Annotated in this window: 45 protein-coding genes and 1 tRNA gene (2 of these 46 running past the window's edge); 15 read left to right on the forward strand and 31 right to left on the reverse strand. The window is 70.6% G+C overall.

What is annotated here, in order from left to right; genetic code table 11:
- On the reverse strand, positions 1–672 hold the 5' end (the start) of the coding sequence (gene uvrB, locus IWH25_RS13760) for an excinuclease ABC subunit UvrB (protein ID WP_203386354.1). It extends 1,431 nt beyond the left edge of the window; only the first 672 of its 2,103 coding nucleotides appear in the window; it begins with the start codon at positions 670–672; its stop codon lies beyond the left edge, outside the window.
- Between the two features lie 74 nt (positions 673–746).
- On the opposite strand from uvrB, the gene IWH25_RS13765 reads away from it, so the two are divergent.
- A complete protein-coding gene (locus IWH25_RS13765) occupies positions 747–1,949 on the forward strand; it encodes an amino acid aminotransferase (RefSeq protein WP_203386355.1) in 1,203 nt (400 codons plus the stop codon).
- A gap of 64 nt (positions 1,950–2,013) precedes the next feature.
- Here IWH25_RS13765 and IWH25_RS13770 read toward each other — a convergent pair whose 3' ends face one another.
- Complete coding sequence (locus IWH25_RS13770) at positions 2,014–3,738, reverse strand: AsmA family protein (protein ID WP_203386356.1); 1,725 nt, start codon at positions 3,736–3,738, stop codon at positions 2,014–2,016.
- 143 nt (positions 3,739–3,881) lie between these two features.
- Between IWH25_RS13770 and IWH25_RS13775 the strand changes: the two genes are divergently transcribed.
- Positions 3,882–3,957: transfer RNA gene (locus IWH25_RS13775), tRNA-Asn, on the forward strand.
- 144 nt (positions 3,958–4,101) lie between these two features.
- Here the strand turns inward: IWH25_RS13775 and IWH25_RS13780 are convergent.
- The 3 genes from IWH25_RS13780 to IWH25_RS13790 form a co-directional block, all read right to left on the reverse strand.
- Positions 4,102–5,223, reverse strand: coding sequence for an AI-2E family transporter (locus IWH25_RS13780; protein ID WP_203386357.1), 1,122 nt, complete (start codon positions 5,221–5,223; stop codon positions 4,102–4,104).
- On the reverse strand, positions 5,220–5,690 hold the full coding sequence (locus IWH25_RS13785; RefSeq protein WP_203386358.1) for a cyclic nucleotide-binding domain-containing protein: 471 nt from the start codon (positions 5,688–5,690) through the stop codon (positions 5,220–5,222). Before IWH25_RS13785 ends, IWH25_RS13780 begins: the two co-directional genes overlap by 4 nt.
- Before the next feature lie 105 nt (positions 5,691–5,795).
- The gene (locus tag IWH25_RS13790; protein ID WP_203386359.1) at positions 5,796–6,320 is read right to left on the reverse strand and encodes a superoxide dismutase family protein; all 525 of its coding nucleotides are present in this window, start codon (positions 6,318–6,320) and stop codon (positions 5,796–5,798) included.
- A gap of 104 nt (positions 6,321–6,424) precedes the next feature.
- Here IWH25_RS13790 and moaA point away from each other — a divergent pair, with 104 nt between their 5' ends.
- Positions 6,425–7,501: a GTP 3',8-cyclase MoaA gene (gene moaA, locus IWH25_RS13795; RefSeq protein WP_203386360.1), complete on the forward strand. Its 1,077-nt coding sequence runs from the start codon at positions 6,425–6,427 to the stop codon at positions 7,499–7,501.
- Positions 7,502–7,512: 11 nt separating this feature from the next.
- Here the strand turns inward: moaA and IWH25_RS13800 are convergent, their stop codons facing one another.
- From IWH25_RS13800 to IWH25_RS13830, 7 genes are all read right to left on the reverse strand, one after another.
- Positions 7,513–8,586, reverse strand: coding sequence for a lipocalin-like domain-containing protein (locus IWH25_RS13800; RefSeq protein ID WP_203386361.1), 1,074 nt, complete (start codon positions 8,584–8,586; stop codon positions 7,513–7,515).
- 2 nt (positions 8,587–8,588) lie between these two features.
- Entirely contained in the window at positions 8,589–11,099 is a 2,511-nt protein-coding gene (locus IWH25_RS13805; RefSeq protein WP_203386362.1) for an ABC transporter permease, read from the reverse strand.
- Positions 11,096–11,749: an ABC transporter ATP-binding protein gene (locus IWH25_RS13810; protein WP_203386363.1), complete on the reverse strand. Its 654-nt coding sequence runs from the start codon at positions 11,747–11,749 to the stop codon at positions 11,096–11,098. Before IWH25_RS13810 ends, IWH25_RS13805 begins: the two co-directional genes overlap by 4 nt.
- Before the next feature lie 101 nt (positions 11,750–11,850).
- Positions 11,851–12,921, reverse strand: coding sequence for a GGDEF domain-containing protein (locus IWH25_RS13815; RefSeq protein WP_203386364.1), 1,071 nt, complete (start codon positions 12,919–12,921; stop codon positions 11,851–11,853).
- Between the two features lie 142 nt (positions 12,922–13,063).
- Positions 13,064–14,908, reverse strand: coding sequence for a translational GTPase TypA (typA, locus tag IWH25_RS13820; RefSeq protein WP_203386365.1), 1,845 nt, complete (start codon positions 14,906–14,908; stop codon positions 13,064–13,066).
- Positions 14,909–14,988: 80 nt separating this feature from the next.
- On the reverse strand, positions 14,989–15,375 hold the full coding sequence (locus IWH25_RS13825; RefSeq protein ID WP_203386366.1) for a group II truncated hemoglobin: 387 nt from the start codon (positions 15,373–15,375) through the stop codon (positions 14,989–14,991).
- Positions 15,376–15,396: 21 nt separating this feature from the next.
- Positions 15,397–16,941 carry a diguanylate cyclase domain-containing protein gene (locus IWH25_RS13830; RefSeq protein ID WP_238998904.1) on the reverse strand — a complete coding sequence of 515 codons (1,545 nt, stop codon included), beginning with the start codon at positions 16,939–16,941 and terminating at the stop codon, positions 15,397–15,399.
- 244 nt (positions 16,942–17,185) lie between these two features.
- On the opposite strand from IWH25_RS13830, the gene IWH25_RS13835 reads away from it, so the two are divergent.
- Positions 17,186–17,569, forward strand: a complete 384-nt coding sequence (locus IWH25_RS13835) for a hypothetical protein (RefSeq protein ID WP_203386368.1) — start codon at positions 17,186–17,188, stop codon at positions 17,567–17,569.
- On the opposite strand, the gene IWH25_RS13840 is transcribed toward IWH25_RS13835, so the two are convergent.
- The 5 genes from IWH25_RS13840 to radA form a co-directional block, all read right to left on the reverse strand.
- Positions 17,524–19,749 carry a YgiQ family radical SAM protein gene (locus IWH25_RS13840; protein ID WP_238999082.1) on the reverse strand — a complete coding sequence of 742 codons (2,226 nt, stop codon included), beginning with the start codon at positions 19,747–19,749 and terminating at the stop codon, positions 17,524–17,526. The two genes, IWH25_RS13835 and IWH25_RS13840, sit on opposite strands and share 46 nt — an antisense overlap.
- Positions 19,750–19,958: 209 nt before the next feature.
- On the reverse strand, positions 19,959–20,654 hold the full coding sequence (locus IWH25_RS13845) for a response regulator transcription factor (RefSeq protein ID WP_203386370.1): 696 nt from the start codon (positions 20,652–20,654) through the stop codon (positions 19,959–19,961).
- An 84-nt stretch (positions 20,655–20,738) separates the two neighbouring features.
- Positions 20,739–22,349, reverse strand: coding sequence for a diguanylate cyclase (locus IWH25_RS13850; protein WP_203386371.1), 1,611 nt, complete (start codon positions 22,347–22,349; stop codon positions 20,739–20,741).
- Positions 22,350–22,441: 92 nt separating this feature from the next.
- Positions 22,442–24,937 (reverse strand): ABC transporter permease, encoded by a 2,496-nt coding sequence (locus tag IWH25_RS13855; RefSeq protein ID WP_203386372.1) that lies wholly within the window; start codon positions 24,935–24,937, stop codon positions 22,442–22,444.
- Positions 24,938–24,950: 13 nt separating this feature from the next.
- Positions 24,951–26,312, reverse strand: coding sequence for a DNA repair protein RadA (gene radA / locus IWH25_RS13860; RefSeq protein ID WP_203386373.1), 1,362 nt, complete (start codon positions 26,310–26,312; stop codon positions 24,951–24,953).
- Between the two features lie 50 nt (positions 26,313–26,362).
- Here radA and IWH25_RS13865 point away from each other — a divergent pair, with 50 nt between their 5' ends.
- Positions 26,363–26,851 (forward strand): cyclic nucleotide-binding domain-containing protein, encoded by a 489-nt coding sequence (locus IWH25_RS13865; protein ID WP_203386374.1) that lies wholly within the window; start codon positions 26,363–26,365, stop codon positions 26,849–26,851.
- Between the two features lie 3 nt (positions 26,852–26,854).
- On the opposite strand, the gene alr is transcribed toward IWH25_RS13865, so the two are convergent.
- Together alr and IWH25_RS13875 are read right to left on the reverse strand one after the other, a co-directional pair.
- Positions 26,855–27,925, reverse strand: a complete 1,071-nt coding sequence (gene alr, locus IWH25_RS13870; protein ID WP_203386375.1) for an alanine racemase — start codon at positions 27,923–27,925, stop codon at positions 26,855–26,857.
- The gene (locus tag IWH25_RS13875; protein ID WP_203386376.1) at positions 27,925–28,827 is read right to left on the reverse strand and encodes a LysR family transcriptional regulator; all 903 of its coding nucleotides are present in this window, start codon (positions 28,825–28,827) and stop codon (positions 27,925–27,927) included. The genes alr and IWH25_RS13875 overlap by 1 nt, the downstream gene beginning before the upstream one ends.
- A 156-nt stretch (positions 28,828–28,983) precedes the next feature.
- On the opposite strand from IWH25_RS13875, the gene lplT reads away from it, so the two are divergent.
- The 6 genes from lplT to IWH25_RS13905 all read left to right on the forward strand — a co-directional run bounded on the left by lplT (position 28,984) and on the right by IWH25_RS13905 (position 36,238).
- Entirely contained in the window at positions 28,984–30,249 is a 1,266-nt protein-coding gene (gene lplT, locus IWH25_RS13880; RefSeq protein WP_203386377.1) for a lysophospholipid transporter LplT, read from the forward strand.
- 95 nt (positions 30,250–30,344) lie between these two features.
- A complete protein-coding gene (locus IWH25_RS13885) occupies positions 30,345–31,076 on the forward strand; it encodes a zf-TFIIB domain-containing protein (RefSeq protein ID WP_203386378.1) in 732 nt (243 codons plus the stop codon).
- Between the two features lie 97 nt (positions 31,077–31,173).
- Positions 31,174–31,797, forward strand: coding sequence for a TetR/AcrR family transcriptional regulator (locus IWH25_RS13890; protein WP_203386379.1), 624 nt, complete (start codon positions 31,174–31,176; stop codon positions 31,795–31,797).
- On the forward strand, positions 31,794–34,409 hold the full coding sequence (locus IWH25_RS13895) for a PEP/pyruvate-binding domain-containing protein (RefSeq protein WP_203386380.1): 2,616 nt from the start codon (positions 31,794–31,796) through the stop codon (positions 34,407–34,409). Before IWH25_RS13890 ends, IWH25_RS13895 begins: the two co-directional genes overlap by 4 nt.
- A gap of 74 nt (positions 34,410–34,483) precedes the next feature.
- Positions 34,484–35,929 carry a putative nucleotidyltransferase substrate binding domain-containing protein gene (locus IWH25_RS13900; protein ID WP_203386381.1) on the forward strand — a complete coding sequence of 482 codons (1,446 nt, stop codon included), beginning with the start codon at positions 34,484–34,486 and terminating at the stop codon, positions 35,927–35,929.
- Positions 35,930–36,013: 84 nt separating this feature from the next.
- Complete coding sequence (locus IWH25_RS13905) at positions 36,014–36,238, forward strand: hypothetical protein (RefSeq protein WP_203386382.1); 225 nt, start codon at positions 36,014–36,016, stop codon at positions 36,236–36,238.
- Positions 36,239–36,244: 6 nt separating this feature from the next.
- Here IWH25_RS13905 and IWH25_RS13910 read toward each other — a convergent pair whose 3' ends face one another.
- The 4 genes from IWH25_RS13910 to ipdC form a co-directional block, all read right to left on the reverse strand.
- The gene (locus IWH25_RS13910) at positions 36,245–37,729 is read right to left on the reverse strand and encodes a CYTH and CHAD domain-containing protein (RefSeq protein ID WP_203386383.1); all 1,485 of its coding nucleotides are present in this window, start codon (positions 37,727–37,729) and stop codon (positions 36,245–36,247) included.
- A gap of 19 nt (positions 37,730–37,748) precedes the next feature.
- The gene (locus tag IWH25_RS13915; protein ID WP_203386384.1) at positions 37,749–38,171 is read right to left on the reverse strand and encodes a thioesterase family protein; all 423 of its coding nucleotides are present in this window, start codon (positions 38,169–38,171) and stop codon (positions 37,749–37,751) included.
- A 109-nt stretch (positions 38,172–38,280) separates the two neighbouring features.
- Positions 38,281–39,705, reverse strand: coding sequence for an aldehyde dehydrogenase family protein (locus IWH25_RS13920; protein WP_203386385.1), 1,425 nt, complete (start codon positions 39,703–39,705; stop codon positions 38,281–38,283).
- Positions 39,706–39,733: 28 nt separating this feature from the next.
- Positions 39,734–41,362, reverse strand: coding sequence for an indolepyruvate/phenylpyruvate decarboxylase (gene ipdC / locus IWH25_RS13925; protein WP_203386386.1), 1,629 nt, complete (start codon positions 41,360–41,362; stop codon positions 39,734–39,736).
- A gap of 122 nt (positions 41,363–41,484) precedes the next feature.
- On the opposite strand from ipdC, the gene IWH25_RS13930 reads away from it, so the two are divergent.
- Entirely contained in the window at positions 41,485–42,003 is a 519-nt protein-coding gene (locus IWH25_RS13930) for an Lrp/AsnC family transcriptional regulator (RefSeq protein ID WP_203386387.1), read from the forward strand.
- A gap of 115 nt (positions 42,004–42,118) precedes the next feature.
- Positions 42,119–42,733: a 3'-5' exonuclease gene (locus IWH25_RS13935; RefSeq protein WP_203386388.1), complete on the forward strand. Its 615-nt coding sequence runs from the start codon at positions 42,119–42,121 to the stop codon at positions 42,731–42,733.
- 124 nt (positions 42,734–42,857) lie between these two features.
- On the opposite strand, the gene IWH25_RS13940 is transcribed toward IWH25_RS13935, so the two are convergent.
- On the reverse strand, positions 42,858–44,024 hold the full coding sequence (locus IWH25_RS13940; protein WP_203386389.1) for a mandelate racemase/muconate lactonizing enzyme family protein: 1,167 nt from the start codon (positions 44,022–44,024) through the stop codon (positions 42,858–42,860).
- Positions 44,025–44,135: 111 nt separating this feature from the next.
- On the opposite strand from IWH25_RS13940, the gene IWH25_RS13945 reads away from it, so the two are divergent.
- Positions 44,136–45,056: a LysR family transcriptional regulator gene (locus IWH25_RS13945; RefSeq protein ID WP_203386390.1), complete on the forward strand. Its 921-nt coding sequence runs from the start codon at positions 44,136–44,138 to the stop codon at positions 45,054–45,056.
- 124 nt (positions 45,057–45,180) lie between these two features.
- Positions 45,181–45,402, forward strand: coding sequence for a VF530 family DNA-binding protein (locus tag IWH25_RS13950; RefSeq protein ID WP_338022669.1), 222 nt, complete (start codon positions 45,181–45,183; stop codon positions 45,400–45,402).
- Here IWH25_RS13950 and IWH25_RS13955 read toward each other — a convergent pair.
- The 7 genes from IWH25_RS13955 to IWH25_RS13985 form a co-directional block, all read right to left on the reverse strand.
- Entirely contained in the window at positions 45,399–49,505 is a 4,107-nt protein-coding gene (locus tag IWH25_RS13955) for a PAS domain S-box protein (RefSeq protein WP_203386391.1), read from the reverse strand. The genes IWH25_RS13950 and IWH25_RS13955 overlap by 4 nt on opposite strands.
- Positions 49,502–51,733, reverse strand: coding sequence for a PAS domain-containing protein (locus tag IWH25_RS13960; protein ID WP_203386392.1), 2,232 nt, complete (start codon positions 51,731–51,733; stop codon positions 49,502–49,504). Before IWH25_RS13960 ends, IWH25_RS13955 begins: the two co-directional genes overlap by 4 nt.
- Positions 51,730–54,270 (reverse strand): EAL domain-containing protein, encoded by a 2,541-nt coding sequence (locus IWH25_RS13965; protein WP_203386393.1) that lies wholly within the window; start codon positions 54,268–54,270, stop codon positions 51,730–51,732. The genes IWH25_RS13960 and IWH25_RS13965 overlap by 4 nt, the downstream gene beginning before the upstream one ends.
- A 77-nt stretch (positions 54,271–54,347) precedes the next feature.
- Positions 54,348–54,845 carry a TPM domain-containing protein gene (locus IWH25_RS13970; protein ID WP_203386394.1) on the reverse strand — a complete coding sequence of 166 codons (498 nt, stop codon included), beginning with the start codon at positions 54,843–54,845 and terminating at the stop codon, positions 54,348–54,350.
- On the reverse strand, positions 54,845–55,702 hold the full coding sequence (locus tag IWH25_RS19230; protein ID WP_203386395.1) for a TPM domain-containing protein: 858 nt from the start codon (positions 55,700–55,702) through the stop codon (positions 54,845–54,847). Before IWH25_RS19230 ends, IWH25_RS13970 begins: the two co-directional genes overlap by 1 nt.
- Before the next feature lie 9 nt (positions 55,703–55,711).
- Entirely contained in the window at positions 55,712–56,302 is a 591-nt protein-coding gene (locus IWH25_RS13980; protein ID WP_203386396.1) for a LemA family protein, read from the reverse strand.
- A 96-nt stretch (positions 56,303–56,398) separates the two neighbouring features.
- Positions 56,399–57,128 carry the 3' portion of a CapA family protein gene (locus IWH25_RS13985; protein WP_238998906.1) on the reverse strand. Its footprint extends 263 nt past the window's final position, so 730 of the gene's 993 nt are visible here — the last part of the coding sequence; its start codon lies beyond the right edge, outside the window; it ends in the stop codon at positions 56,399–56,401.

The raw sequence follows: 57,128 nt of genomic DNA on the forward strand, positions 1-57,128 counted from the left end.
CACGTCGCCGCGGACGCGGAAGGTGCCGCGGTGGAAATCCGTCTCGTTGCGCTCGTACTGCATCTCGGCCAGCCGCTTGACGATGGCGCGCTGGTCGATGCGGTCGCCGACGCGCATCGTCAGCACCATGCGCGCGTAGTCCTCCTTGTCGCCGATGCCGTAGATGCACGACACGGTGGCGACGATCACGCAGTCTTCGCGCTCGAGCAGGCTCTTCGTCGCCGACAGGCGCATCTGCTCGATGTGGTCGTTGACCGCGCTGTCCTTCTCGATGAACAGGTCGCGCGACGGCACGTAGGCTTCCGGCTGGTAGTAGTCGTAGTACGAGACGAAGTACTCGACCGCGTTCTCCGGGAAGAATTCCTTGAACTCGGAATAGAGTTGCGCGGCGAGCGTCTTGTTCGGCGCCAGCACCAGCGCCGGGCGGCCGGTGCGGGCGATGACGTTGGCCATCGTGTAGGTCTTGCCCGACCCGGTGACGCCGAGCAGGGTCTGGAACGACAGGCCGTCGCCGAGCCCCTCGACCAGCTGCGCGATCGCCGTCGGCTGGTCGCCGGCCGGCGGAAACGGCTGGTGCAGGCGGAACGGACTGCCCGGGAAGGTGACGACGCCGGCCTTCGCCGCGGGGGCGATGTCGGCGGCGATTTTGCGGCGGCTGTCGGGTGCGGTCATGATAGAATTTTGCGCTGCGTCAAGCCCGCAATCACCGGATGCGGGCGTTTTTCCGATTATCCCATGGAGTGCATATGAGTTCCTCGATCTTTGCGGCGGTGGAGATGGCTCCCCGTGACCCGATCCTTGGCCTGAACGAAGCGTTCAACGCGGACACCCGCGCGACCAAGGTGAACCTCGGCGTTGGCGTCTACTTCGACGACAACGGCAAGATCCCGCTGCTCGCCGCCGTCAAGGCCGCCGAGGAAGCCCGCCTGAAGGCCGCCCCGCCGCGCGGCTACCAGCCGATCGAAGGCCCCGCCGCCTACAACAACGCGGTGCAGAACCTGCTCTTCGGCAAGGACTCCGCGCTGCTCGCCAATGGCCAGGTGGTCACCGTCGAGGCCCTCGGCGGCACCGGCGCGCTGAAGATCGGCGCCGACTACCTGAAGCGCCTGAACCCGGCCGCCAAGGTCTACATCAGCGACCCGTCGTGGGAAAACCACCGCGCGCTGTTCGAGTCGGCCGGCTTCGTCGTCGACAACTACGCCTACTACGACGGCGCCACCCGCGGCGTGAACTTCGACGGGATGAAGGCCAGCCTGAAGGCGATGGCGCCGGGCTCGATCGTCGTGCTGCACGCCTGCTGCCACAACCCGACCGGTGCCGACCTGTCGGATGCGCAGTGGGCCGAAGTCGTCGAGCTGTGCCAGGCCGGCGGCCTCGTCCCGTTCCTCGACATGGCCTACCAGGGCTTCGCCGAAGGCATCGACGCCGACGCCGTCGCCGTCCGCGCGTTCTCGGCCTCCGGCCTGCAGTTCTTCGCCTCGTCGTCGTTCTCGAAGAACTTCTCGCTCTACGGTGAGCGCGTCGGCGCGCTGTCCATCGTCACCGCCAACAAGGACGAAGCCGCCCGCGTGCTGTCGCAGGTCAAGCGCGTGATCCGCACCAACTACTCCAACCCGCCGATCCACGGCGGCGCGCTGGTCGCCGCGGTGCTTTCGTCGCCGGAACTGCGCGCAATGTGGGAAGAGGAGCTGGCCGGCATGCGCGACCGCATCCGCGCGATGCGCACCGGCCTCGTCGACGCGATCAAGGCCGCCGGCGTGACGCAGGACTTCTCGTTCGTCGTCAAGCAGCGCGGCATGTTCTCCTACACCGGCCTGTCGGCCGCGCAGGTCGAGCAGCTGAAGAGCGACTTCGGCATCTACGCCGTGTCCACCGGCCGCATCTGCCTGGCCGCGCTGAACACGAAGAACATCGGCTACGTCGCCGACGCCATCGCCAAGGTGCTCTGAGCGCAGCGCCGCTCCCGCAAGAACGCCGGCAGCCGCCGGCGTTTTTCTTTGCGGCGCGGGAAAGTCAGCGGCCGGCCTGCAGCGCCGGATTGCGCAGCGTGCCGCTCGCTGTCACCGGCATGCGGATGACGCTGGCCGAACCGCGCATCTCCACGTCGAAGCGACCCGACAGCTTGCCGTCGCGTGCGATGTCGAGCGTACCGCCGGAACGCAGCGCCCCGGAGGCAAGCGCGATGTCGGTGAAGCGCACCGACTCCGGCGTGATGCGCAGCTTGCTGCCCAACTGCTCGAAGCGCGTCGAGCCGCCGGCGACACTTCCCTTCCCGGCACGCCGCACCGCCTCGACCAGATCGAACTTGCCGAGCGTCCCGCGCTGCATCGCGAAATCGCCGTCGCCGGCCGCCGCCCTGAGCGCTTCGCCCCATTCCGCGGCCGTCGCGGAGAACTTCAGCGCGCCGGCGAATTCGCCCTCGAACTGTTCCGGATAGCCGAGCGCGGCGCCCAGCCGGGCCAGGCTCATGTGCTTGACGCCGATCTCGCCGGACAGCTTCGGCTGCCCGGTGCGTTCGAAGCGCAGAGTTCCCTGCAGCGCGCCATCGAAGATCCTCGCGTCGAGCGAGCGCAGCGCCAGCGCGCGCCCGTCCCAAACCGCCTTGCCCTGGATCGAATCGAAACGGTACGGCGAATTCGGCACCGGCAGCCAGGCGTAGCCCTCGAAGTCGGCGACGATATTGGCGCCATCGGTCGTCGCCCGCAGATGCAGCGAACGCTCGGCGTTGCGCAGGCTGATCGGCTTGCCGCTCGCCAGATCGGCGGACGCGATCTCGCCGTGCAGGTCGGCCAGCGCCAGGCCGAGCAGCGACAGGCGCAGGCGACTGAAGCTGATCGCCCCCACCTGCGCCGGTGCGTTCGCCTGCGCAACTGCGGCGAGCGCCTTCGGCAACAGCGCGACGGCATCGTCGTCGAGCGACGCGGCGACGACTTCGACGCTGGAGAAAACCGGGCGCGAACCGAGCAGCGAAAACAGCTCGGGCACCAGCCGGATGCTCGCCGCCTGCGCCTTGGCGCCATCGCCGACGCTGACACTTTGCAGCGAGATCGCCGGGCGCGGCAGGAAACTGGCCTGGACCTCGCCGATGCGCACCGGCTGGCCGACGAGGCGGCCGAGCCCGGCTTCGAGTTCGGGGCGATGGCGGTCATAGGGATAGAGCGCGAAGAAGAGAAGCAGCAGCACGACGACGCCGGCGACGCCGAGCGCGATCGCGAGCGGCAGCGAAACATAGGTACGCGGGCCGCGGCGGATCGGCTTGATCACGTCGTCGTCGCCGGCGAGCATTCCCGACAGGCGGCCGGCGATCCTCGCCGCCGGCTCCTCGTGCGCCGGCGGCGGAGGCGACTCCGGCTCGCGGTCGAAGACCGACAGCGGCGCGACGCTCTGCGGCGGCGGATAGACCGACTGCGGCGAGATCGACAGTGGCGCCACCGAGAACGGTTCGACCGACGGCGGCGGTGCCGGCGGCAGTTCCACCGCCGGCAGCGGTGCCGGCGCTGCGGGGGGCGCCTCGTCCGCTACCGCCTCCTTGTCCTTGCTCAGGCGCTTCATCGCCGCGGCCTTGATGTCCTCGGCCACCTTGCGGCTTTGTTCCCACACCGAATCCGCTTCCAGTTGCGGCACGACGAGGCCATCGCGTTCGAGTTCCTGCAGCGCGTTCTCGACCAGTTGCTGATTGCCGGTTTTTTCGCACAGATCGGCGACGGTCGACTTGCCATCGACGAGAATCAGCACCATGCGCGTATTCCGCTGTACCACGCGGGTTCGCTGCCGTACCGCCTCCTCTCCCGCCGGCGTCTTCCTGTAGATCAGATTTGCGTCCATTTTTATCAAAAAAGTTGACGAACCATCTTCATGTGTCTATTATGCGCGCTTCCTGATCCCCGATAGCTCAGTCGGTAGAGCGCCGGACTGTTAATCCGTAGGTCCCTGGTTCGAGCCCAGGTCGGGGAGCCAGCAGAAACTTGATGAAAGGCCTTCGTTTGAAGGCCTTTTTTCATTTCTGCCCCGCTTCGATGCATTTTCTCTCCCGTCGCCGTCGATGGTAGCACAACGTCCTAGCGCGCAAGGCGCGGGATCGATCGACGACAGCCTCCCCCATCAGCAGCGCAGGTCGCGGCTCGCCTGCTCGCGCAGCAAGGCCCTGGCGAAGCGGTGGCGCGCGCGCAGGCGCGGGTCGGAGAGCACGGCGCCCAGCGTCTCGCCGACCGCCGCGACGATCCCGAGCAGCGGCAACACCAGCACCAGCCCCGGGACGCCGGCGATCGCGCCGCCGGCGAAGATCATCAGCACGGTCGGCAGCGGATGCATGTTCAGGCTCTTGCCGACGGTCGCCGGCATGAACACGAAGTCGTCGAGCAGGCGTACCGTCACGAACAGCGCGATCGCCGCATAGGCCACCGAAGGATTGCCCGGATGATCGGTGGCCGCGACGAGGACGACGAGCAGGCAGCCAGCGATCGAGCCGAGGTAGGGAATCCAGGCCATGACCGCGGTGACGACGCCGAGCAGCAGCGGCGAGGAGACGCCAATCAGCCACAGGCCGAGCGCCAGGCAGACGGCGTCGAGCACGGTCAGCTTGAGCAGCCCCTGGAAGTAACTGCGCGCGGTGCGGTCGACCTGGTCGAGCAGGTACAGCGTGCGTTCGAAGTAGGCGTTGGGCACGGCACGGGTGAGGAAGCGCTTGAAGCGCCAGCCGTCGCGCAGCATGAAGAAGGCGAGGAAGGGAATCAGCAGCAGCGACGGGAACCAGGCGGCGGCGGCCAGCGCCGCGCCGGCCAGGTGGCGGGCGGCGAAATTCTCGACGAAATCGCCGATGCCGCCGAGCACCGCCTGCCCGAGCTGCGCCCGCGCAGCGAAGGCGAAGCGCCCTTCGAGCCAGGCCAGCGTCTCGCCGAGGAAACGCATGCCGCCCTCCAGATAGCGCCCGCCGCCGGACTGCAGCGCCGGCAGTTGCGCCGACAGCCAGGGCGCGCTGAGCAGCATCGCCACGCCGAGCAGCGAAAAAATGCCGACGCTGACGGCCACCGCCGCGCTGTCGTGCGACAGCCCGCGCAGGACGAGCCGCTGCTTCAGCGGCAGCACGAGGTAGTAGGCGACCAGCGCGAAGAGGAAGGGCAGCACCAGCCACAGCACCTTCTGCAGCAGCGCCAGCAGCAGGCAGGTTGCCGCCAGCACGCCGGCCCAGACCAGCGGCCCGGCACGGTACGGCGGCCGGCTCACGGCTGCGCCCCGCCCGCCGCCGCCAGCTGGCGGACGATGCCGGCGTAGTGGCGCGCCAGCGCGAAGGAGATCCGGGTTGCGATCAGCGCGTGCGACTCCATCAGATTGAAGAAATCGCCGCGGAACATCACGCCCAGCTCGCAGTCGCTGGCCGCGCGCGCCTGCGCCGAGCGCGGCCCGCCGTCGATCAGCGCCAGCTCGCCGAAGACCTGGCCGGCGCCGAGCAGCGCGATCGGGCGCCCGCTGTCGCCCTGGCGGCAGATCGTCACCTGTCCGGCGAGGACGAAATAGATCGCCTGCCCCTCCTCGCCTTCGTCGAAGATCACTTCGCCGGCCAGCGCCTGGCGCTGATGGACGAGGCCGGCGACGATCTTCAGCTCGCGCGGCGTCAGTTCCGCCAGCAGCGCCAGCCCGGCCAGGCGTTGCGCCAGGCCGGTCGGCCGGGAGGGGGAGAACAATCGGAACACGGCGGATTCCCATGAAGGCGGCGAGCCGCCAATTCTATGGGAAACGCCATGACGGCACCATCGGGGACGGGCGGCGGCGCCCGCCGCCGCCCCGGATTGCGCCGTTTACTTGGCGGCGATGATGCCGCAGGCCACCCGCGCGCCGGAATTCCCCGCCGGCTGCGAGCTGAAGTCGTCCGGCCCGGCATGTACGATCACCGCCTTGCCGACGATGTCGTTGGCGCCGCCGCCGCCGACCGCCAGCCCGTCCACCGTCACTTCGACCCAGGCGTTCCCCTTTTCGTTGGCCGCCAGCTGCGGCAGGTCGCCGGCATGGTGGTTGGCGTGCATCGGGTAGCCGTGCGCCTTCGCCGTCGGGTTGAAATGGCCGCCGGCGCTGCTGCCGTCGGCAGCGCTGCAGTCGCCCTTCTCGTGGATGTGGAAACCGTGCGCGCCGGGGGGCAGGCCGGAAACGTCGGCGCGCACCATGAGCTTGGCGCCGTCCTGCCGGAAGCTGACGTAGCCGCTGGCGTTGTTGCCCTGCGTCGGATTGATCGTCGCCTCGGCGCGCGGACCGGGCGCCGGTCCGGTGGCGCACGCCGCCAGCGCGGCGGCCAGGGGCAGGAGCGCAATCTTCAGGAACTTTTCCATCTTTTGATCCTCCTCACAGGTTACGAACGGCGGTTGGCTATAATCGTCCGCAGCGCACTGCGACGACCCGTCCAACCGAGACACCCTGCCCGAAGATTGGTTCCATGCGAAACGAATCCCTGAACCCGGAAGCGCTGCCGCCCGCCCTTGCTGCGCAAGGGCCGACCACCACCCGGGAAAGCTCGCGCCATGCCGAGGGGACGCTGATCGACAAATACGGGCGGCATATCACCTATATCCGTCTGTCGATCACCGACCGCTGCGACTTCCGCTGCACCTACTGCATGGCCGAGGAGATGGAGTTCCTGCCGCGCGAACAGGTGCTGTCGCTCGAGGAATGCCTGCGCGTCGTGCGCACCTTCGTCGGCCTCGGCGTGACCAAGGTGCGCATCACCGGCGGCGAGCCGCTCGTCCGCCGCAACGTGCTCTGGCTGCTGGAGCAGATCGCCGCGCTCGACGGCCTGAAGGAACTGGTGCTGACCACCAACGGCTCGCAGCTAGAACGCTACGCCGCCGACCTGAAGCGGGCCGGCGTCAAGCGCCTCAACGTCAGCCTCGACACGCTGAAGCCGGAGCGCTTCAAGGCGATCACCCGCATCGGCGACCTCGACAAGGTGCTGCGCGGCATCGACGCCGCCGCGGCGGCCGGCTTCACCCGGACCAAGCTGAACACGGTGATGATGCGCGGCGTGAACGACGACGAGTTCGTCGACCTCGTGCGCTACGCGCTGGCGCGCGATCTGAACATCTCGTTCATCGAGGAGATGCCGCTCGGCGACATCGGCCACGGGCGCAGCAACACCTATTTCGGCAGCGACGAGGGTCTGGCGCTGCTGACCCCGCACTTCGGCTTGGTGCCCACCGTAGAAACCACCGGCGGCCCGGCGCGCTACTGGCGCATCCCCGGCAGCGAGACGCGCGTCGGCTTCATCTCGCCGCACAGCCACAACTTCTGCGACAGCTGCAACCGCGTGCGCATCACCGCGCAGGGCGACCTCTACCCCTGCCTCGGCCAGAACGACGCGATGGGCCTGCTGCCGCTGTTGCGCGCCGGCGACGACGATGCGCCGCTGCGCGAGGCGATCGTGCGCGCGATGGGCATCAAGCCGAAGGAACACAACTTCAGCGAACAGCTCGACGCGCCGAAGGTCGTCCGCTTCATGTCGATGACCGGCGGCTGAGCCCGCCCGCATCAGCCAAGCCGGATGCGTTCGCCGTAGCCGGTCATCTCCAGATAGCCGCGGCCGACCTCGCGGCCGTCTTCGATGGCGCGCACCGCGCCCTCCCAGTAGATCGCGCCGGTGCTGCGCCGGCTGTCCAGCTCCTGGTCGTCGAACAGCGGCAGCAGCCGCAGTTCCCGCGCGCCGGCGCGCAGCCGCCATTCGACCGGCCAGGCGATGCCGCTGCGCGGCGAGCGCCACTGGCGCAGGGGGGCGAAGGCGACCGCGTCCGCCGGCAGCGTCGTTGCGCCGCCGCCGGGCGAACGCAGGGTCGCCGCCGACCACAGCGGCGCGCCGTCGGCGCGGCGCAGGCGAAAGGCCATCAGCGCGCCGCCGTCGTCGAGGTTCAGCCCGACCCAGTCCCAGCCCTGCGCGCCGGCCGGCAGCAGCTCGCTCGACCATTCGTGGTCGAGCCAGGCGCGACCGCTCACCGGCTGTCGCCGGCCGTCCACCGTCACCGTGCCGCGCACTGCGAGCTGCGGCCGGCTGTAGTAGTAGCTGGCGTGGCGCGGGTCCGCGGCCTTGGCGCTGAAGCCGCCGGCGCCGTTCGGCAGCGGCGGGCCGTCCGCCGTGAGCGTCAGCGCGTAGGCGAAGTCGTCGGCGCGTACTGTCGCGCGATAGGCGTTGCCGTCCTGTTCGAGGCGCCAGTCGCCGATCCAGGCGCCCGTTTGCGCCTCGGCGAAGCCGGCGCGACCGAAGCCGACGCGGGCGCTGCGTTCGTCCTGGCGCAGCCGCCCGTGGCGCGGATCGGCGATCGCCGCATGCGCGATCAGCAGCTGGCGCGGCGCGAAGGCACTCGGGTTTTCCTCGCCGATGCCGGTGCGCACGCGGAAGAAGGTGCACTGGAAGCCGAGCGGGCTGCCGTCGGGCAGCGCCAGCCAGCCGGTGACGTACCACCACTCGTTGCGGAAGTCCGGATGCGCGCCGTGGTCGCGCGGAAAGGCGAGCGCCCTCCCCGGCCGCACCGCGGCGAAATCGACCGCTTCCGCGGCCACCGCCCAGGCCGGCAGGCCGGCGAGTGCGGCGAGGAAGGCGCGCCGTCGCATGCTCACCAGTCCTCGCGCACCGCCAGCACCGCTTCCTGGCGCATCGCCAGCCGGCCGGCGAGCACCGCCGCCAGTGCGGCCAATGCCACCAGCGCCAGCGCGAAGACCGCGAGCGAGCGCCACGGCACGTGCAGGTCCATGCTCCAGTGGAAGCTCTGCCGGTTGACCACCTCGATCAGCACCAGCCCGATCGCGCCGCCGGCGGCGAGCCCGCCGAGAACGCCAACGCCGGCCGCGAGCGCCCCCTCCTCCGCCAGCATCCAGCCGATCTGCCGGCGGCTGACGCCGAGGTGGCGCAGCATGCCGAACTCGCGCCGGCGCGCCGCCGCCAGCGCCGCGAAGCTGGCGGCGACGCCGGCCAGCCCGATCGCCACCGCCACCGCCTCGAGCAGGTAGGTGACGGCAAAGGTGCGGTCGAACAGGCGCAGGCTGAGCGCGCGGATCTCCGCCGACGACGACACGTCGAGCGCGCCCGCCGGCGCCAGCGCGCGCAGCGCACCGGCCACCGCCAGCGGCGCCGCGCCGGGCGCGAGGAAGATCGCGGCGTCGTTGGCAAGGCGGTCGCCGGCCAGGCGCCGGTAGTCGGCGAGGTCGATCATCAGCGCGCCGTCCTGCCGCGCGTAGTCGCGCCAGACGCCAGCGACGCGCAGGCGCACCGTCCGTCCGCCGAGCGGCAGCTCGACGCGCTCGCCCGGGCGCCAGCCGTAGAGGTCGCGCACCGCCTCCGAGATCCACAGCGCCGGCGCCTCCCCCGGCGCCGCCACGCCGCCGACCAGCGGCAGCTCGCGGCCGTCGGCCGAGACGGGACGTGCGATCAGCGGCAGCGGCGGCCGCCCGGGTGCCAGTCGTAGCGTCTCGTGGCGCGTGAAGCCGACGCGGGCGACGCCGGGCACCGCGGCGATGCGCGCCTGCAGCGCCTCGTCGAGGTGGCCGCTGCCGGCGGCGCGGCCGGCGCGCAGATAGAGGTCGGCGGGCAGCAGCTGGTGCAGCCAGGCATCGACCGAATCGCGGAAGGAGGCAACCATGATCGCCATCGCCGCCGCCAGCGCGACGCTCGCCAGCACCCCGGCCGCCGCCACCAGCGCATGCCCCGGCGCGGCGCGCAGGCGGGCCGCGGCCAGCCGCACCGGCGCCGGCCCGCGCGGCGGCAGCAGGCGGGCCACCCCGCCGGCGAGCGCCGGCAGCAGCAGCACGGCGCCGGCGAGCAGGCAGGCCACCGCCAGGTAGCCGCCGAGCGGCAGGTCCGCCGCCGGCGGCAAGGCCGCGGCAGCGAGGCTCGCCGCGAGCAGCGCGGCGCCCAGCCGGGGATGGCCGCCGCCGTCGGCCAGCGCCTCGTCGCCGGCCTTCAGCGCCTGCGCCGGGGCCACCGCCGCCGCCTCGCGCGCCGGCAGCCAGGCGCCGGCGACGCCGGCGGCGACGCCCAAGGCGACGAAGACGGCGGTGGCCAGCGGGTCGAACGCGAGCTGCGGGCGCAGCCCAGAGAAATAGCCGGCGCCGAGGTCGCCGCCGAGGACGACCAGAACCGCCCAGGCCAGCCCGTGGCCGAGCGCGGCGCCGACGAGGCCGCCGGCCAGCCCGACCGCCGCGCCCTCGCCGAGCAGCCAGGCGAACAGCGTGCGCCGGGAGAGGCCGATCGCGCGCAGGAAGGCGAACTCGCCGCGCCGCCGCACCACCGACAGCGCCTGCGCCGAGAAGACGAGGAAGCCGCCGGTCAAGAGCGCCATCGCCGCCAGCAGGTTCAGGTTCACGCGGTAGGCGCGCGACAGGTTCGCTGCCTGCTCGGCCGCCGCCTGCGGCATCTCGATCTGCACGCCGGGCGGCAGCAGCGGCTGCAGCGCGGCGCGCGCCGCCGCCGGCGACACGCCCTCGGCCAGCCGCAGGTCGATCCGCGTCAGCCGGCCGAGGCGGGCGAAGTGCGCCTGCACCGCGGCGATGTCCATCACCGCCAGCCGGCGCTCGTCGGCGGCACCGGGCAGGTCGCCGGCGACGCGGACACGCCGCGTCGCCGTTCCCGACAGCAGGTCGAGCGTGTCGCCGGCACGCAGGCCGAGCGCCTGCTGCGCGGCGGCGCTGACGAACAGCGCGTCGTCGGCGAGCGTCGCGAAGCGGTCGCCGGCGGCCGCCGGCCGCGGCAGCAGCGCCGGCGCCACGCGCGCCAGCGCAAAGACGTCGGCGCCGAGGAGCTGCAGCGTCTCCTCGCGTCCGGCCAGGCGCGCCTCGATGTCGAGCAGCGGGCTGGCGTCGGCCACCTCCGGCCGCGCCGCGACCTGCGCGTAGAGCGCTTCGTCGAAGCCACCGCGGGGGCCGAGCACCTGCAGGTCGGCGCTGCCGGAGAGGGTGCGCAGGCTGCGCCCGAACTCGGCCAGCGCCGCCTCGTGCACCGCCTGCACGGCCATGCCGAGCGCGACGCCGAGGATGATCGCGGCGAACGAGAACAGCGTCGCCAGCCGCCGCCGCGCCAGCGCGCCGAAGAAGACGCGCGCGAGCTGACGGACGCTGCCGCGCGCCCTCACGGCCGCAGCCCGTCCGGCGTCAGGCGCAGCACGCGGTCGGCGGTCGCCGCGGCGGCCGGCGAATGGGTGACCAGGATGCCGATCGCGCCGGCGGCGCGGACGCGCTCGCCGAGCAACGCCAAGACCTTCGCGGCGTTGCCGGGGTCGAGGTTGCCGGTCGGCTCGTCGGCAAGCACCAGGCGCGGGCCGTGCACCAGCGCGCGGGCGATCGCCACGCGCTGCAGCTCGCCGCCGGACAGCTCGCGCGGACGGCTCGCGGCGCGCCCGCCGAGGCCGACCGCGTCGAGCAGGCGTTGCGCGGCGGTCGCGGCCGCCACGTCGTCGACGCCCTGCAGCCACAGCGGCAGCGCGACGTTCTGCACCACCGAGAGATGCGGCAGCACGTGGAAAGCCTGGAAGACGAAGCCCAGCCGGTCGCGGCGCAGCCGCGTCAGCGCCTCCTCGTCGAGCGTCGCGTAGTCGACCCCGTCGAGCACCAGCCGTCCGCCGTCAGGCCGGTCGAGGCCGGCGACGAGGTTGAGCAGCGTCGACTTGCCGACCCCGGATTCGCCGACGATCGCCACGTACTCGCCGGGCTGCAGGCACAGCGAAACGTCGCGCAGCACCTGACGTCCATTGAAGCTGCGGCAGAGCCTGTTGATTTCGAGCATGGTTCTCGGGGGCGCCTCGGATTGCGGGCAACTGCCGCCGAGTATGCAGCAGAAAGGCGGCGACCGGAACGCCGCGAACAGCCGGTTGCCGGCGCCCCCGGCTAGAACAGCTCGGAATCGCCGTAGGCGATTTCCTTGAAGACGCCCGTGCGCACCAGTTCCTCGTACTCGCAGACGCGGTTGCGTCCCTGCCGCTTGGCCTCGTAGAGGCTGCGGTCGGCGCGGGCGAGCACCTCCTGCGGCAGGAAATCGGGGTTGGCGCGGCAGTAGCCGATGCTGATCGTCAGCCGCTCGACGCGCGGGAAGGCGTGCGCCTCGATGGTCTGCCGCACGCGCTCGAAGATGCTGCGGGCGACTTCGTCGCTGTCGGCGGAGACGATCGCGACGAACTCCTCGCCGCCGTAGCGGTAGAGCAGGTCCGAACTGCGGAAGGTGTGGCACATCAGGCGTGCGGCGAGGAGCAGGATCTCGTCGCCGACGATGTGGCCGTGCACGTCGTTGATCTGCTTGAAATGATCGATGTCGATCACCGCCAGCCAGTAGCGGTTGGTGGGCGCCGCGTGGCGGGCGCCGCCCGGCTCGCTGTAGCTGATCGGACGGCCGAGCGCGGTCCACAGGCGGTCGAAGCTGTTCTCCAGCGCCTGCCGGTTGAACAGCCCGGTCAGCCGGTCGCGCATGCTGACGTCGAGCAGCGCGTAGTAGTTGGAGAAGACCTCGAGCACGCCGCGGATGATCGTGTCCTCGGTCGGCGACACCTCGTGGTCGCGCTGGAAGACGAAATAGCCGCAGATCTCGCCGTCGCCGAACAGCGGATAGGCGATCGCCATCTCGCTGCCGAGGCGGCGCGTGCAGGGGCGCGAGAGCAGGCGGACGTTCTCGGTCAGCGCCCCGATCTCCGGCGGCAGGTCCTGCACGTTGAGGACTTCCTCGATGCGCTCGACGATGCGGGAAACGCCGGCGGCGTCGACTTCCTTCGAGCGGTGGTAGTGGATCACGCGGGCCAGCGCGAAGTCCTCGTCGGTACGGTAGAGCGAGGTGTTGAGGACGCCGAGCTGCGGACCGAGCGTCTTCAGCAGGCTCTGCTCGAGCAGTTCGGTGTCGCGGATCGCGGTCAGCTTGCCAAGCTTGCTGAGCAGGCTGGGCAGCCGCGTCTGGCCGGTGTCGTTGTCCATCATCGTCCCCCTGGAAGTCGTTTCGGCTGCCGACACCCCATGCTCTCAGGGACGGGGTGCGGGCAGCATGACCTGGATCAAAACCGCGCGCCACGAAAAAACGGGCATCCCGCGGATGCCCGTTGCCCGATGCCGGCGCCGCTTACGCGCCTTCGCGCGCCGCGCGCTTGCGCTCGTGCTCCTTCAGGAAGCGCTTGCGGATGCGGATGTTCTTCGGCGTGATCTCGACCAGCTCGTCGTCGGCGATGAACTCGATCGCCGACTCCAGCGTCAGCGCGATCGGCGGCGTCAGGCGCACCGCCTCGTCGGTGCCGGAGGCGCGCACGTTGGTCAGCTGCTTGCCCTTGATCGGGTTCACGACGAGGTCGTTCTCGCGGCTGTGGATGCCGATGATCATGCCCTCGTACAGCTTCTCGCCGGGGTTCACGAACATGCGGCCGCGGTCCTGCAGCTTCCACAGCGCGTAGGCCACCGCCTCGCCGTCGTCCTGCGAGATGAGCACGCCGTTGCGCCGCTCGGCGACGCCGCCTTCCTTGACCGGCGCGTACTCGTCGAAGACGTGGCTCATCAGGCCGGTGCCGCGCGTCAGGTTCATGAATTCGCCCTGGAAGCCGATCAGGCCGCGGGCCGGGATGCGGTACTCGATGCGCACGCGGCCGCGGCCGTCCGGCACCATGTCCAGCATCTCGCCCTTCCTCAGGCCGAGCGACTCCATGACGCCGCCCTGGTGGCCTTCCTCGATGTCGACGGTGAGCATCTCGTACGGCTCGCACTCGACGCCGTCGATCGTCTTGTTCACCACGCGCGGACGGCCGACCGCCAGCTCGTAGCCCTCGCGGCGCATGTTCTCGAGCAGGATCGACAGGTGCAGCTCGCCGCGGCCGGAAACGTCGAAGATGTCGCCGTTCGGCGTGTCGTGCACGCGCAGCGCCATGTTGGTCAGCAGCTCCTTGTGCAGGCGGTCGCGGATCTGGCGGCTGGTGACGAACTTGCCTTCGGTACCGGCCAGCGGGCTGCTGTTGACGATGAACTGCATCGACAGCGTCGGCTCGTCGATCTTCAGCAGCGGCAGCGTTTCCGGCTGCTCCGGGTCGGTCACCGTGCAGCCCAGCACGAGGTCTTCGATGCCGGTGATCTGGACGATGTCGCCGGCGTGGCCTTCGTCGAGCTCGACCTTGTTCAGGCCCTTGTAGCCGAACACCTGGCCGATCTTGGCCTTGAGCGGGGTGCGCTCGTGCTCGGCCATTTCCTCCTCGGTACCGAACATCACCAGCACCTGCTGGCCGGTCTTGACGCGGCCGCGCTTGATGCGGCCGACGCCGATGCGCCCGACGTAGGACGAGTAGTCGAGCGCGGAAATCTGCAGCTGCAGCGGCGCGTCGATGTCGGCATCCGGCGCCGGCACGTGCGACAGCACGGTCTCGAACAGCGGCTTCATGTCCTCGCGCGGGCCGTCGAGTTCGAGCGAGGCCCAGCCGTTGAGGCCGGAGGCGTAGACGATCGGGAAGTCGAGCTGCTCGTCGCTGGCGCCGAGCTTGTCGAACAGGTCGAAGGTCAGGTTCACCGCGTTGTCGGCGTCCGCCCCGTCGCGGTCGACCTTGTTCACCACGACGATCGGGCACAGGCCCAGCGCCAGCGCCTTCTTGGTGACGAAGCGGGTCTGCGGCATCGGGCCTTCGACCGCATCGACCAGCAGCAGCACGCCGTCGACCATGCCCAGCACGCGCTCGACCTCGCCGCCGAAGTCGGCGTGTCCCGGCGTGTCGACGATGTTGATGTGGATGCCGTTGTAATCGACCGAGGTGTTCTTGGCGAGGATGGTGATGCCCCGCTCCTTTTCCAGGTCGTTCGAGTCCATGACCCGCTCGTCCACCTGCTGGTGCGCGGCGAAGGTGCCGGACTGGCGCAGGAGCTGGTCAACCAGCGTGGTCTTGCCGTGGTCGACGTGGGCGATGATGGCGATGTTGCGGATCGGGCGGACGGACATGGAGGAATACCTAAGCCTTTGAAAAAGGCGGCAATTCTACCACATCAAGACGCCTCTGTTGCGGCGCAAAACCGCTTTTTTCAGCCTTCCCGGTTGCGCATGAAGTCGGCGGTGTTGAAGAAGGACTGCAGCAGCCGCTGGCGCAGGCCCGCCTCGATGCCGACGTCCTCCATCGCCAGCGTCATGCACGCCACCCACTGGTCGCGCTCGGCGCTGCCGATCGCGAACGGCAGATGCCGCGCGCGCAGGCGCGGGTGGCCGAAGCGCTCGACGAAGAGGTCCGGCCCGCCGAGCCAGCCGGACAGGAACATGAACAGCTTGTCGCGCGAGCCCTGCAGGTCCTCGGGGTGCATCGCGCGGATGCCGGCGAACTGCGGCGCTGCCGCCATCAGTTCGTAGAAACGGTCGGTCAGGCGGGCGACGACGGCTTCGCCGCCGATCGCCTCGTAGGGGGTCATTTCGTTCATCGGGTCTTGCGGGGTCAGGGGTTAACGGGATTTTGCCGATTCCTCGGGCGAATAGAAACAGTAGCGCGCCTTGCCGCCCTCCTTGGCGCGGTACATCGCCTCGTCGGCGGCCGCCAGCAGCAGATCGGTGCTCTGCTGGTCCTCGGGAAAGAGCGCGATGCCGATCGACGCGGTCAGCTCGGCGCGGATCTCGCCGATGCGGTACGGCGCGCCGACGGCGTCGAGGACCTTCTGCGCCAGACGCTCGACGTCCGCCCGGCTGGCGATGTCGGAGACGCCGAGCACGAATTCGTCGCCGCCGAAACGCGCGGCGACGTCGGTGCTGCGCACGGCGGCCGACAGCCGTCGCGCGACCTCGACCAGCACGGCGTCGCCGGTGGCGTGGCCGTAGCGGTCGTTGATCGGCTTGAAGCCGTCGAGGTCGATGAACAGCACCGCGGCCACCCGCGCGGCCCGCGCCTGCAGGGCCAGCATCCGCTCCAGCCGGTCGAGGAACAGGCTGCGGTTGGCGAGTCCGGTGAGATGGTCGAAGTTCGCCTGGTGCCAGATTTCGCGCTGGCGCGCCTGGCGTTCGGTGGCATCGACCAGCGAGATCACCGCCCCCATCACGTGCCCGGATTCGACGATCGGGTCGACGCGGATCTCGGCGGTAACGGCCGCCTCGGCGCCGACCGCCAGCGCCACCGCCTCCTCCGCCTGCGCCACGCCGTCGAGTGCGTTGAGCAGCATCGACGCCAGCTTCGGGCTGCGTCCGGCAAGGATCGGCGCCAGCTGCACGCCGTGCAGCATCTGCGTATCGGCGAGGCCGAGCAGGCGCGCCGCGGTCGGGTTGAACACCTGGCAGCAGCCTTCGGCATCGACGCCGATGATGCCGCCCGACGTCGCCTCGACGAGGTGGCGCAACTGGCTCTCGGCCAGCCGGCGCTCGCCCGCCTCGGCGCGCAATTCGGCGGTGCGCACCTCGACCAGGCGCTCCTGCTCGGCGCGCGCCCGCTCCAGCGCGCCGACGTGGGTGCGGATGCGGCGCATCGCGTAGATCGTCAACGCCACCAGCCCGGCCCACGACAGCAGGTGGCCGAAGAGCACGGTGTGGCGGTGCGGGACGACGGCCGCCGCGATCGGCGCCACCGGGAAACTGACGCTGATCCCGCCGCGCACGTCGCCGACGCGGTAGCCCTGGCTCTCGTGGCAGCCGAGGCAGGCCTGATGGGTGACCAGCGGCGCCATGTAGCGGATCTGGGCGTCGCTCCCGGGCAGGATTTCCGCGTACTCCTGCAGCCCCCGTTCGAAGCGCTGCAGCGCGGCGGTCTCCCAGGGATCGGCCCGGTTGTCCGGATTGACCGGCTTGAGGCTGGTCATCCGCACGCGAATGCCGGTCTGCTCGAGGATCGTCGTCGCCATCTGCCGCGTCATGTAGGCCGGATTGACCATCGTCAGCCGCAGGCCCGAGGTGGTCACCGGATCGCGGTCGGGAACGTTGAGATAGGGATTGGGCGGGGTCAGCTCCGACTGCACCACGTAGAGTCCGCCATGGCGTGAATTCCACAGGCGCATCGCCTCGATCATGCGAAAAATATCCCGCCCTTGGCTGGTTGCCGTATCGAACACTTGCTGGTCCAGTTGCTGCCAGTTCCAGCGAAACGACGCACCAACCACCAAGCCCCAGAAAACGAGCGGTATGAGCCAGAAGTATTTCAGCCTCATAAGCCCATTGTGGACCGCCCGACCGGCGGATGCCAGCCGGAAGCGTCCTTGCCGGCCGCTTCGGCCGGATGCTAGATTGCTCGTATCCGCCCCGCAGGAGAGAAGCATGCCCCCGATCCGCCTCACCGGTTTCGTCATCGTCCTGGTCGGCCTGCTTTCCGGGCTGGTGCTCGTCGCCCAGCCCTTCTTCGCGCTCGGCAACGTGGCGCCGCTGGTGCTGCTCCTGCTGTTCCTCGGCTGCCTGTCCTTCGGTCTGCCGCTCTACGCGGCCGGTGACCATCGCCAGCGGGCGCTGCGCCTGTCCGGCGGCGCGCTGCTGCTGCTCGGACTGGTGGCGCTGATCGGCGTCTTCGTCGACGCCGCCGGCGTGCGCGCGGCACAGCAGTCGACCGCGCTGCTCTGGCTGCTCGCCCCCACCGGGATCTTCGGCGGGCTGCTGCTCGCCTACTTCGCCGGCGCCCTCGACCGTCTCGACGGCAAGGCGCGCTGAGCGCCCTTCGTCGCGGTCTTCGCGCCACCCTTCGTCGCCGACGCATCCGACCGCGCGACGATCTTCGCCGGCTTCGGCACCGCCGGCCAGCCCTCGCCGCGCTGCTGCGCGGCCCGCTGCTGGGCGGTCCGTTTCTCGTTGGCGCGCCGCACCTGGCAGCTGCCGCCGGTGCCCGCCGGCTGCCAGGCCGGCACCAGCTGCTTCTTGCCGTTGCCGATCAGGTCGGCGCGGCCCATCGCACGCAGCGCGTCACGCAGCAGCGGCCAGTTCTCGGGGTCGTGGTAGCGCAGGAAGGCCTTGTGCAGCTTGCGCATGCGGCCGTTCCTGACCGTCTCGACGGTCTCGCCGTCGCGCTCGACGCGCTTCAGCGGATTCTTGTGCGAGTGGTACATCGCCGTGGCCAGCGCCATCGGCGTCGGCAGGAAGGTCTGCACCTGGTCGAGACGGAAGTTGTTCTTCTTCAGCCACAGCGCGAGGTTCAGCATGTCGAGGTCGGTCGTGCCCGGGTGCGCAGCGATGAAGTACGGGATCAGGTATTGCTCCTTGCCCGCTTCCTTCGAGATCTTCTCGAACATCGCCTTGAACTTGTCGTAGGTGCCGATGCCCGGCTTCATCATGTGCTTGAGGACGTTCTCCTCGGTGTGCTCGGGGGCGATCTTGAGGTAGCCGCCGACGTGGTGCGAGACCAGCTCCTTGATGTACTCGGGTGAGCGCACGGCGAGGTCGTAGCGCAGGCCGGAGCCGACCAGCACGCGCTTGACGCCGGGAATCGCCCGCGCCTTGCGGTAGAGCGAGATCAGCGGCGCGTGGTCGGTGTCCATCTGCGGGCAGATGTCGGGGAAGACGCACGACAGCCGCCGGCACGAAGCCTCGATCTTCGGGTCCTTGCAGGCCATCCGGTACATGTTCGCGGTCGGCCCGCCCAAGTCGGAGATGGTGCCGGTGAAGCCCGGCGTCTTGTCGCGGATCTCCTCGATCTCGTGCAGGATCGACTCCTCCGAGCGGCTCTGGATGATGCGGCCCTCGTGCTCGGTGATCGAGCAGAAGGTGCAGCCGCCGAAGCAGCCGCGCATGATGTTGATCGAGAAGCGGATCATCTCGTAAGCCGGGATCTTGGCGTCGCCGTAGCTCGGGTGCGGCTTGCGCTGGTACGGCGCGCCATACACGGCATCCATTTCCGGCGTCGTCAGCGGGATCGGCGGCGGGTTCAGCCAGACGTCGCGCTTGGACGCCCCCTCGCCGTGCGCCTGCACCATCGCCCGCGCGTTGCCCGGGTTCGATTCGAGGTGGAAGGTACGCGAGGCGTGCGCGTAGAGCACCGGGTCGTCCTTGACCTGCTCGTACGACGGAATCCGGATCACCGTCTTGGCACGGTCGGCGCGGCGCGCGGCCAGCCGCGACTGGGTCATTTCCTGGCGGCCGACGATGCGGATGCCCTTCACTTCCGGGCCGCCGTCCTTCGACGCGCAGGACGAGGCCGATTTCTCCTCCTCCATCGCGTAGGGGTCCGGGTGCTTCGCCAGCGGCCCCGGCGTGTCCAGCTCGGTCGAGTCGGTGACGTGCCAGTCCGCGTCCGGCAGCCAGCCCGGCGGCACCATGAAGGCGGTGCCGCGCAGGTCGCGGATGTCCTTGATCTTCTCGCCGGCCGCCAGCCGGTGCGTCAGCGCGACGATGGCGCGCTCGGCGTTGCCGAAGATCAGCAAGTCGGCCTTCGAATCGGGCAGCACCGAGCGGCGCACCTTGTCCGACCAGTAATCGTAGTGCGCGATGCGGCGCAGGCTGGCCTCGATCGAGCCGATCACGACGTTGGCGTCGGCGTAGGCCTCGCGGCAGCGCTGCGCATAGACGACGACCGAGCGGTCCGGCCGCTTGCCGGCCGCGGCGTTGGGCGTATAGGCGTCCTCGGAGCGGATCTTGCGGTCCGAGGTGTAGCGGTTGACCATCGAATCCATGTTGCCGGCGGTGACGCCGTAGAACAGGTTCGGCTTGCCCAGTTTCTTGAAGTCGGCGGCCGAATGCCAGTCCGGCTGGCTGATGATGCCGACGCGGAAGCCCTGCGCCTCCAGCAGCCGGCCGACCAGCGCCATGCCGAAGCTGGGATGGTCGATGTAGGCGTCGCCGGTGACCAGGATGACGTCGCACGAATCCCAGCCCAGCGCGTCCATTTCGGCGCGCGACATCGGCAGGAAGGGCGCCGTGCCGAAGCGCTTCGCCCAGTGCTTGCGGTAGGAAAAGAGGCCGGGAACGGCGGGCCGGGAAACGGAAAGAGCGGCGGCGGACATCGGTGGCGGATGGGGACGGGAACGAGGGCGAAGGGCGGGAACAGGCGACTTAGACCGGGAAATCGCCCAGAGATTCCCCGGTCCGCAAAGAAGACTGCCGACCGGCGTCAGCCGTGGGCGCGCTCCAGACGGTAGCCGTGGCCATAGACGGTGGTCAGCAGCCAGCCGTTGGCCGGCTCGAGGCCGAGCTTGCGGCGCAGGCGGCTGACATGCGTATCGACGGTGCGCGTATCGATCTCGGCATCGACCTCCCAGACCTTCTCGAGCAGCGTTTGGCGGTTGAACAGCGTGCCCAGGTTGGCGAGCAGCAGCAGTGCCAGATCGAATTCCTTGCCGGTCAATGCCACCGGCCGCCCGTCGACCTGCGCGCTGCGCGCCGCCGGGTCGAGCACGATGTTGCCCACCGTCAACGCCGCCGACTCGCGTACGCCGCCGGCCAGCGCCTGCCGGCGGATCAGCGCCTCGATCCGCGCCGACAGTTCGACGTAGCGGATCGGCTTGCAGACGTAGTCGTCGGCGCCGAGGCGCAGCATCGCGACGACGTCGCTCTCGGCGACGCGGGCGGTGACGAAGATCACCGGCAGCGACCAGCCGAAACGCTGGCGCACCCAGCGCAGCAGTTCGTCGCCGGAGCCGTCGGGCAGGATCCAGTCCATCAGCAGCAGGTCGAAGGGCTGCGCTTCCAGCCCGCGACGGAACTCCTGGGCGGAGGCGAATACTACCCCTTCGTGGCCGAGCTCCTCGACCATCGTCTTCAGCAGCAGGGCCTGGCTTCGGGAATCCTCGAGAATCGCTAGACGCATGGGTGGAATTATTTCACGGGCGGATCGCCAATAAGCTGATCTCTATCAAATCGATGGCAAGACCGTCGGCGCCGTCGCACTCCGTCATTGCATGCAGGCGGCGACGACCTGGTTGCGCCCCTGGCGCTTGGCCTCGAGCAGCGCATGGTCGGCGGCCTCGGTCAGTTCGGCGGCGGTCGGGTAATGCAGGCTGCAGGCGAGGCCGGCGCTGAAGGTCGAGTACAGCGTACCCTCGTTGTGCGCGTGCGGCAGCACCGCGAAATCGCGGCGGATGCGCTCGATCACCGCGTGCGCGCGTTCCGGCGGCGCGTCCGGCAGCGCCAGGATGAACTCCTCGCCGCCGTAGCGGCCGATCAGGTCGGTCGCACGCAGCCGCCCCTTCAGCAGCCAGGCGAGGTTGCGGATCACCTGGTCGCCGACCGGATGGCCGTAGGTGTCGTTGATCGCCTTGAAGTGGTCGATGTCGAGCATCGCCACGCACAGGTTGCCGTGCGCCGGCAACGACTCGACCATCGCCTTCAGCCGCGCCTTCGACGCGGTATGGTTGAGCAGACCGGTGAGGCCGTCGGTGCGCGTCGAGCGCAGCGCGTCGCGGTAACGCTCGATCTTCGTGCGCACCACCGCCGCCAGCACCACCGGGTTGAACGGCTTGGTCAGGAACTGGTCGCCGCCGAGGCGCAGCGCCTCGACCTGCATGCCGATGTCCGATTCGCTCGACAGGTAGACGATCGGCAGCGCCTGGTAGCCGGACACCTGGCGCAGCACGCGGGTCGCCTCGACGCCGTTGAAGCGCGGCATGTACATGTCCATCAGGATCAGGTCCGGCCGGTAGCTGCCGACGGCGTCGAGCAGCGTGCCGGGGTCGGCGACGACCAGGCTGTCGATGCTGTGCTCGGCCAGCGTGCGCTGGATCACCACCGCCGCGACGCGCGAGTCCTCGACGATCAGCACGCGGTATTTCTCCTGCTCGCGCGTCTGCACCAGGTCGAGGATGCGGGTCAGCACCGAGGTCACGCCCTCCTCGCGCGGCACGGTGATGTCGATGCCGGCGCGCATCAGCAGCACCACCGACTCCATCGCCCGCTCGGCGCCAAGGTAGAACAGCTGGCTGGCCGGCACCGCCTGGCGCACCGCGGCGACGCGCTCGAGCTGGCGCTCCTGGTCCGGCGCCGCGTCGCCGATGAACAGCACCGCCAGCGGCTGCTCGCCTTCCGGCAGCGGGTCGTGCCAGTCGCAGCGCTGCGGGCGGAAACCGAAATGGTTGAGTTGCTCGGCCAGGCCGTTGGTCATTTCGCTGTCCGGCGTCGCCATCACCCACACCGCGCGCGGGCGCACCCATTCCGGGTCGGGTACCGACGACGGCACCTCCTCGACGCGGCGTTCGCCGACCGGGCGCCGGGACGAGGTGATCGCGCCGGTCAGCGCGTCGACCTGGCGCTGCAGCGCGCTGATCTCCTGCGCCGCCAGCGGATGGCTTTCGGGATCGCCGAAACGCGCCAGCGCGGCGTTCTCCAACCCTTCCGAGATGCGCAGCAGGCCCGGCAGGCGCAGGCGGCCGAGCTGCTCGGCGAGGCTGTTGAGCGCGACCGAGAACTCGACGAACTGCTCGAAGCCGCCGCGGGCGACGTAGTCCTGCCAGCGGGCGTTGAGCGCGCTCAATCGTTCATCGAGACGATGCGACGTGGTTTCGGACATTTTTATGGTTATCGGACAGGAATCGCAAACGTCGCATTATGCGACAAAGCGGCCGGCGAGCAATCCCCGGATGCACAAAACTGGGGCAAAACTCAGCCCCCCGCCCGCAGCACCTGCAGCGGCGACGTATTGAGCAGGCGGCGGGCGGCCAGCCAGCCGGCGACCGAGACCAGCACGGCGCCGCCGACGACGGCCGCCGGGAACGGCCACAGGCTGGTGTCCACCTCGAAATTGAAGGCCTTCGCCGCCAGCACCTGGCCGACCACCGCCGCCCCGAGGGCGGCGATCGCGCCGGCGAGCGCGCCAACCGCGGCGAACTCGGCGAGCAGCGCCCGCCGCAGCTGCTCGCGGCGGGCGCCGAGCGAGCGCATCACCGCCAGCTCGTAGCGCCGCTCCTCGAAGGCCGAGCCGAGCGCCGCGTAGAGCACGACGAGGCCGGCGGCGAGCGTGAACAGGAAGATGAACTGCACCGCCTGCGCGACCTGGTCGAGCACCGACTGCAGCTGGCGGACGATGGCGGCGACGTCGATCACGGTGACGTTGGGAAATTCGCGGATCAGGCCATTGACCAGGTCGGCGCGCTCCGGCGGCAGGTGGAAGCTGGTGATGAAGCTCGCCGGGTACGCTTCGAGCACGCCCGGCGGCGTCAGCACGAAGAAATTGACGCGCATCGAATCCCAGTCGAGCTTGCGCAGGCTGCTGACCTCGACCGCGACCGGCTCGCCGGCGATGGTGAACTGCAGGCGGTCGCCGACGGCGATGCCCAGCGTCTTCGCCAGCCCCTCCTCGACCGAGGCGGCACGCGCCTCGTCCGCGCCGAACCAGCGGCCGCGCGTGACCGTGTTGCCGGGCGGCAGCTCGGCGCGCCAGGACAGGTTGAACTCGCGCTCGACCAGCCGCTTGGCGCGATCCTCCTCGTAGTCGGCGGCGGACACCGGCCGCTCGTTCTGCATTGCCAGGCGGCCGCGCACCATCGGCGCCAGCTCGGCGTCGATGCCGGCGGCGCGCAGGTGGCGCTCGACCGCCGCCTTCTGCTCGGGCTGGATGTTGATCAGGAAGCGGTTCGGCGCGTCCGCCGGCATCGCGCGCCGCCAGGCCTCGAGCAGGTCGCCGCGGGTGGCCGTCAGCAGCAGCAGCGCCATCAGGCCGATGGCCAGCGCGACGATCTGCACGACGCTGCCGAGCGCGTGCCGCTCGAGGTTGGCCAGCCCGTAGCGCCAGCCGAAGCCGGCCGCCGCGTGCGCGCCGCCGCGCAGCCCGGCCGCCAGCCGGATCGCGCCGCGCGCGACCAGCGCGAAGACCAGCAGCGCGCCGAGGAAGCCACCGACGACCCAGGCGCCGAGCACCGCCTCGCCGGCAACCCAGAACATCGCGCCGGCGAGCGCGGCGAGCCCGAGCAGGTAGCCGCCGACCAGGGCGCCGGCCGGCGGCCCGAACTCGCGGCGCAGCACGCGCACCGTCGGCACCCGCCGCAGCTGCAACAGCGGCGGCACCGCGAAGCCGAACAGCAGCAAGAGGCCGACCGCCATCCCCTGCCCGGCCGGCAGCCAGGACGGCGGCGGCAGCGGCGTCGCCAGCAGTTCGGCGAGCCACGCGTGCAGCGCGAAATGGCCGACGAAGCCGAGCGCGCAGCCGGCCGCCGAGGCAACGATGCCGAGCAGCGCGAACTGCGCGAGGTAGGTGGCGAGCAGGAAGCCCTGCGTCGCACCGAGGCAGCGCATCACCGCGCAGGGGTCGAGGTGGCGCTGGCTGTAGCGGCGCGCGGCGAGCGCCACGGCAACCGCGGCGAGGACCACGGTGAGCAGCGCCGAGAGGCCGAGGAAGCGCTGCGCGCGCTCGAGCGCGGTGCGGATCTCCGGGCGGCCGGTGCGCGCATCCTCGATCTGCTGGCCGCGGCCGAGGCGGGATTCCGCCCAGCGCTGGAAGTCGCGCACCGCCTTCGCCTCGCCGGCGACGAGCAGGCGGTAGGCGACGCGGCTGCCGACCTGGACCAGCCCGGTCGCCTCGAGGTCGGCGAGGTTCATCATCAGCCGCGGCGCGACGCTGAAGAAATTGACGCCGCGGTCCGGCTCCAGCGTCAGCACGCCGCCGACCACGAGCTGCGTGCGACCGAGCGCCAGCGCGTCGCCGACCTTCAGCGCGAGCGCCGCCGCCAGCCGCTCGTCCACCCACACCGCGCCGGCCGGCGGCACGCCGGGCGCCGGCGCGTCCGGCGCATTCACCGCCGGCGCCAGCCGCAAGCCGCCGCGCAGCGGATAGCCGGGGCTGACCGCCTTCACCTCGGTCAGCTGCGCCGCCCCCTCGTGCAGCACCATGCTCGGGAAGGCCCGCGTCTCGGCCCGCGCCAGCCCGCGCCGCGCCGCTTCGGCGGCGAAGGCCGCCGGCCACGGCTGGTCGGCGGTGAGCAGCAGGTCGGCGCCGAGCAGCTGGTGCGCCTCGCGCTCCAGCGCCTGGCGCACGCGGTCGGCGAAGAAGCCGACCGCCGACAGCGCGGCGACGGCGATCAGCATCGCCGCGACCAGCAGGCGCAGCTCGCCGGCGCGCGAATCGCGGCGGAGCAGGCGGCAGGCGACGACGAGGGCGTTCATCGGGTCCGCATCCTCACTCCAGCGCGCGGATCTTCTCGACCGCCTCCTCGACGCGCGACACGGCGACCACCTCGAGCCCCGGGATCGCCTGCCGCGGCCGGTTGGCCTCGGGGATCAGCGCGCGCGTGAAGCCGAGCTTGGCGGCTTCCTTCAGCCGCTCCTGGCCGCGCGGCGCCGGCCGGATCTCGCCGGCCAGCCCGACCTCGCCGAAGACGATCAGCTTCTCCGGCAGCGGCCGGTTCTTCAAGGACGAGATGATCGCCATCAGCACCGCCAGGTCGGCCGCCGGCTCGCTGATGCGGACGCCGCCGACGGCGTTCACGAAGACGTCCTGGTCGAAGCAGACGACGCCGGCGTGGCGGTGCAGCACGGCGAGCAGCATCGCCAGCCGCTGCGCCTCCAGGCCGACGGTCAGCCGGCGCGGGTTGCCGTGCGCCTGGTCGACCAGCGCCTGCACCTCGACCAAGAGCGGCCGCGTCCCTTCCTGCGTGACCAGCACGCAGGACCCCGGCACCGCCTGCCCGTGCTGCGACAGGAACAGCGCCGACGGGTTGCTGACCCCCTTCAGCCCGCGGTCGGTCATGGCGAAGACGCCGAGTTCGTTCACCGCGCCGAAGCGGTTCTTGAAGGCGCGGATCAGGCGGAAGCTGGAATGCGTGTCGCCCTCGAAGTAGAGCACCGTGTCGACGATGTGCTCGAGCACGCGCGGGCCGGCCAGCGCGCCCTCCTTGGTGACGTGGCCGACCAGCACGATGGTGATGCCGGCGGTCTTCGCCAGCCGGGTCAGCTGCGCCGCGCATTCGCGCACCTGCGCCACCGAGCCCGGCGCAGAACTGAGCTGATCGGACCACAGCGTCTGGATCGAGTCGATCACCGCGACGCGCGGCTTCTCCGCCTGCAATGTGGCGAGGATCTTCTCCAGGTTGATCTCGGCGAGCAGCTGCAGGCGGCGCGCGTCGAGCGCGAGGCGCCGCGCGCGCAGGGCCACCTGCTCGCCCGACTCCTCGCCGCTGACGTAGAGCACCGGCTGCGCTTCCGACAGCGACGAGAGCGCCTGCAACAGCAGCGTGCTCTTGCCGATGCCGGGATCGCCGCCGATCAGCACGACGCCGCCGGCGACCAGCCCGCCGCCGAGTGCGCGGTCGAACTCGCCGATGCCGGTGGCGATGCGCTCGGCCTCGCGCGCCTCGATCTCGGCGAGGTTCTGCAGCTTCGCCGCCGGCGCCAGCGACTGGAAGCGCGCCGCCGGCGAGGCCTTCTCCTCGACGCTCTCGACCAGCGTGTTCCACGCGTTGCAGGCCGGGCACTGGCCCTGCCACTTGGGCAGCGAGGCACCGCACTCGCTGCAGGTATAGACGGTTTTTGACTTGCTCATGGTGTGCGGAGCATACAATAGACGGCGTCCCCTCACCTCGCGCCGGCACGATGGCCCACTGGATCAAGGAACAGTTTTCGTTTCAGGACCTGCAGCGGATCATGTTCCGCCTGATCGACCGCGTCCGGGTCTTCCACGGCATGAGCGGCGAGGAGCTGCTGCAGCTGCTGGAATCCGCCGAGAAATGCACCTTCGGCGGCGGCGAGACGATCGTCCGCGAAGGCAGCACCGGCGCCTGGCTGTACGTGATCATCGACGGCCGGGTATCGGTGCAGAAGTCAGCCGGCGGCCTGCCGACCGAACTCGCCGAGCTGCAGGCCGGCGACTCGTTCGGCGAGATGTCGCTGGTCGACCAGGAAGCGCGTTCCGCGACGGTGATCGCGGAAACGCCCTGCGTGCTGCTGCGCCTGTCGGAAAAGGCCTGCCAGAAGCACCCGGGCGGCAGCGCCAAGATCTACCGCAACATCGCCTGCGTGCTGTCGCGCCGGCTGCGCGACATGGACGACGCCTACGTGCTGTGCCAGCGGCGCGCCGACTAGAAACTAGACCACCGTCACCGGCACCCGCTTCGCCAGCGCGCAGAACAGCTCGTAGCTGATCGTGCCGGCCGCTGCCGCCACCTCGTCGGCGGCGAGCCCCTCGCCCCACAGCGTCACCGGCGTGCCGACGCCGGCCTCGCGCAGGTCGCTGAGGTCGACCATCAGCATGTCCATCGACACGCGGCCGAGGGTGCGCGTGCGCCGGCCGCCGACCAGCACCGGCGTTCCGGTCGGCGCGTGGCGCGGGTAGCCGTCGGCGTAGCCGCAGGCGACGACGCCGACGCGCGTCTCGCGTTCGGCGGCGAACAGCCCGCCGTAGCCGACGCGCTCGCCGGCGGCGACGGTCTGCACGGCGATGATCTCGCTGGTCAGCGTCATCGCCGGACGCAGCCCGAGCGATTCGGCGCTGGCGTCGGCGAACGGGCTGCCGCCGTAGAGCATGATCCCCGGTCGCACCCAGTCGCGGCCCGTTTGCGGGTAACGCAGGATCGCCGCCGAGTTGGCCAGCGACACCGGCCCGCGCCATTCGCCGGCCATCGCGCGGAAGCGCTGCAATTGCCAGTCGATGCCGCGCTCGCCGTCGGCCTCGGCGAAATGGCTCATCAGCGTCACCTCGCTGACCGCCTGGTTCTTCGCCAGCTCGTCGCGCAGCGCGGCGAGCTGCTCGGGGCGGAAGCCGAGGCGGTTCATGCCGGTATTGAATTTCACGTAGACCGGCACGCGCAGCGGCAGACCGACCTGGCGCAGCAGCTGCAGCTGGTCGAGGCGGTGCACGACCACCGACAGCCGGTGCTCGGCGACCAGCTCGAGGTCCTCGGCGGTGAAGAAGCCTTCGAGCAGCAGGATCGGCTGGCGGATGCCGGCCTCGCGCAGCGCCACCGCCTCGGCGAGGTCGAGCAGCGCGAAGCCGTCGGCGGCCTCGGCGAGCGCGTCGGCGGCGTTGAGCAGGCCGTGGCCGTAGGCGTTGGCCTTGACCACCGCCCAGGCGCGGGAGCCGGGGACGCGGGATTTGGCGAGCAGGTAATTGTGCAGCAGCGCGGACCGGTCGATCCGCGCGTTGATCGGGCGTGGCATCAGGCAGCGAGCTCCCGCAGACGGCGTTTGGCGAATTCCATGAAGGTGGCGACGACCCGCGAGCGGAAGCGCTCCTTCGGGCAGACGACCGACAGGCGGCGCGTCAGGCGCGGCGCCAGCGGGATGGCGACCAGGCTGCCGAGCTGCAACTCCTTGCCGACGCTGGCCCGCGAAACGATGGCGAAGCCGAGCCCGGTGCCGACGACGCCCTTCAGCGCCTCCAGGCTGCCCAGCTCCATCAGCGTCTTCAGCTTCTCCGGCGCGACGCCGGCCTCGCGGAAGTAGGCGTCGGTGACCTCGCGCGTGCCGGAGCCGGGTTCGCGCGAAATGAATTCGTAGTCGAGCAGCGTCTTCGGCGCCACCGAGCCCATGCCGTTCAACGGGTAGTCGGGGGCGCAGATGACCTGCAGCTCGTCGTCGCAGCAGGCCTCGCTGAGCAGGTTCGGCAGCTTGGTCTGTGACTCGATCAGGCCGACGTCGAGGGTGTGCTCGGCGATGCGGGTCTCGATGCTCTCCGAGTTGGCGACGGTCAGCCGCGCGCGCACCTGCGGGTAGAGCGAATTGAACTCGCCGAGGATGCGCGGCAGCATGAACTCGGCGATCGTCGTGCTGGCGCCGATCATCAAGAGGCCGCGCATCTGCCCGGTCATCTCGGCCAGCCGCGTCTCCATCTCGGACGACAGGTCGAGGATCTTCTCGGCGTAGCCGAGCACCAGCTCGCCGGCCGGCGTCAGCGAGATGCGGCCGTGCCCGCGCTCGAACAGCCGCGTGTTGAACTGCTCCTCCAGCTGCTTGATCTGGAAGGTCACCGCCGGCTGCGTCATGAACAAGGCTTCGGCGGCCTTGGTGAAGCTCAAGTGCCGGGCGACCGCGTGAAAAACCTGCAGGCGACGATCCGCCATAAAAATAAACGCCTCACGTATCGATCGACTCTATTCAAGCACAATCGCGGCCGCTTCGCATCACCCGGCCGCGCCCCGATTCGCTCAAAGCGGCGCCTACGACTTTCGTGGTATAAACCCGCCACTTACAAAAACGCACAGGCCACGACCGACGCGATGCCCTTCGGCTTCTACATCATCATGGCGGCGCAGTTCTTCTCCGCGCTCGCCGACAATGCCTTGCTGATTGCCGCCATCTACGCCCTGCGCGAACTGCAGGCGCCGGCGGAGTACGAGCCGTTGCTGAAGACCTTCTTCACTGTCTCCTACGTCATCCTCGCCGCCTTCGTCGGCGCCTTCGCCGACTCGATGCCGAAGTGGCGCGTGATGTTCATCAGCAATACGATCAAGATCGTCGGCTGCGCGATGATGTTCTTCGCGGTGCACCCGCTCGCCGCCTACGCCGTCGTCGGCCTCGGCGCCGCCGCCTACTCGCCGGCGAAGTACGGCATCCTCACCGAATACCTGCCGCACCGGCTGCTGGTCGTCGCCAACGGCTGGATCGAGGGCCTCACCGTCGGCGCCATCATCCTCGGCGTCGTCATCGGCGGCACGCTGATCAAGCCGGAGATCGCGCAGACGCTGCTCGCCTTCGACTTCCCGCTGCTCGACACCGGCATCGACAGCACCGGCGAGATGGTGATCGGCATCGTCGGCGTCCTCTACCTGCTCGCCGCGCTGTTCAACCTCTACGTTCCCGACACCGGCGTCGACCACAAGCCGCTGAAGAAGAACCCGGTGTATCTGGTGCACGAGTTCAACCATTGCCTGATGCTGCTCTGGCGCGACAAGCTCGGCCAGATCTCGCTCGCCGTGACCACGCTGTTCTGGGGCGCCGGCGCCACGCTGCAGTTCATCGTCATCAAGTGGGCCGAGGTCGCGCTCAGCCTCGACCTGTCGAAATCGTCGATGCTGCAGGGCGTCGTCGCCATCGGCGTCGCCGGCGGCGCGATCGTCGCCGCCAAGCTGGTGACGCTCCGGAAGTCGGTGCGCGTGATCCCGCTCGGCATCGCCATGGGCCTGATCGTGCTGGCGATGATCCTGGTCCGCGACATGTGGCTGGCAGTACCGCTGCTGATCCTGGTCGGCGGCCTGTCCGGTTTCTTCGTCGTGCCGATGAACGCGCTGCTGCAGCACCGCGGCCACATCCTGATGGGCGCCGGCCATTCGATCGCGGTGCAGAACTTCAACGAGAACCTGTCGATCCTGGTGATGACCGGCCTCTACTTCGTGATGATCCGCGCCGACCTGTCGATCTACTGGGTGATCACGCTGTTCGGCCTGTTCGTCGCCGGCACCATGTACCTGGTCAAGCGCCAGCACGAGCTCAACCAGCGCCTGCACGACGACGTGATCCACCTCGACGACAGCGCGCAGCACTGAACCTGCCGCTTGTCATTCCCGGGCGCTGCCGCGACAATCGCGGCAGCCCGGACGCCGCGCCGTGCTGCCCGCCCCCGACTTCGACGAGCCCGCGCATGGACCCGCAAGCCCCGCTGCCCGCCGCCCGCCCCTGCCCCGCCTGCCGGGCACCGATGCGCACGCATGCCTTCGCGCGCCAAGTGCACGGCGAGGTCGGCCTCGACCTCTGCTTCGCCTGCCAGGGCATCTGGTTCGACGGCTTCGAGAGCACGCAGCTGGCGCCCGCCGGCGTCCTCGACCTCTTCCGCCTGCTGCACGAACACCACAATGAGCCGCGCCTGTCCTGGCCGGCGGCGCTGCACTGCCCGGTCTGCCGGGAGCGGCTGATCCACGGCCTGGACCGCACCAGGAACGGCCACTTCTCCTACCACCGCTGCCCGCAGCAGCATGGCCGCTTCAATTCCTTCTCGGCGTTCATGATGGAGAAGGGCTTCGTCCGCCAGCTGAACGGCGCCGAGATCGCCGACCTCGCGCGCCGGGTGCAGACGATCCGCTGCTCGGGCTGCGGCGCACCGGTGGACATCCGCCGCGACAACGCCTGCGCGCATTGCCGAGCGCCGATCGTGATCCTCGACCCGGACGCCGTCGCCAAGGCACTCGACGATTTCGGGACACGCGCCAGAAAGCAGACGCAGGTCGACCCGCTCGCCTACGCCGACGCGCTGCTCGCCAACGAGCGCCTGAAAGCGCAGGCGGCACGCGAGCGGCAGCGCAGCCGCATCGATGCCGACCTCGGCGATCTGGTGATCGAGGGCGCCGAGGCGCTGTGGAACCTGCTCCGGCGCTGATCGCACCGTTGCCCGCGGACGGGGCGCACCGCCTTGCGGCGAATTTATGAACGTCGTATAGTTTTATACGTCGTTCAATTTCAGCCCGAAGGCCGCCATGTTCTTCCCCCCGCCCGCCGCCGATCCCTCACGCCGCGACCGCAAACGCCAGGAAACCAGCGCCCGCATCGTCGCCGCCGCCTTCGAACTGTTCGCGCGCAACGGCTACGAAACGGTGACGATGGAGCAGATCGCCGCCGCCGCCGATGTCGCCAAGGCCACGCTCTACGCCTATTTCCCGGTCAAGGAGGCGATCGTCCGCGAGCGTTTCCACGCCGACCTCGCCGCCGCGGCGCCGGCGGTGCAGGCCGAACTGGCGCAGCTGCCGACCGCCGTCGCCCGCCTGCGTCGCCTGCTCGAACTCGCCGCCGCCTACGACGAGCGCCAGCGCGGCTACCTGCGGCCCTACCTGCAATTCCGGCTGAGCCGCCCGCTCGTTCCCGAGCGCGAGCGCAGCGGCTTCGAGCGCGTGTTCGCGGCGCTCATCGCCGACGCGCAGGCGCGCGGAGAAATCGCCGCGACGCCGCCGGCCGCGCAGCTCGCCCACTACCTGCAGTTCCTGCATCTCGGCGCGCTGGTGCGCTGGCTGGACGAAGGCGGCGAGGCCGACGGCCGCCTCGTCGGCGAATTCGCCGCGATGCTCGACCTCTTCCTGCACGGCGTCACCGGAGCGCCACGATGAGCGCCGGCCGCCTGCTCGATTTCGACGCCGCCGCCGACGCCGGCGCCGGGCTGGCCGGCGGCAAGGGCACCACGCTCGGCCGCCTGCGCCGCTACGGCCTGCCGGTGCCGGCCGGCTTCGTCGTCGCCAGCACCGCCTACGCCGACTTCTTCGCCGCCGACCTGCACGCTGCGGCCAAGGCCGCCGGCCACGAGGCCGACGCCCTCGCCGCGCTGCGCCGGCGCATCGCCGCCAAGCCGCTGCCGGCAGCGCTGAGCGAGGCGCTCGCCGACGAACTCCGGCGCCGCGGCTGGGAAACGACGCCGCTCGCCGTGCGCTCGTCGGCGCCGATGGAGGATTCGCGCCGCGCCTCCTTCGCCGGCATCCACCACAGCGTGCTCAACGTCGCCGGCGCCGCCGCGCTGGCCGACGCCGTGCGCGCCGTCTGGGCCTCGCTGTGGACGCCGCAGGCGGTCGCCTACCGCACCCGCCTCGAGCTGCCGCCCGCAGCCGCGGCGATGGCCGTGGTGGTGATGCCGCTGCTCGCCGCGCGCAGCGCCGGCGTCGCCTTCAGCTGCGACCCGGCCAGCGGCCGCGACGACCGCCTCGTCGTCAGCGCCGTGCGCGGTCTCGGCGAAGCGCTGGTCGGCGGGCTGGAAGCCGGCGAGGAGATCGTCGTCGGCGAGGATTGCTTCGACGAGCGCATCGCCATCCTCTCCCGGCGCCCGGCACGGCAGCGCAGCGCGATCGTCGCCGACGCCGCCGGCGGCACGCGGCAGCAGGCCTGCGCCGACGGCGGCGAGATCCTCACCGACGCCGACGCGCTGGCGCTCGCCGCGCTGGTGCGCGACGCCGCCAACGCGCTCGACTTCGCCGAACCGTGGTTCGACCTCGAATGGGTGCAGGACGACACCGGTTTCCACCTCGTCCAGGCGCGGCCGGTCACCGCCCGGCCGTGGCACACCTACCCCGGCCTCGCCGGCCAGCACGCCATCTGGACCAACGGCAACACCCGCGACGTGGTACCGCAGCCGGTCAACGCCGCCGACTGGGCGAGCATGCGGCGGCTGATCAACCTCTACCTCGAGCAGGGCTACCGCCTCGCCGGCTACCCGCTGCTGCCCGGCGCACAGCGCGGCGCGCTGTTCTCCGGTCGGCTCTACCTCAACGTCTCCTTCATCCAGTGGGAAGGCTTCGACGCGCTCGGCGTCAGCCCGCAGGCGATGAACGCGCTGCTCGGCGGCCATCACGCCGAAATCGCCGTGCCGACCGTGCGCTGGCGCGACCGCCTGCGCCGGATCGGTCGCCTCGTGCGCTACCTCGCCGGCGTCGCCGGCCGCCGCCGGCACGGCCGCGCGCAGGCCGCCGCCGCCTTCGCCGATTGCCGGCGCTGGCGCAGCGAGGACCTTGCCGCCTTGCCCGACACCGCGCTCGGCGAGCGCCTGCGCTCCCTGTTCGCCCACGTACGCCGCCAGGATGGCCTGCAATTCCTGCAGGGGTCGAGCGGCGGCAATCTGCACACCCTGCTCGAAGCGGTCGACAAGGAATTCCCGGGCGAAGGCCAGGCGCTGGTCGCCGCGCTGATGGCCGGGCAGGAGGCGAGCGTCAGCGCGCAGCAGGGCTACGACCTGGTCGGCCTCGCCCGCATCGCCGACGCCGAGCCGGCGGTGCGCGACTGGCTGCGCGCCGGCGCGCCGCACGATCCCGGCCGGCTGCCGGCGGACTCTCCCTTCCGCGCCGCGCTCGCCGCTTTCCTCGACCGCCACGGCCACCGCGGCGTCTACGAGAGCTACCTGCGCTCGCCGCGCTGGCGCGAGAATCCGGCCTGGCTGCTCAGCACCCTCGCCGACCTCGCCGGCGTGGACACGGCCGCGCTGGCGGCACGCCAACAGGCCGCCGCCGATGCCGCCTGGCAGCGGCTGCGCGCGCGGCTGCCGCGCTGGCGACTGGCGCTGCTGCGCAAGCTGGTCGAGGGCGCGATCGCCGACGGCAACGACCGCGAACTGGCGCGCAGCGCCTTCACCGCCTACAGCGAGGTCGGCCGCCGCCTGCTGCTGGAGGCCGGCCGCCGCCTCCGCGAACGCGGGGCGCTGGATGCCGCCGACGGCGTTTTCCACCTGCTGCCCGGCGAGCTGTGCGCCGCGCTGGCCGGCACGCTGCCCGCCGCCGCGCTGCGCGCGCGCATCGCCGGCCGCGCCGTCCGCTTCGCCGAATGGACGGCGGCGCCGGCGCCCGACGTGGTCATCGACGGCGCCGCCGGCATCGCCGAGACCTTCGCCGACGACAGCGCCGCAACGATCGACGCCGACGGCCGCGTCTGGCGCGGCGTCGCCGTCGGCACCGGTTGCGGCGAAGGCGTCGCGCGCCTGATCGACCATCCCGAGGCCGGGCACCGTCTCGCCCCCGGCGAAATCCTCGTCGCCCCCTCGACCGATCCGGCGTGGACGCCGCTCTTCCTGAAGGCCGGCGGGCTGGTGATGGAGACCGGCGGCTACCTGTCGCACGGGGCAACGGTCGCGCGCGAGTTCGGCATCCCGGCGGTGGTGAACCTGCCCGGCATCCGCGGCGCGCTCGCCGACGGCCGGCGCGTGCGCGTCGACGGCCTCGCCGGCCGCGTCGAATTCCTCGACTGAAGCATGGCCGGCTTGTCTTCGCCCGGGCGGCGGGACGAAAATGACGGGATACTAATATTCCAGCGAACCCCGCCATGAGCGAAGAAAGCCAGTTTTTCCGTCCTGTCCGCGATTTCTGCCAGCGCGCGGTCGTCACCTGCGCGCCCGACGCGCCGCTGGTCGATGCCGTCGCCGTCATGCGCGAGCGCAACATCTCCAGCCTGGTCGTCGTCGAGGACGGCAAGCCGGTCGGCATCTTCACCGACCGCGACCTGCGCAACAAGGTGGTCGCTGCCGGCCTCGGCCCGGCGGCGCTGCGCGTGCGCCAGATCATGAGCGCGCCGCTCGCCGTCGTCGGCGAGGAGACGCTGCTCTACCAGGCGCTCTCCGAAATGTCGCAGCGACAGGTCCACCGCCTCGGCGTCGTCGACGCCGGCGGCCGCCTCGCCGGCATCGTCACCGACACCGACATCCTCCGCCTGCAGGCGCACTCGCCGCAGCAGCTGGTCCAGGACATCGAGAAGGCGCAGCACCTCGACGCGCTGCAGGCGGTGCACGGCCGCATCCAGGAACTGGTGCAGCACCTCGCCGGCACCGGCATGGGCATCCGCGACCTCGTCCGCCTGATCGCCCACCTCAACGACCGGATCGCGCTGCGCCTGATCGGCCTCCTGCACGCGCAGGGCTTCGCCGACCTCGACCCCGACAGCTTCGCCTTCCTCGCGCTCGGCAGCGAAGGGCGCGGCGAGCAGACGCTGGCCACCGACCAGGACAACGCGATCGTCTATGCCGACGACCTGCCGCCGGCGACGGTGACGCGCATCGCGGAATTCTCGCAGGCGCTGAGCGACGGCCTGATCACGATCGGCGTTCCCGCCTGCCCGGGCGGGATCATGGCCAAGAACGCCGCGTGGCGGAAAAGCCTCGGCGAATGGAAGAACAGGATCGCCGGCTGGATGGCGACGCCGGTACCGGAAAACATCCTCGCCTGCAGCACCTTCCTCGACCTGCGCACGGTCTACGGCAACCCCGCCTTCGAGCCGGCGCTGAAGGAGCAGATCTACGCCTCGTCGGCGGCGAACCGGCTGTTCCTGATGCGCATGGTCGAGAACGGCCTGCGCTTCACGCCGCCGCTCGGCTGGTTCGGCCGGATCAAGGGCGAGCGCGACGGCGAGCACTCGGGCCAGCTGGAGATCAAGAAGGCCGGCATCTTCGCCGTCACCGACGGCATCAAGGCGCTGGCGATCCAGCATCGGCTGCTCACCGGCAGCACCGCCCAGCGCCTCGACGCGCTCGCCGCCGCCGGCGTGCTGAAGGCGGCGGACGCCGAGGACCTCGCCGAGGCCTTCGCCTTCCTCGTCCAGCTGCGCCTGCGCAGCCAGGTCGAGGACATCCGCGAGGGCCGCGCGCCCGACAACTACATCCCGCTCGAGCGCCTCAACGCAATGCAGCAGGGGCGGCTGAAGATCGCGCTGGCCAGCGTCGACAACTTCCAGAGCTTCCTCCGCCACCATTTCGAGCTGCACCTGGTGCGCAGCTGAGCCGCCGCGGCGTCATGCCGCGTTCATGGCACGGTCACAAACGGCTGCCAGCATGCGGGTACCCCAGCCACGAAGGAGTGCCCGATGAACGACCGCAACGCCCCCTGCACCGCCTGCTTCGCCGACGGCAGCCGCCCGCAATGCCGGGTCTTCGACAGCAGCGGCGGCGCGCTGACGATCTACAGCGGGCTGCACGCCAGCGGCCGCTTCGCCGCGATGTGCCTGCAGGCCGACGGCCGCTACCGCGTCTGCCACGAAGCGGAACGCGCCGCAGTCGTCCTGCCGCCGCCCCAGGCCCGCGCCGCCTGATCGGCGTTAGCGGCGCCGCCTGCGCCGCCGCGGCAGCGGCGCCCGCACCAGGCCGGACAGCGCATCCGGCAGCCGCGCGTGCAGCAGTGCGGCGCGCCCGGCGAACCAGGCAGCGAGCTGCGCGTCGGCGGGCAGGCGACATTCGGCGAGCAGCGCCTCGGCGACGTGGAGATCGTTCAATTCGCCGAGCAGCGCCTGCACCTTCGCAGCGGCCGCGAGCAGCCGCCGTTGCCGCCGGCGGCGGAATAGCGGCGCAAAGAATTCGAGCGCGTAGCGCAGGTGCTTGGTCGCGATGCGCAGCCGGTGCAGCGCCGCCGGGTCCCGCCCCGCGGCCGCCGCCAGCCGCGCCACGCGACGGCTCAGCCGGCGCACCCGCGCCGCCGCGAACGCGGCCAGCGTCGGCGTCGCCGCCGGCTCGGCCAGGGCATGCAGCGCCGCCGAGAATTCGAGGACGAGACGGCCGGCGAGCGGTGCCGCGAGCGCCGTCCGCAACGCCCGCCGCGAACGCCGGCGCTGCCGCTCGGCACGTGCCGCCAGCGTCGCCAGCGACGGATGCCCGGGGCAGCCCGCGGACAGCGACGGCAGCGTCTGCGTAATGAAGACGTCGCGGTTGCGCGCCTCGCCCAGCGTCTGCCCGAACCACTGCCAGGCAGGCTCGAACAGCGCGCGGAAATCGGCGGGCAGGAACGGCCGCCACAGGCGCATCGCCGAGCGCAGCCGGCGCACCGCGACGCGCGCCTGGTGCAGGAATTCCGGATCGTCGCCGGCACCGGCGCCGTCCATGTTGCGCAGCAGCTGCTCGACGCAGTCGAAGGCCAGCGCGCGGAAGGCCGCGAGCGGCGTCATCCGCGCATCGAGCGGCGACAGGCCGGCATGCACCGGCTGCGCGACTTCGTTGCGGAACAGCCGGTAGCCGCGCTCGGCCTTGCTCGCCGCCGCCGGCGACAGCGGCAGCCCGGCCTGCAGCGCGCGCGCCAGGTCGAACAGCGCGGAAATCGGCCCGGCGAGCAGCTCCAGTTCGACCTCGCAGATCGCCTCGGCGCGCTCGCCGTGGCGGATGCTGCCGCGGTCGAGCGCGAGCTCGATCTCGACGCCCGGCGCCGGCGCCAGCAGCCAGGTGTCGCGCACGAAATCGGTGACGAAGGCCGGCTGCAGCGCCGGCGTCAGCGCTTCCAGCCGCCGGCGCAGGCGCTTGTCGTCGACGTGCGAGAAATCGAAGGCGTCCGGCTTGCTCGCCGCCTCCCACTCGCTGCGCCGCGCCAGCCCGCCGGCGGCCGGCTCGGCGCTCTTCACCGTCAGCAGCCAGCCGCGCGCGGTGCGCCGGTGGCGCAGCGCGATGCCGGCCCGCCACAGGTCGAGGTCGGCGGTGTCGTAGTAGCAGTTGTGCAGGCGCTGGCGCACCGGCGGCGTCGCGGCGAGCAGCGGATGGCGGCGCAGGCGGGCGGCGGCGGCGGCGGGCAGCGCCAGCTTCAGTTCGGTTTCGACGGCCATGGCGGGGCGTGCCGGGGACTCAGGCCCGCTCCCGCTTGCCGCCCAGGCGGGCGTCGAACTTCGCCTTGTCGATCACGAAGCGCTCGTGCCGGCCGCGCGAGATCAGGTCGACGCCGTCGTGCGCCTCGACCGCGAAAACGAGTTTCTTGCCCTCGACCGCGAGCAGCTCGACCGTCGCCGTCACCTCCATCCCCGGCGGTGTCGCCGCCTCGTGGCTGACGTCGATGTGGGTGCCGACGGTCTGCTCGCGCGGCCAGTCGAGGTGCGGGTTGATCGCGCGGATGCAGGCCCATTCGAGGAGGCCGACGAGGAAGCCGGTGGCGAACACCTCCGGCATCGCGACGAATTCCTCGGCCTCCGGATACAGCGCCGGCACGGTCTTCGAGGCGGGGACGCGGAAGCGGTGGGTGTAGACGATTCCGGGCTTGAGCGTTTCCTTCATGAACGGCATCTCCTGTGCGAGGGGCTCTCCTGCCGCGCGCGGAACGGCGCGGCCGAGGGAGCGATTGTCGCCCAGGAGCGGCGCGCGGGGAACCGGCAGCGGCCGCCGTTCAGCCCTTCATCACCTTCACCGTCTGCAGCGAGGTGTATTCGGCCAGCCCGTGGCGGCCGAACTCGACGCCGATGCCCGACTGCTTGACGCCGCCGAAGGGCGCGTCCGGCTGCACGGCGCCGTGCTCGTTCACCCACGCCGTGCCGCATTCGAGGCGCTGCGCGAGTTCCGCCGCGCGCGCCGGGTCGGCGCCCCAGACCGAGCCGCCGAGGCCGGCCTCGCTGGCGTTGGCGCGGGCGATCGCGTCGTCCACGTCGCGGTAGCGGAGCACCGGCACCAGCGGGCCGAACTGCTCCTTGGCGACGACGCGCATGCCGTCGTCGGCGTCGGCGATCACCGTCGGCGCGTAGAAGTAGCCAGGCCGCTCGAGCCGGTGGCCGCCGCAGAGGAAGCGTGCGCCGCGGCGGCGGGCGTCGTCGGCGAGTTCCTCGACGACCGCCAGCTGCTCGCGGTTCTGCAGCGGGCCGAGCTGCGTCTCCGGCGCCAGCCCGTCGCCGACGACGGTCGCCGCGGCGAGCCGCGCCAGCTCGGCGCAGAGTTCGTCGTAGAGGCTGTCATGCACGTAGAGGCGCTTCAGGCAGGCGCAGGTCTGGCCGTTGTTGTGCAGCGTCGCGGCGAGCAGCTTCGACGCGATCGCCTTGACGTCGACGTCGGGCAGCACGATGCCGGCGTCGTTGCCGCCGAGCTCCAGCGTCAGCCGCTTGAGGTTGCCGGCGGCGGCCTGCATGATCTTGCGCCCGGTCGCCGTCGAGCCGGTGAACACGATCTTGGCGACGCCCGGGTGCTGCGCCAGCGCGGCGCCGGCCTCGCCGTCGCCGGTGACGGCGTTCAGGACGCCCGGCGGCAGCAGTTCGTTGGCCAGCTCGACGAAGCGCAGCGTCGCCAGCGGCGTGTATTCGGAGGGCTTGATCACCACCGTGTTGCCGGCGCGCAGCGCCGGGATGACGTGCCAGATGGCGATCAACAGCGGCCAGTTCCACGGGGTGATCGAGGCGACGACACCGAGCGGCTTGCGGTGCACCTCGACGCGCGCCTCGGCGTTGTCCTGGATCACCTCGACCGGCAGGTCGAGGTCGGCGGTGACGTGCGTCCACGCGATGGCGCCGCCCACCTCCATGCCGGCGCCGATGCCGGCGAGGCCGTTGAGCGGCTTGCCACTCTCCTGCGTCACCAGTTGCATCAGCTCGGGCAGATGCGCTTGCAGCGCGTCGCCGAGCGCGTGCAGCAGGCGCTGGCGCTCGCCGTCCGGCGTCTTGCTCCAGGCCGGGAAGGCGGCCTGCGCCGCCGCCACCGCCAGGTCCACCTGCGCCGGCGTCGCCTGCGGCACCGCGGCGAAGACCTCGCCGTCGGCCGGATTGATGACGCCCAGCGTGCGTTCGCCGGCAACCGCCCGGCCGTCGATGATCATCGGTGTCGTTTGCATCGTCTTCCCTCCGTTCGTCCGCGTTGCCTTAGCCCTGCTTCGGCGCGTTCAGCCGCTTCACCCCGGCGACGAAGCGCTGCAGCGTCTGCGACAGCACGCCGCGCGGGATCATGATCTCGACCAGCTGGAAGCGGCCGCGCGTCGCCGCCGCCTGCGCCAGCGCCGCCTGCAGTTCGCGGCGCGTATGCACGCGCACCCCGTCGCCGCCGAGGCCGGCCGCCATCGACGCGAAACCCCAGTCGTCGAGGTTGTTGAACGCCGACTCCGGCTGGAAGGTGCGCAGCATCTCCCAGCTGGCGTTGTTGAACAGCAGCACGATCGGGTCCCAGCCGTAGCGGCGGCAGTTGCCGAGCTCCCAGCCGGTCATCTGGAAGGCGCCGTCGCCGACCAGAATCAGCGGCCGCTGCCCGGTCGCCGCCTGCAGGCCGAGGCCGGCGGGAACGCCGTAGCCCATCGTCGCGTAGTAGCCGGGCGCGACCAGCGCGGTGTGCTCGATGTCCATCGCGGTGAACAGGCAGTCGCCCATGTCGGACGCGATCGGCAGCTTGCCGTGTGCGGCCATCAGGTCGTTCACCGCGGTCGCGATGTCGTTCGGCGCGATCGGCGCGTCGTCGGCGACGAGCCCGCGCGGATAGTGCGGCGGCGCGAACGCCAGCCGCCGCGCCGGTTCGCCGGTGCGTTCGAGCAGCGCATCGACCAGCGCCGCCAGCGGAATCTCGGGATAGACGTGGTAGCCCAGGCGCACCGAGCCGTCGCAGGCGACGATGGTCTTGCGCAAGTCGATCTTCTTCGCGGAGACGGCGAAGTTGGTGTCGGAGAGGATCACGCCGAGCAGGAACAGGCCGTCCGAGTTCTCGACCAGCTGCGTCACCTCGGGCAGCCCGGCCATCCCCATGTAGGTACCGACCAGCGCCGCATCGGAATCGGCCAACAGGCCGCGGCCCATGAAGCAGGTGGCGACCGGCAGCGCGAGGCGGCGCGCGAGCTCGGCGACCTTCGCCTCCAGTCCGTAGCGGCGCACTTCCACATCGACCATCAGCACCGGCCGCTCGGCCGCGGCGAGGCGCTTCAGCACCTCGTCGGCGCAGGCGGCGAGCGCCTCGGCGTCGACCTCCGGCGCCGGCAGCGGCGGCACCTCGGCGCAGGGGACGGCGACCATGTCGCGCGGCAGCTCGATATACACCGGCCGCGAGTGCTTCAGGCAGTTGCCGAGCACGCGCGCGATGTCGGCCGGCGCGCGCGCCGCGTCGTCCAGCCGCACGCGGTCGCAGGTGATCTCCTCGAAGATGCGGAACTGCGAATCGAGCGTCTTCGCCTGGTGGTGCAGCAACAGGCCGGAACGCGACTCGCCCTTGCCCGGACCGCCGGAGAGCACCACCAGCGGCACCTTCTCGGCATAGGCAGCGGCGACCGAATTGATCATGTTCAGCGCGCCGGCGCCGTAGGTCACCGCGGCGACGGCGAGCGCACCCTCGATGCGCGCCGCGGCGTCGGCGGCGAAGCCGACGCCGGGCTCGTGCGACAGCGTAAACAGCGGCAGGATGCGCGACTCCTCGATGATGCGGAAGAAGGGCAGCGCGAAGTCGCCGGGGATGCCGAAAATCTGGCGGGCGCCGTTGGCCTTGAAGGCGTGCAGCAGGGATTCGGTGAGGTTCATCGGGTCGCTTTCGTGGCGAGGGGAACAGCCCACATTATTCCGACAAGCAGACGAACGATGTGTTCGAAATGGCGCAGCAATCGGCTACGATACGCACGTTTCGTGCATACATAGGAAAAACAATGAGCGAACTCAGCATAGACCGCTACGATCTGCAGCTGCTCGCCGCATTGCAGCGCAACGGCCACACCACCAACGCCGAACTCGGCGAGCAGGCCAGCCTGTCGGCCTCGCAGATCAGCCGGCGCATCCAGCGGCTGGAGGACGCCCAGGTGATCACCGGCTACGCCGCGCTGCTCGACCCGCACGCGCTCGGCCTCGGCGTCACCGCCTACGCGCAGATCGTCCTCGAGCGCCACGACAAGACCCGCCCGGCCGAGTTCGAACGCGCGGTGACGGCGATGCCGGAAGTGCTCGAATGCTTCGCCGTCACCGGCGAGGCCGATTACCTGCTGCGCATCGTCGCCCCCGACCTCGCCGCCTTCTCCGAGCTGATGATGAAGCGCCTGCTGAACCTGCCCGGCGTCGCGCAGGTGAAGACCAACATCGCGCTGTCGAAGGTCAAGGAGACGCACGTGCTGCCGCTCGACCACGTGGCGCAGCCGCGGCCGCAGAAACGGCGCGTCAAGTACGCCGGCTGAGCGTCTGCCGGCGCCGGCGCGCCCGGCCGCCCCACGGTTGCGTGCGGCGCCCGGCCGCAGATGAGACAATCCCGGCCGACATTGCAGATCTTGAATCGATGCGGGGAGGCTGGCTGTGGAAGCAGTGGCGGTAATCGACTTTGAAACGACCGGCTTGTCCCCGGCACAGGGCGACCGCGCGACGGAAATCGCCGCGCTGATCGTGCACGACGGCAAGGTGGTGGACCGCTATCAGAGCCTGATGAACGCAGGCGTGCGCATCCCCCCGTACATCCAGGCGCTGACCGGAATTTCCGATGCGATGGTCCGCGCGGCGCCGCCGGCGGCCGAGGTCATGCGCGAAGTCGCCGACTTCGTCGGCGACCGCCCGCTGGTCGCCCACAACGCGGCGTTCGACTGCAAATTCTGGGATGCCGAACTGGCCCGCATCGAGCGCCGCCGGCGCCAGGAGTTCGCCTGCTCGCTGCTGCTGTCGCGCCGGATCCTGCCGCAGGCGCCCAGCCACAAGCTCGGCGCCCTCGTCGAGTTCGCCGGGCTGCCGCTAGCGGGACGCTCTCACCGCGCGCTGGCCGACGCCGAAATGGCCGCCAGCCTGCTGCGTCATCTGGAAGACGAACTGCGCCGCCGCTACCAGGTGCGCGAGGTGTCGCACGAACTGCTGCGCAGGATTCAGGGCACCCCCAAGGCCAAGCTGGCGCAGTGCCTCGCAGGCCACCGGCAAGCGCGCTAGCCGCCCGCTTCCGGCCCTCTGGTTGCTCGATGGCTCGGAGAAACGCCGTTCGACAAGGATTTCGCCTGCGGAAGGAGGCAAGAAACCGGCACCGCGACCTGCGCAGCGATGCCGCCTCAGGACCTCATTCCGCAAGCTTGCGCATCTCGCTGATCAGATCCGACTTGCCCTCGAAGCCGATGCCAGGCAACTCCGGCAGGGTGACGTAGCCGTTATCGACCTTCACGCCGTCCGGGAATCCGCCGTAGGGCTGGAACAGATCCGGATACGACTCGTTGCCGCCGAGACCGAGGCCGGCGGCGATGTTGAGGGACATCTGGTGGCCGCCGTGGGGGATGCAGCGGCTGGCGGACCAGCCGTGCTGCTTGAGCATGTCGAGCGTGCGCAGATATTCCACCAGGCCGTAGCTCAGGGCGCAGTCGAATTGCAGCCAGTCGCGGTCCGGACGCATGCCGCTGTAGCGGATCAGGTTGCGGGCGTCCTGCATCGAGAACAGGTCTTCGCCGGTCGCCATCGGCTTGTCGTAGTAGTTGCGCAGCGTGGCCTGCAGCTCGAAATCCAGCGGGTCGCCCGGCTCCTCGTACCAGAACAGATCGTACCGGGAGAGCGCCTTGGCGTATTTGATCGCGGTGTCGAGATCGAAGCGCCCGTTGGCATCGACGGCAAGCTTCTGGCCGTCCTGCAGCACGCTCAGGATCGAGTCGATGCGACGCAGGTCCTCGTCCAGCGACGCGCCGCCGATCTTCTTCTTGACCACCGTGTAGCCGCGATCGAGGTAGCTGCGCATCTCGTCCTTGAGCTTTCCGTGATCCTGGCCGGGGTAGTAGTAGCCGCCGGCGGCATACACGAAGATCTTGCGATCGACCTGGCCGCTGCCGTAACGATCGGCCAGCAACTGGAAGAGCGGCTTGCCCTCGATCTTGGCCACCGCGTCCCAGACCGCCATGTCGATCGTACCGATGGCTACCGAACGCTCACCGTGGCCGCCCGGTTTTTCGTTGCTGAACATGCAGTTCCAGATCTTGTGCGGATCGAGGTTCTTTCCCGTCGAATCGACAAGGCTCTCGGGGTCCGCTTCCAGGATGCGAGGAATGAAGCGCTCGCGCATCAGGGTCCCCTGGCCGTAGCGGCCGTTGGAGTTGAAGCCGTAGCCGATGACCGGCTTGCCGTCCCGGATCACGTCGGTCACGACGGCGACGAGGCTCAGCGTCATCCTGCTGAAATCGATGTAGGCATTGCGGATGGGCGAGCTGATCGGAACGGTCTTCTCGCGGATTTCCACTATTCGCATTGGCGTCTCCTTCAAGGTTCGAAGCTGACACGTTCAGCTCCGGTGGCGCTAGAATAGTTTTAAGCACAATCCACGTGTTTCACCAAAAACTGATTTCATTATTAAACATTGATGAAGACTGCGAGCTTCTCGGAACTGGAGTTCTTCGTCCTCCTCAACAGGCTGGGCAGCCTGTCGGCGGCGGCACGTGCACTCGACATCACGCCGCCGGCGGCGACGATGCGCCTCGCGTCGATGGAAAAGCGCATCGGTGCGCGACTGTTGAACCGCAGTACCCGCAGGATCAGCCTGACGCCGGAGGGGGAAATCTATCTTCAGCATGCAGCCCGCCTGATCGACGAGTTGCGCGAGCTGGATGAGGTCGTCTCCGGAAACCGCCGCGCTCCCCGGGGCCGACTGCGCGTCAACGCGCCGCTCGGCTTCGGCCGCACCGTCATCGCGCCGCTGGTATCGACCTTTACTGCGCGGCATCCCGACGTCGAGGTTCAGCTGGAAGTCACCGACCGCCCGATCGACCTGATCGACAAAGGCTTCGATCTGTCGATCCGCTTTGGCGAACTGCCCGACAACCGCATCAATGCCCGGCGGATCATGTCCAATCGGCGCTTCCTCTGCGCTTCCCCCGCTTACCTGGCCAAGCACGGCACGCCCAAGTCCCTCGCCGATCTGGCGAAGCACCGATGCATCGTCCATCGGCAGAACGACGATGCGTACGGCGTCTGGAGATTCCTGATCGACGGACGAACCGAGATCGTCAAGGTCCACGGCGTACTGTCCAGCAACGACGGAGACATCGTTCAGGGGTGGGCGCTGGACGGTCAGGGCATCGTCATCCGCTCGGAATGGGATGTGACCAGGTACCTTGAAAGCGGTCGGCTACGGCGCATCCTGCCGGAGTTCACGCTCCCCAGTGCCGATCTGTACGCCTACTACCCGAGCAAGCAGAACCTGCCGGCCAGGCTAAGGGCCTTCATCGACTTTCTGGTCGACGAACTGGCCGACGAAGCGTCACAGACTGACCTGAGCACCTGATCTGCAGGCATTCTTCCCATCTCGCCGGCGAATGTCCCGTGCGCCTGCCGCCTGGCGGCGATGACGCGATCCCCGGAAGCGCAATCCCCTGCACGGCCTGACGCTGGCACGGCTGCTGAACGAGTTGGTCGCCTTCTACGGCGGGCAGATGCTGGCGAAGCAGAGCGACATCCGCGGCTTCACCCACGCCCCGAGCATCGCATCCAGCCTGAAGTTTCTCCGCCGCACGCCGTGGGTGCGCGAGCGCATCGGGTCGCTCGACCTCGACATGCCGCGCCGGGCAAGGGCGGCTGACGGCGGGCATACGGGATCTGGCCGGGCCGGCCGACGCCTGCGCGCCGGCTAGCCGCGCCGCAGCGCGCGCACCCGTTCCAGCGCCGCCGGGTAGTCGTAGCTCTCGATCGACTGCTCGAGCGGCGCGAAATCGATGCCCAGTGCCTGCCGCAGCTGCGGCGCGGCGGCGACGAAGACGCGGTTGATCGTCGCGTCGTCGCGCGCCAGCAGCGCCTCCAGTTCGGCGAGCAGCGCATCGAGCGCGGCCGATCCGCCGCCTGCCGGCGCCGCCGCCGGCAGGCCGGGCAAGGCCCTGCGCAGCCCCTCGACCAGCGCCGTCAGCGCCAGCTCGAGCGCCGCCGCCAGGCGGTCGATCTCCGCCGCCGGCTGCCGCTCGCGCGCGGCGGCCTCGAGCGCCGCCGCCGCGGCCTCGACGCCGCCGGCACCGAGCGTCGCGGCGACCCCCTTCAGCGTATGCGCGAACTGGCGGACCGCATCGGCGTCCTGCGCGTCGACCAGCGTTCGCAGCTGTCGCGCGTCGTCGCCGTGCAGTTGCTCGAAGCGGCGCAGCAGGTCGACATAGCGGCCGACACGGCCGAGCACGGTGCGCAGGCCGGCCTGCGTCTCCAGCCCGGGAATCGCCGCCAGCCGCTGCAGCAGCGCGTCGTCGTCGCCGGCAGCGGCGTCGGCGCCGCTCTCCGGCAGCCGCGCCGGGGCGCCGGGCAGCCAGCGCAGCACGATCGCGAACAGCGCCTCGGGGTCGACCGGCTTGGCGATGAAGTCGTCCATGCCGGCCTCCAGGCAGCGCTGGCGGTCCTCGCCGAAGGCGTTGGCGGTCATCGCCAGGATCGGCGTCCGCCGGCCGCCGGGCAGCGCGCGGATGCGCCGCGTCGCCTCGATGCCGTCCATCACCGGCATCTGCATGTCCATCAGGATCGCGTCGTAGGCGTGCGCAGCGGCCATCTCGAGCGCCTGCGCGCCGTTGTCGGCGAGGTCGACGGCGAGGCCGGCCTCGCGCAGCAGGTCGCGCGCGACCTCCTGGTTGATCGGGTTGTCCTCGGCAACCAGCACCCGCGCGCCGGCGCGCAGCCGTCCCTTCGGCGCCGGCACGGCGGCTTCCGGCGCCGGCGCGACCTCGTCGACGACGTCGTAGAGCAGGCGCGTCAGCAGGTCGTTGACCGACGACAGCGTCGCCGGCTTGCGCAGCAGGTGGGTGAAGCCGACGCCGGCCAGCGCCTCGCGCACGCCGGGCAGGTCGGGCACCACCGCCAGCAGTCGCGGCGCATGGCAGCGCAGCGGCAGCGACAGCAGCTCGCGCGTGACGTTGCGCTGCATCAGCTTGGCGGTCTGCCAGTCGAACAGCGCGACGTCGATCGGCTGCTGTTCGCCGTCGGCGGCGGCGATCGCCGTCAGCGCGGCGTCGATGCTGCCCGACTCGTCGACGCGCATGCCCAGCGTCTGCAGCATCTGGCGCATCACCGCGCGCGCCGCCGGGCTGCCGTCGACGAGCAGCGCACGGCGGCCCTGCAGCAGCGCGGTGACCCAGTGGTGCGCCGGCCGTTCGCTCTTGCCCAGGCGTGCGGTGAACCAGAACCGGCTGCCGACGCCCGGCTCGCTGTCGACGCCGACCTCGCCGCCCATCAGACCGGCGAGCAGGCGGTTGATCGACAGGCCGAGGCCGGTGCCGCCGTAGCGACGGGTGATCGAGGTGTCGACCTGCTCGAAGGAGCGGAACAGGCGCGCGCGGTCCTCAACGGCGATGCCGATGCCGGTGTCCTCGACCTCGAAGCGCAGCAGGACGTCGTCTGCGCCCTCCTCGACCAGCCGTGCGCGCAGCGTGATCGTGCCGCTTTCGGTGAACTTGACGGCGTTGCCGGCGTAGTTGAGCAGCGCCTGGCGCAGGCGGGTGGCGTCGCCGAGCAGGTGCGGCGAACCGGCCAGCGCCGGCTCGATGTCGATCACCAGTTCCAGCCCGCGTACCTGCGCGCGCTCGGCGATCAGCGCGGCGACGTTCTCGAGTACCTGCGTCAGGTCGAACTCGGCGACCTCCAGCGTCAGCTTGCCGGCCTCGATCTTCGACAGGTCGAGGATGTCGTTGATCAGCGCCAGCAGGTGGTGGGTGGCCTCGACGATCTTGTCCAGCCGGTCGCGCTGCTCGGGCTCGGTGATGTTGTGCTGCAGCAGGTGGGTGAGGCCGACGATGGCGTTCATCGGCGTGCGGATCTCGTGGCTCATGTTGGCGAGGAAGGCACTCTTCGCCTGGCTCGCCGCCTCCGCCAGCCGGCGCGCCTCCTCGAGCTCGACGGTGCGCTGCGCGACCAGTTCCTCGAGATGGTGGCGGTGCTGGTCGAGCTCGACGCCGATCCGCTTGCGTTCGGTGATGTCTTCCTTGACCGCGACGTAGTGCGTGATCGTGCCGTCCGGCTGGCGCAGCGGCGTGATCACCGCGAACTCGTAATATTCCTCGCCGCCCTTGCGCCGGTTGATCAGTTCGCCGCGCCAGGCGCGGCCGTGCGTCAGCGCGTCCCACAGCGCGACGAAGCTCTCCCGCGGCGTCTTTCCGGAATTCAGCAGCCGCGGGTTGCGCCCGAGCACCTCGTCGCGGCCGTAGCCGGTGACGTGGACGAAGGCGTCGTTCACGTATTCGATGCGAGCCTCGACGTCGGTGATGACGATGCTGTTCGGGCTCTGCTCGATCGCCAGCGACAGCTTGCGCAGCTCGCTTTCCGCCGCCTTGCGTTGCGAGATGTCGCGCACCATCGCCAGGATCCGCGGCTGACGGCCGATATGCGCGAAGCGCAGGCTGACCTCGGCCCAGAACAGCCGGCCGTCGCTGGCGCGCGCCAGCCATTCGAAGGTGTGCGCCCCGTCGCGGCGGGCGGCATCGACCATCGCCCCGATCCCGGCCGGCGTGAAGGGCGGCGCGCCGGCGCCGAGCGCCTCGATCGAGAGGTGCTGCGCCTGCTCGCGCGAATAACCGTAGATCTCGCACATGCGGCGGTTCACGTCGAGGATCTGCCCGCTGTCGGCATCGTGGATGATGATCGCGTCGCTGACGTTGTCGTAGATCTCGCGGAAGCGGGTCTCGCTTTCGCGCAGCGCGGCGAGCGAGCTTTCCGCCTGCCGTCGCGCGGCGAGCGCGTCCTCCATCAGGTTCAGCGCCGCCAACCGCGCCTGCTGTTGCCCGGCCAGCGCCGCCGCCTGCGCCGCAGTGCCGGCGGCGGCCTGCCGCGTCACTTCGTCGGCGGCAGCCTCCGCCGCCTGCCGGGCATTGCGCATTTCCGCGTAGAGCTTGAGGTTGTCGAGCCCGACCGCCATCGCCTTGGCCACCGCCTGCTGCAGCTCCAGCTCCTCGTCGCTCGCCCGGTGCCGCGTCGCCCAGTAGCAGCCGATCGCGCCGACCGGCTGCTCACGCCCGATCGGCACCATGCACAGGCTCTGCACGAAGGTCGGGCGGTAGGCCGCGTGCGGGATCCGCGGATCGGCGTAGATGTCCTCGATCACCACCGACTCGCCGTGCAGCATCGACCAGCCGGAGATGCAATCCTCCAGTGGGAAGCGCTGTCCCTTCCACAGCGGGCCGATGGCGTCCTCGTCGACGTAGTGGCACTGGTCGCCGTCGCGCATCACTAGCGTCGCGCCATCGGCGCCGGTCAGGTCGCGCAGCGCATGGCGGATGATCGCCATCAGGCCGCCGAGGTCGCGCACGCCGGCGACGTCCTCGACGATGCCGGCCAGTCGCCGCAGCCGCTCGGCGTTGCGTAGCACCTGCTCGCGGCTCCGGCGCAACTCGTCGAGTGCCGCCTCGACCTGCCGCCGGCGCTCCCGCTCCTGCCGGCGCGCACGGTGCAGCGCGCCGCTGAAGACGCTGACCAGGATGCCGTAGGCGATCAGGACCAACCACAGGAAAAGGTCGTGGCCGGCGGCAATGGCGAACTGGCCGACCGGCGGAATCAGGAAGAATACGGTCAGCAGCGCGCTCAGCGCGGTCGCCAGCAGTCCCGGGCCGAGGCCGCCGAGCAGCGCGGCGCCGATGATCGGCAGCGTGAACAGCAGCAGCAGCGGCCGGTCGCCGAAGGCTATCGGCAGTTGCTGGCGCAAGAGCAGCGTCAGCACCGGCAGCACCAGCGCCAGTACGTAGGCGCCGATCCGCCAGCGACGCTCGGCCGCGTTCATTCGCCGTCCCCGCCGGTGTCGGCGAAAGCCGCAAGGTCATACGGCGGCGCACGCCCGAGCTCGACCGAGAGGTCGTTGATCCGCCGCTTGAGCGCGATCATCTCCAGCTCGCGGCCGACCATCGCGCGGTTGAAGCGCTCCAGCTCGGCGTTGCGCGCCGTCAGTTCGTCGGCCTGGCGCTGCTGCGCCTCGGCCGCTGCCTTGCGGTCGGTGATGTCCTCGCCCGAGCTGAGGGTGCCGACGATGCGGCCGCGGTCGTCGGTGAGCAGCGCGTTGTGCCAGGCCAGCAGGCGCTCGCGGCCGTCGCGGCAGCGCACCGCGTTCTCGAAATACTCGTGCAGGTTCAGCTCGCCGGCCATGATCCGGCGAAACAGCGGAAACACCTGCTCCAGCCCCTGGGGCTGCACGAGGCACAGCTCGAACCAGTTGCGGCCGAGCAGCTCCGCCTCGGCGTAGCCGAGCAGATCGCAGCCGAAGCGGTTGATCATCGTCACCCGCCCGTCGGCGTCGAGCGCGACCATCAACACCTGCACGGTGTCGAGGTAGCGCTGGTGGAGGTCGCGCTCCTGGCGCAGCGCGCTCTCCGTCTCGGCCAGCCGCGTGATGTTGCGGGAGATGCCGAAGACGCCGACAACCTCGCCGTCGGCGTTGCGCAGCGGCCCCTTGGTGGCGAGGAAGACGGTCTTGCCGTCGACGGTATCGAGCGCTTCGTGGAAGGAACTCGCCGCAGCGCCGCCCATCGCCGTGCGGTCGTCGGCCATGATCTGCGCTGCCTGCGCCTCCGGAAAAAGCGCCGTATCGTCATGCCCGAGCACCTCGGCGGCGCGCTTCCCGGTCAGGCGTTCGGCCTCGCGGTTGAACAGCAGGTAGCGGCCGGCGGTGTCCTTGGCAAAGATCGCGTCGTTCGAGCCGTTGGCGATCGCTTCCAGCAGCTGCAGCGCCCGCAGTTTTTCCGCCTGTTCCTGGCGTTGCAACTGGGCATGCTGCAGCTCGCGCCGCTGGAAGAACAACAGGCCGAGGACCAGCGCGGCAAACCAGGTGAGCAGGCCGGAGAAGCCGATCCACAGGCTCTCCTTGCGCGCGGCGCCGAAGGCCTCGTCGCGGTCGACCTTGGCCACCAGCCACCAGGCGGTGCCGGCGACGCTGCGGGCGACGCCGATCACCGGCACGTCGCGGTAATCGTGCCCGTCGAGCAGCGTCCCCGGCCGGTAATCGGGCGCCAGCGCCTGCACGCCGAGCACGCGCCGGTCGGTCAGCGGCTTGCGCGCGGTCAGCGCCTTTTCCTTCGCATGCTGCAGCTCGTTGAGGAAGACGATGCCGTCGCCGTCGCGGCGGAAGAGGATGACCTCGGCGCTGGCGCTCGGCGTCGGCCACGCCTGCAGCAGGGGAAACAGCGAGTTCTCGACGTCGACGCGGAGGACGAGGACCAGCCCCGGCGCCGGCAGCAACGGCGCGACCAGATCGAAATGGACATGGGCATGCCCTTGCTGCTCGACGCGGAACAGGTCGGTCGAGCGCACCTGTCCCGCCGCCAGCGCCTCGCGGACGGTCGCCTGCAAGCGCTGCTCGGTCTCGTGCAGCGGCGCGCCGACGTTGGCCAGGATCTCGCCCTGCGCATCGGCGACGGCGACACCGGCGTAACCCATCGCCGCGCGGTAGGCCTCCAGCCGTGCCAGCAGCTGCCGGCGCCCGCCGCCGTCGCCCTGCCGGCGCAACGCCGCCGCGCCGGCGCCGTCGAGCAGGGTGCTGCGCGCCGCCTCGGCATCGCGGTGGCGCTCGGCCAGCCAGTCCTCGACCTGCGCCGCCTTCAGCTCGGCCACCGAGCGCAGGAACTCGCCCTGGTGACTCCGGTGCTGCTGCCAGCTCTGCGCGATGCCGCCGCCGGCAAGCGCCAGGAACACCGCCGAAAACAGCGCGACGCTGACGATCAGCCCGCGCCGCGGCAACGTGTCCGTCGCCGTTGCGGCGGCAGCGCCGTCGTAGCGCTGCGCCAGGCGCAGCACGAGGAAGAACAGCAGCACCGAGGTGACCGCGACGAAGAGCAGGCCCTTGATCGTTCCCGCCGCGCGCAGGCTGTCGACGTCGGCGAACAGCCAGCCCAGCGCGCGGTCGGAGAGCAGGATCCACAGCGCGGCGAAGAACGCGTAGAGCGCGACGATGCGCACGATCGCGCGCAGCACCTCCGGCGGCAGCGCGCGCGTGCGGGCGAGCGCCGGCGGCAGCTTCACGACGCCCTTCCCGAGCGGTGCGCGTGGCGGATCTCGTAGCGGCGGAAGGCGTCGCGCACGACCTCGACCAGTTCCATGTCGTCCCACGGCTTGGTCAGGAAGCGGAACAGCTCGCCGGAGTTCACCGCCTGCGTCACCGCCTGCAGGTCGGTGAAGCCGGAGAGCATGATGCGCACGGTGTCCGGGTGCATGTCGCGGACGCGGCGGAGGAACTCGGCGCCGGGCATCTCGGGCATGCGCGCGTCGGAGATGACGACGCCGACTTCGTGCGTGGCGAGCAGTTCCAGCCCTTCGGCGCCGCTGCCGGCGGTGAGGACGGTGTAGCCCTGGCGCCTGAGCACGCGCTTCAGTGCCGCGATGATCGACGGCTCGTCGTCGACGAGGAGGATGCTGCGCCCCGGCGATTCGGCCGCGGCCGGCAGCGCCAGCCGCCGCCCGGCGGTCAGCAGCGCCTCGAAATCGGCGGCCGGCAGCGGCCGGCTGAACAGGAAGCCCTGCATCTCGTCGCAGTTGCCGGAGCACAGGAAGCCGAGCTGCGCCTCGCTCTCGACGCCCTCGGCGATCACCGCCAGCCCCAGGCTGTGCGCCAGCGAGATGATGGCGCGCGCGATCGCCGCGCTGTTGGGGTCCTGGGTCAGGTCGCGAACGAAGGACTGGTCGATTTTCAGGCGGTCGATGGCGAAGCGCTTGAGGTAGCCGAGCGACGAGTAGCCGGTGCCGAAGTCGTCGATCGACAGCGTCACGCCGAGTTTCTTCAAGCCCTCGGTGACGCGGAAGAAGGCCTCGGCGTCGGCCATCAGCATGCTCTCGGTCAGCTCGAGCTCGAGCGAGCGGGCGTCGAGCCCGGTGTCGGCGAGGACGGCGCGCGTCAGCGCGACGATGTCCTGCGCGATCACCTGCCGCACCGACAGGTTCACGGCGACGGTGATGGCCGGCAGCCCGGCCGCCTGCCAGGCGCGGTTCTGCGCGCAGGCCTGGCGCAGCACCCATTCGCCGAGGCGGACGATGAGCCCGCTCTCTTCGGCCAGCGGGATGAATTTCGCCGGCGGGATCAGCCCGTGCCGCGGATGCTGCCAGCGCACCAGCGCCTCGGCGCCGACGATCGCGCCGCTGATCAGGCTCAGCTGCGGCTGGAAGTGCAGGACCAGTTCGCCGTTGTCGATCGCGCGCCGCAGGTCGTTCTCGAGGTCGAGCCGCTCCAGCGTGCGCGCGTTCATCTCGACCGCGTAGAAATGGTAGCCGTTGCCGCCGGCGGCCTTGGCCCGGGCGAGCGCAGCGCCGGCGTTCTTCAGCAGCGCCTCGGGGTTGCCGCCGTCGCGCGGATAAAGCGCGACGCCGATGCTGGCGGAAAGGAAGCAATCCCGTTCGCCGACGCGGTAGGGTTCGGCCAGCGCCTCGAGCAGCGGCTGCGCCAGCCGGCGGACCTCGTCGGCGCCGCCGCTTTCCATCGCCAGCACGAACTCGTCGCCCTCGACGCGCGCCAGCGTGACGCCGGCGGGAACGCCGGCGAGCAGCCGCTGCGCCGCCGCGCGCAGCAGCGCGTCGCCGGTGGCGTGGCCAAGCGCGTCGTTGGCGCTCTTGAAGCGGTCGAGATTGAGCGCCAGCACCGCCAGCATGTTGCCCGATTCGCGGCAGCGCTCGACCCCCTGCGCCAGACGGTCGCCGAGCAGGTTGCGGTTGGGCAGGCCGGTCAGCGCGTCGAAGTTCGACTTGCGCTCGATCTCGGCGATGTAGCGCTTGCGCTCGCCGATGTCGCGGAACGAGACCACCGCGCCGAGGATGGCGTCGGCCTCCAGCATCGGCTGGCAACTGAGTTCCACCGCCAACGTCTCGCCGTCGCGGCGCACGAAGCGCTCCTCGATGTCGCGCGCGGCGAGGCGGCCGGCGAGATAGTCGGGCAGCGCGCAGGCATCGCCGGCCGCGTGGCGGTGCACGAGGGCGTGCGCGTTGCGGCCGAGCAGTTCCTCCCGCGCATGGCCGAGCATCGCCGCGGCGGCCGGGTTGATGAAGACGATGTCGCCGGCGGTGTCGGTGCCGAAGATGCCCTCGCCCGCCGACATCAGGATCAGCTCGCGTTGCCGGTTGCGCTGCGCGACCTCGGCCTCGAGCCAGGCGTTCTCGTCGCGCAGCCGGTCGCGCGCGCGCTTCAGCTCGAGGTGCGTATGCACCCGCGCGAGCACGATCGCCGGGCGGATCGGCTTGGTGATGTAGTCCACGGCGCCGAGCTCGAGGCCGTGCCGCTCGTCCTCGCTGGCGCTGAGCGCGGTGATGAAGATCACCGGGATGTCGCGCGTCGCCGGGTCGGCCTTGAGGCGTTCGACCACCGCGTAGCCGTCCATCTCCGGCATCATCACGTCGAGCAGGATCAGGTCCGGCCGCGGTTCGCTGGCGGCGACCGCCAGCGCCCGCGCACCGCTGTTGGCGGCACGGACGGTGTAGTGCGGCTGCAGCAGTTCGCTCAGGACGCCGAGGTTTTCCGGCGTGTCATCGACGACGAGCAGGGTGGCCCGGTCCGACGGTGGCGCTTTGTTCTTCACGGCTGGGTAGGCGTCCGCTATGGGTGATCCGACCCGGCCATCTTACACCGCTCCAACCCATGCGGATAATCCGCGGACTACAGCAGCAGCGGCCGGTCCGGCAGTTCGTTCGGGTTGGCCGCCGCCGGCGGGAAGTGCGCCGCCAGCGCCGCGGTGATCTCGCCGATCGCGGCGAGCGCGCCGGCTTCGAAGCGCCCCGCGTGGAAGGCCGCCTGCACGCGGCCGCAGACCGCCTCCCAGAAGGCCTGGCCGACGCGCGCATCGATGCCGCGGTCGGCGACGATCTCGACCTTGCGGTCGAGCAGCTGGACGTAGATCAGCACGCCGCTGTTGGCCTCGGTGTCCCACACCCGCAGCTGCGCGAAGAGTTCGATCGCACGTTCGCGCGCACTGCGCCCGGCGAGCAGGTGCTGCGGCGGCAGCGCCGCCTCGACGACGAAGCGCAGCTCGCCGGTGTGCTGCCGCTCGGAGGCGGCGATCGCCGCCTCGAGCGCCGCCAGCGTCGCCGGCGGGAAGGCGCGCATCGCCCACCACTGGGGCACCAGCGCATGTCTGAGAAAACGTACGACGTCCATCACCAGTCCCCCGAGGCACCGCCGCCGCCGAAACCGCCTCCGCCGCCGGAAAAGCCGCCGAATCCGCCACCGCCGGAGCCGCCCCACGAACCGCCGGAAAAGCCGCCGAAGCCGCGCCCGCCCGAGAGCAGCGCCAGCACGAAGACGACGACGCCGGCGATGACCGCGATCAGCAGCGACGAGGCGATCGCCATCACGATGAAGCCGGCGAGGCCGCCGACAGCCGCGGCGCCGAGGAAGCGGCCGAAGATCGCGCGCAGGATGCCGGCGACGACGGTGACCAGCACCAGGCCGACGACCAGGATGTCCTGGATATCGAAGCCGTCGCCGCCCTGCCCCGTCGTGCCGCCGGCAGCGCCCTTCGCCGGCGGCAGCGGCTCGCCGCCGACGACCGCGAAGATGCGCTCGACGCCGGCGTCGATGCCCTCATAAAAGCGGCGCTCGCGGAACTGCGGGGTGATCGTCTCGGCGACGATGCGCTTGGCGGTGGCGTCGTTGAGCGCGCCTTCGAGCCCGTAGCCGACCTCGATGCGCAGCTTGCGGTCCTGCTTGGCAATGAGCAGCAGGGCGCCGTCGTCGACGCCCTGGCGGCCGAGCTTCCATTGTTCGGCGACGCGGATCGCGTACTGCTCGATGGCTTCCGGCTGCGTCGTCGGCACCAGCAGCACGGCGATCTGCACGCCCTTCTCGCGCTCGAAGGCGGCGAGCTTGGTTTCCAGCTGGCTGCGCTGCTCGCTGCTGAGGGTCGCGGTGAGGTCGGTGACGCGCGCCGTCAGCGCCGGCACCGGCTGCAGGTCCTGCGCGCCGGCGAGCGCCGCCCAGCCGGCGAGCCACAGCGCAGCGAGGACGCGGCGCATCGGAACGGCTTACTTGCCGAAGTCGACCTTCGGCGCCGCCGAGATCGCCTTCTCGTTGTCGACGGTGAAGTTCGGCTTCACTTCGTAGCCGAAGACCATCGCCGTCAGGTTGTTGGGGAAGGTGCGCACGGCGACGTTGTAGGTCTCGACCGCCTTGATGTAGCGGTTGCGGGCGACGGTGATGCGGTTCTCGGTGCCTTCGAGCTGCGCCTGCAGGTCGCGGAAGGCGGCGTCGGCCTTCAGGTTCGGGTAGTTCTCGGCGACCACCAGCAGGCGCGACAGCGCGCTGGAGAGGCCGGCCTGCGCCTGCTGGAACTGGGCGAAGGCCTGCGGGTTGTTGATCAGCTCGGGCGTCGCCTGGATGCCGCCGACGCGGGCACGTGCCTCGGTGACCTGCGTCAGCACCTCTTTTTCGTGGCTGGCGTAGCCCTTCACGGTGTTCACGAGGTTGGGCACCAGGTCGGCGCGGCGCTGGTACTGGTTGAGCACTTCCGACCAGGCGGCCTTCACCTGTTCGTCGGTGGTCTGGAAGGTGTTGTAGCCGCAGCCGGACAGCAGCGCGGCGGCGAAGGCGAGGACGGCGAGCAGGCGGAAGCGCATGGTCTGACTCCAGGAGAAAATGCCGGACGGATACGGTACCGCAAATGGTGCCGCCCGGGCGGAATTTCAAGGCGGCGCGATCGCCGCGGCGGCCGCTCAGCGGGGTGCTGGCAGCGGCTGCCGCCGCGGCAGCCCTTCGTCGTCGAGCCAGGCAGGGATCGTCTGCCAGTCGCTGACGCCGTCGGCGCCGACGGTCAGTCGCAGCAGCCAACCCTCGCGCTCGGCCGGCGAGTCGAAGCTGTCGAAGACGAAATTGCCGAGGCTGTAAACAATCGGCCGCCCCCGGTAGGTCTCGCTGCCCTGGGTGACGTGCGGATGCGCGCCGACCACCGCCGCGGCGCCGGCGTCGATCATCCGCCGCGCCAGTTCGCGCTGGCGCGGCGACGGCTCGCGCTCGCCCTCCCAGCCCCAGTGCATGAACGGGATGACGATGTCGGCACCGGCCGCGCGCGCGGCGGCGATGCCGCGCAGCACGTGGCCGTCCTCGCTCCAGGCGACGCCCGGCCAGTCCGGGCCGGCCTCGAAGGCGCGCGGCTTGTATTCGTTGTAGCCGAGGATCGCGATGCGCAGGCCGCTGTGCTCGATCCACGCCGGCTGGTGCGCCTCGGCCAGGTTGCGGCCGCCGCCGAAGGCCTGGATGCCGGCGATGTCGAGCAACGACAGCGTTTCCACGAAGGCCTCCGGCCCGTAGTCGCCGGAATGGTTGTTGGCCACCGACAGCGCGTCGAAGCGGCCGGCGAGGCGGTCGATGACGCGCGGGCTGGCGCGGAAGGCGTAGAACTTGCCGGGAATCGGCTCGCCGCCGGAGGCGATCGCCGTCTCCAGG

The organism is Azospira restricta, assembly GCF_016858125.1.
Classification (GTDB): Bacteria; Pseudomonadota; Gammaproteobacteria; order Burkholderiales; family Rhodocyclaceae; genus Proximibacter; species Proximibacter restrictus.

Coding starts and splice junctions, on each gene's coding strand:
- IWH25_RS13765 (WP_203386355.1), top strand. CDS start 747: ATGAGTTCCTCGATCTTTGCGGCGGTGGAGATGGCTCCCCGTGACCCG.
- IWH25_RS13770 (WP_203386356.1), bottom strand. CDS start 3,738: ATGGTGCTGATTCTCGTCGATGGCAAGTCGACCGTCGCCGATCTGTGC.
- IWH25_RS13790 (WP_203386359.1), bottom strand. CDS start 6,320: ATGGAAAAGTTCCTGAAGATTGCGCTCCTGCCCCTGGCCGCCGCGCTG.
- moaA (WP_203386360.1), top strand. CDS start 6,425: ATGCGAAACGAATCCCTGAACCCGGAAGCGCTGCCGCCCGCCCTTGCT.
- IWH25_RS13800 (WP_203386361.1), bottom strand. CDS start 8,586: ATGCGACGGCGCGCCTTCCTCGCCGCACTCGCCGGCCTGCCGGCCTGG.
- IWH25_RS13810 (WP_203386363.1), bottom strand. CDS start 11,749: ATGCTCGAAATCAACAGGCTCTGCCGCAGCTTCAATGGACGTCAGGTG.
- IWH25_RS13815 (WP_203386364.1), bottom strand. CDS start 12,921: ATGGACAACGACACCGGCCAGACGCGGCTGCCCAGCCTGCTCAGCAAG.
- typA (WP_203386365.1), bottom strand. CDS start 14,908: ATGTCCGTCCGCCCGATCCGCAACATCGCCATCATCGCCCACGTCGAC.
- IWH25_RS13825 (WP_203386366.1), bottom strand. CDS start 15,375: ATGAACGAAATGACCCCCTACGAGGCGATCGGCGGCGAAGCCGTCGTC.
- IWH25_RS13830 (WP_238998904.1), bottom strand. CDS start 16,941: ATGATCGAGGCGATGCGCCTGTGGAATTCACGCCATGGCGGACTCTAC.
- IWH25_RS13835 (WP_203386368.1), top strand. CDS start 17,186: ATGCCCCCGATCCGCCTCACCGGTTTCGTCATCGTCCTGGTCGGCCTG.
- IWH25_RS13840 (WP_238999082.1), bottom strand. CDS start 19,749: ATGTCGCGCGCCGAAATGGACGCGCTGGGCTGGGATTCGTGCGACGTC.
- IWH25_RS13845 (WP_203386370.1), bottom strand. CDS start 20,654: ATGCGTCTAGCGATTCTCGAGGATTCCCGAAGCCAGGCCCTGCTGCTG.
- IWH25_RS13850 (WP_203386371.1), bottom strand. CDS start 22,349: ATGTCCGAAACCACGTCGCATCGTCTCGATGAACGATTGAGCGCGCTC.
- IWH25_RS13855 (WP_203386372.1), bottom strand. CDS start 24,937: ATGAACGCCCTCGTCGTCGCCTGCCGCCTGCTCCGCCGCGATTCGCGC.
- radA (WP_203386373.1), bottom strand. CDS start 26,312: ATGAGCAAGTCAAAAACCGTCTATACCTGCAGCGAGTGCGGTGCCTCG.
- IWH25_RS13865 (WP_203386374.1), top strand. CDS start 26,363: ATGGCCCACTGGATCAAGGAACAGTTTTCGTTTCAGGACCTGCAGCGG.
- alr (WP_203386375.1), bottom strand. CDS start 27,925: ATGCCACGCCCGATCAACGCGCGGATCGACCGGTCCGCGCTGCTGCAC.
- IWH25_RS13875 (WP_203386376.1), bottom strand. CDS start 28,827: ATGGCGGATCGTCGCCTGCAGGTTTTTCACGCGGTCGCCCGGCACTTG.
- lplT (WP_203386377.1), top strand. CDS start 28,984: ATGCCCTTCGGCTTCTACATCATCATGGCGGCGCAGTTCTTCTCCGCG.
- IWH25_RS13885 (WP_203386378.1), top strand. CDS start 30,345: ATGGACCCGCAAGCCCCGCTGCCCGCCGCCCGCCCCTGCCCCGCCTGC.
- IWH25_RS13890 (WP_203386379.1), top strand. CDS start 31,174: ATGTTCTTCCCCCCGCCCGCCGCCGATCCCTCACGCCGCGACCGCAAA.
- IWH25_RS13895 (WP_203386380.1), top strand. CDS start 31,794: ATGAGCGCCGGCCGCCTGCTCGATTTCGACGCCGCCGCCGACGCCGGC.
- IWH25_RS13900 (WP_203386381.1), top strand. CDS start 34,484: ATGAGCGAAGAAAGCCAGTTTTTCCGTCCTGTCCGCGATTTCTGCCAG.
- IWH25_RS13905 (WP_203386382.1), top strand. CDS start 36,014: ATGAACGACCGCAACGCCCCCTGCACCGCCTGCTTCGCCGACGGCAGC.
- IWH25_RS13910 (WP_203386383.1), bottom strand. CDS start 37,729: ATGGCCGTCGAAACCGAACTGAAGCTGGCGCTGCCCGCCGCCGCCGCC.
- IWH25_RS13915 (WP_203386384.1), bottom strand. CDS start 38,171: ATGAAGGAAACGCTCAAGCCCGGAATCGTCTACACCCACCGCTTCCGC.
- IWH25_RS13920 (WP_203386385.1), bottom strand. CDS start 39,705: ATGCAAACGACACCGATGATCATCGACGGCCGGGCGGTTGCCGGCGAA.
- ipdC (WP_203386386.1), bottom strand. CDS start 41,362: ATGAACCTCACCGAATCCCTGCTGCACGCCTTCAAGGCCAACGGCGCC.
- IWH25_RS13930 (WP_203386387.1), top strand. CDS start 41,485: ATGAGCGAACTCAGCATAGACCGCTACGATCTGCAGCTGCTCGCCGCA.
- IWH25_RS13940 (WP_203386389.1), bottom strand. CDS start 44,024: ATGCGAATAGTGGAAATCCGCGAGAAGACCGTTCCGATCAGCTCGCCC.
- IWH25_RS13945 (WP_203386390.1), top strand. CDS start 44,136: ATGAAGACTGCGAGCTTCTCGGAACTGGAGTTCTTCGTCCTCCTCAAC.
- IWH25_RS13955 (WP_203386391.1), bottom strand. CDS start 49,505: ATGAACGCGGCCGAGCGTCGCTGGCGGATCGGCGCCTACGTACTGGCG.
- IWH25_RS13970 (WP_203386394.1), bottom strand. CDS start 54,845: ATGGACGTCGTACGTTTTCTCAGACATGCGCTGGTGCCCCAGTGGTGG.
- IWH25_RS19230 (WP_203386395.1), bottom strand. CDS start 55,702: ATGCGCCGCGTCCTCGCTGCGCTGTGGCTCGCCGGCTGGGCGGCGCTC.
- IWH25_RS13980 (WP_203386396.1), bottom strand. CDS start 56,302: ATGCGCTTCCGCCTGCTCGCCGTCCTCGCCTTCGCCGCCGCGCTGCTG.